Below are 42,988 nucleotides of genomic sequence, written 5' to 3'. Positions count from 1 at the left end.
AATGGGGTGGTGACGGTGACCGACACCGGCCCGGCCGCATGGGCAGGGGTGACTGCGGTGATCTGTGTCGAGGAGTTGACCGTGAACGAGGTTGCCGGTGTCCCACCGAAACTCACGGCGGTGGCTCCGGTGAAGTTGGTTCCGGTGAGCACGACCGACGTCCCGCCGGCCGCCGACCCCGAAGTCGGAGTGATGCTGGTCAAGGTAGGAACCGGAGCCGGACCATAGGTGTAGGGCATCGGGTTGCTCGTGCCGTCCAGCAGCGCTTGTACGGTGACGTTGACCGTGCCGGTGCCGGGCGGGACGATGGCCGTGATCTGGGTATCGGAGTCGATGGTGAATGTCGTTGCGTTCGCCCCGAACCGGACGGTCAAGGGACCGACATTGGCGTATCCGGAGCCGGTGATCACTACAGAGTTGAAACCCGCTGGCGGGCCGAAAGAGGGTGTCAGCGAGGTGATGACAGGTGCCATTTTATTTGCTTTCTGATCAATGAACGTGAAAAGGGTTCTCTCACAGCAGAACAGGTTCGGTCGTTTGCTGCGCCGCCTATACCCAGTAGTCCTCCACTGACGGCACTTTGGCAATGAATCCCGGGTCTGTTTTTGTCTGTTCTCTGTCCGTTTTCGGGTCCGGCCGGTAGCTTCGAGGAAGCTGAAAACCGGGCATGACCTTGCGCCCGGCTTCGGTAGGCGGCGCCGTACAGCTGGGATACCTGGGCTTTGTTCGCGAATTCCGGTGCTGATTGTTCGCAAATTCGGTGTCGTTGTTCGCGAATTCTGGCGTCGGTTGTTCACGGATACAGGCCTCGGCGAGGCGGGATGTTTCTCGCCCGCGGTCAGGAAAAAGTGATATCAATGAGCTAGGTCCTACCGCCGCCGGCGGTGTCGGAATCGACGATCACAAAATCACGAGGTGATGTCGAGTTTCACGAGCACCTGCTGCCCGTATTCGCGATCAGAACCAGGTGCCGGCAAGTACCGTGCCATCTGGCACAGGAAGCGCAGCTGCCTGGTAGCGGTGGTGGCGGGCGCCGTCTGTCGCGTGGCGAGGGGGATTGACGAGAGCCGCGCATGGCACAGCCGCATCGCCGATCTTCGGTCACTACCGTGCAGCGCTGCACTATTGCGAGCTGGCGGCCGCCGAGAGGGTTCGCCGAAGCCGAGGACCGCATCGACCACTACCGCGCCCTGTCCGCCGGGCATCGATGAGGTCCGGACGCTACTGCTCGAACACGGTTTCCACGATCGCGGCCTGTTCAGCGGCGCCGGCACGGAAATAGCGGGCGGAGGTGTCGAGCGAGGCGTGTCCGAGCAGGGCTTGGACCTGGGCGACGTCGGCGCCGCCCTGGCGCAGCCGGGTGGCGTAGGTGTGGCGCAGGGTGTGCGGACGCAGGCCGGGCAGGCCGGCCTCGTCGCCGACCGCGAGAACGACCTGGGTGATCCCGGAGATGGTCAACCGTCCGCGCTGGCCGGTCCACAACGGCCCAGGGGAGTTTCCCCGCGTGAGGATCCACTCGGCGAGCCGCTCGCGGGCGGTGACGGGCAGCGGGATCTCGCGGACCTCGTCGCCCTTGCCGTGCAGCCGGATCCGGCCGGTGCGCGCGGTGAGCGCGACATCGTCGAGATCCAGGCGGGCGCATTCCTCGACCCGGGCACCGGTGTAGAGCAGGACGGCGATGATCGCGGCGTCGCGGGCGCTGCGGCGCAGCGAGGCCCGTTCAACCCGGCCCTGCTCGGCGGTGGTGAGTGCCTCGGGGTCCCCGGGGCGGGGCACCCGGGCGCGTTTCACCGAGATCCGCAGCTGCGGGCCGTGTTCGTAGAGCGCGGTGACCGCGGCCAGTGCCTGGTTGACGGTGGAGGGGCTGGATTTGCGGTTCCGCAGCAGATGGCGGCGCCAGGCGGTGACCGCAGCCTCCGCGCCGACCACATCGGTGAAAGCGTCCGGATGCTCGGCGGCGTGCTCGGTCAGCCACGCGACATAGGCGCGGGTCTGGCGCCGGTAGGCGGTGACGCTGCTGCGGGCGAGTTTGCAGCGGTCCAGGTAGCGGTGCACCTGGGTCAGAGCCCGCTCGGCGGCCGCGCCGACCTCCTCGGTCCTGGCGTGCAGCGGGGTGACCGTCGCGCTCATGCCCGGCCGTCCCGGTCCGCGCCGCCGTCGGTCAACAACGCGGCCGGCGCCCGGTCCTCGCTCGCCCGGGGCGTGGTGGCGCGCCCGTAGGAGCGTACGGCCCGGACCTTGCGGCCGGCCGGAAGGTAGCCCGACGGCAAGTGCACACACGGGGTGAAATCGGCGGGCCGGTCGTTCATCACACCACGTCCTTCTTATCCACTGAGTTCCGCCCCGGCTTCCGATCCCGCCGGAACTTCATTATCCACTGAGATCCTCGCACAACTCAGCGGATAATGTCAGTTATCCACTGGGATGGATTCCGGGGTTCGGCGACCTCGTCATCATCAGCGGTCCTGCCCCGCGGGCATAGCCAACCCCACCCGAAAACACTGTCAGCCAACAGGTTACGTCCGGCCTGCACATCACTCGGCCGACGCCGTCCCGGTTCTATAGCCACTGACCAGCGACCACACGAACTTCGTTGGATTTTCGGCGATTACTACCGGAACCCCCGTTGGCCGCCCTCAGCGCGGTCGACGCGATCGGAATCGGCTTCGTGCAACTCGGCGCCCTGCTCACCGGATTCAGCCGTGCCGGTCTCACCATGGTGGGCGGGCTCTGGCGCGGTCTGGAACACGGGCACGCGGCCAAATTCGCCTTCCTGCTCGCCACTCCGGCGATCCTGGGCGCCGGACTGGTGGAAGCACCCGAACTCATCGGACCGGAGACCGCCGGAATGCGGGGGCCGATACTGGTCGGCGCATTCGTGTCCGGGTTGTCGTCGTGGCTGGCGGTGCGGTTCCTGGAAAAGTACTTCGAGACGCGCACGCTCATTCTGTTCGCGATGTACTCGTTGAGCGTGGGCCTGCTCTCGGTGATCAGGTTCAGCTGAAACCGGCCGCGCCGCGGAACCATCAACGCATTACGCGATTGGCGGCCGAGCAGATATAGGCCGGATACCTCGACGCCTCCCGGTCCTCGTCACTGCCGGGGGCGGTTGCGGCGGTCATCGAGTTGTGGAGGTGGTTCGCTTTTCGGCCACTGTCCCGCCCGCATGCAGGACGGTGACGCGGTCGCCGGGCCCACCGACGATCAGCGCGACCCGGCCGTCCTGCAGACGATCTCGAGCCGGATGGGCCCACACTCAGGGATACGGATGTCAGCGCCACGAAGAGCGGCTCGGGTAGCGGCGAGAGCGAACACACTGTTGTGCACCCTTTCGAGCTGATATGCGCATCCACCTGCTCGATACAGCCCAATGCTCAGGACACGAGGGGTTGCCGGTCCGATTCGGTCAACTTCACGATGTACAACCCGCCACGCTCGGCCTTGACGTCCGTCACCTCGAGCTGCGTGCCCGGCAAGAGGATGAATTCCTCTTCGTCGGTGAACGCGGAGAAATTCCGGATGCTCACGGCCCGGGTGGGGAATACCTCGAAGAGCGTTCGCTTACCGCGACCGCCGAGGAATGCCCGTGCCACGCTGGGCTCGGACGTGCAGGAGGACACCCCCCACCAGGTTACGGTCCGACCCAACGGGTACTGCGCACGCAGGTCCAGCGACACCCCCCGCCACAACGGCTCGCTGCGGACGGGAAGCCGTGACACCGCCGAGAACAGCAGCCGTAGGTACGGAAGGTAGGGGGCGAGCTTCGACCGGTCCGGGGCGCGCAGGACGGCGTTGATCTCCCGGTAGAACGCGGACTCGCAGGTGTAGAGGTAGAGCGCGGCAATCGCGTCGGCGGACAGACCTCCGGTCGTCCGGTCCGCTCGCCTCTTGCCGAACTCGTGCGACAGTGCGGCGTACCGGTCGAGACCGGACAACCGCTTGGTGACCGGGGCGATGGCGTCGTGGAAGTCCATGAGCGGGGTGTCGAACACACCGGTGATCGCGGGGAGGACGAGCCCCTCGTCCTTGACGCTCGCGAGCCGCTCGAGGTACAGCTGGTGCAACTCCATGGTGGACGCGATGAACGCGCCCATGCGTTCGGCGATGTGGTGATCCGTCCCGCCGGCTTCCGCCGCAAGCTTGTTCCACCCGGTGCTCGGCAACCAATCGATCTCCTCGGCACCCAGTGCCGCGAGGGCCGCGTTCACCGTTCCGAAATGGTCGCCGTCGCAAAAGATGTCGCCCTGCGCTGCGGGATTGGCATGGTCTACATGCCGGACCTCGACTTGGGGGTACTTCTTCTGGAGTTGCAGGACAACCTTTTTCAGACTGCGCGCGTGGGTACCCCACCACGCGAAGACGACACCACGGTCGGACTCATCGGCATTCTGCTTGGCCCGGAGTATCTCTTCGACGATCCGTTCGGCAATGGGACGCCAGAACCCAGTGTGCCGGTCGGTTCCCATCGCCCCGTCGCTACTGGCGGTGAGCGCCGCGTTCAGCAGCAGCACACCCTGGGTGAGCATCGCCTGGAACCATTCCGGTGGCTGGACGGCGGCCTGCTCGTGCAACAGTGCGCGAATATCGGCGATCGGGGTCTTCTTGGGTATGCCGTACTTCCACATCGCCGCTGCCTTGATAATGCAACGGATGCTGACGACCCGCCCGAACTTGCTGTCTTTCCAGTCGTGGAACGTGTTGTCGAACATGGCGATGCCGGTGGCGCTCTCCGGCCGCGGGTACGGGTTCTGGCCGAAGACGACGACCTTCCACTTGTGCGGTGGATTGGGCTTGAGCGCCTGGAAGGTCAGTTCCCGGACCGGGACGACGTGCGGGCCACGGTCCGGGCCCATGAACATGTGCACGTCGGGTTGGGCCTCGATGACCGGCTTCAGCAGTGGAAGCCACGGTTCACCACCGCCTTTGAACAACTCGGCAAGGGCCAGCGGGTCGGTCGTGCTCACCATCGGCACTATATGTCATCCGATCCCCTCGGGAAGTGGCCATGTCGGTGGGGCGCGATAGCGTCGTGAACGGTGAAAGCCGTATCTCGATTGGAATGGATGATCATGAGCATGAACCGTGTACAGGCACCGTTGAGGGTGGTGTTGAGCGACATCAACCCACACGTCGTGGAGGCGTGGCAGGCGGCGTTCGCCGACAACCCCGAGATCGAGATCCATAGAGGCTCAATCCTGGACGAGTATGTCGATGCCTGGGTCACCCCGACCAACTCCCGGGGCCGGATGGACGGAGGGGCCGACGCGGCCATCAAACGGCACCTCGGGGCGGGAATCCAACTGCGAGTGCAGCGGGCGATCCGCGATCGGTTCGCGGGAAGGCTTCCGGTCGGAAGCGCGGTGTGCGTCCCGTCCGGGGCGACCAACCCGAAGTTCCTGATCTCTACACCGACAATGGAAACTTCCGCACAGAACGTCAGCGAGACCTTGAATGTGGCCTTGGCGTGTGCCGCCGGGTTCCAGGCGATTCACCAACAGAACAACGAGGCACCGGGCAGTATCGAATCGGTGGCGCTGGTCGGCATGGGCGCTCTGACCGGCCGCGTGCCTGCCCGCGTGTGCGCCAACCTGATGTGGACAGGCTATACGTTGTTCAACGACTACCGGTTCGAAGACTACGACGACCTGCGCAGCACGATCATTGCGCAACTCGACGATATCGAGAACGCGCCCAGCGATCAGCGGGTACGGATAGCGCGGCCCCAACGCCCCACGATCGGCCGCTGATCGACCGGCGTCCTCGGGACGGTGCGGTCGCCCGGGTCAGCGCGGCTCGTGGACGGACGCCACTGCTGCCGGGCATCGCAAGGACGCTGACCGCGGGACGGGGTGGCGACCGATGCACCGGGCGAGACGGTCGACGAGTACGAGCCGGGTGTCGTCGCAGCGATGAGTCTGCCGGCGCCCACAGGCCTACCTTCCGACCGAGAAAACCAACTCATCGGGAGTAAGGCATGGGCCTCATCCACATCGCGCTGTTCGCAACCCTGGACCTTGTCGGGCAGTCGCCCGGCAGCCCTGACGAGGACCCGGTGGGGTTCCCGTTCGGCGACCGGCAGGCGCCTCTGCCGGCCGGGGTCGCCGGGGCGTAGGTCGGTGCCGCGTACGAGGACACGGACGCCCTCCTGCTCGGCCGACGGACGTATGACATCTCGGTCGTACCGGGAGGGCGACGAGGACAATGAGATCGCCGCGCTCTTCAACAGCGTCCCGAAGTACGTGGCCTCCCGGGGCAGGCCCAACCTCTCGTGGGTCGGGTCCACGCAGCTCGGCCCGGAGCTGGCCGGCGCGGTGCGCGAGATCCGTGACCGGCACGAGCATGTGAAGGTCGTCGGGAGTCTGAACCCGGTGCAGACCCTCCTGCGCGAGAAGCTCTTCGACCGTCTCGACCTCTGGGTGCATCCGGTCGTGCTCGGCGTCGGGAAGAAGGTGTTCGACGGTGGCGCGGTGCCCACGAACGTCACACTCCTCGAACCACCGGTAGCCGGTCCGAAGGGCACCGTGTACCTGCGCTACGGGCTCGCCGAGGGCACACCCGAGACGGGGGATATGAGCGCACCCGGTCGTGGTGCCGGGCGCGACGACTGAAGCTGCTCCGCGTCAGCGTCGGGTAAGCCGGGCGGTATCACCATCCGGTTTGCGGACGTCGCGGTGGGGCGGTCTGTGTCGTTCATATCAAGACGCCGGTGCTGTCGGACAGCAGCAGGTCGATCAGTTCGGCCGCGATTGCCGATCCGGTCCGATGGTTGGTGTCGATGACCAGGTCGCTACCGTGGCGGCGGCGTAGGGCGGTCGCTTCCTCGACGGAACGGTCCAGTGTGTGGGCCTGTCGACTCGCCGACGAGCCGATCAGCGAGTCGCCTGCCAGGCGGGGGCCGTGGCCGCGGGCGCGCTGCGCGATCCGGTCGGCCAGTTCGGCCGGTGATGCCTGCAAGTGGACAGTGGTGACGAGGTCGCCGGCGAGCGCTTGCCGATAATGAGATGGCACACCGCGTGCGACGACGACCAGGGTGCGTGCGCCCGCACGGCGGTAGCCGCGCCGGACCTGGGCGAGGTTGTCGGCCTTGATCTTCGATACCGGCTCGGTGCCGTAGAACCCGAGCTGGTCCGCGTCGACATACGCGGTGGGAGTCCCGCGGCCCCACAGGGCTCGCACGACCTCCCAGCCCACGGTCGACTTGCCCACCGCGGTCGGGCCGACGACCAGCAGCACCGGTGCAGGTTTCCGCGGTGACGGTTCCGGAGCGAGGGGGGTGGGCGGGGTCGCGGGTGCCTGTGCCGGGTGGCATATTCGGTCGGTCAGTGTCTCGACGACCGCGGCCGGTGGCATGGTCGTGGTGTCCAGCGGCGCGCCCACGGCGTTGCGGTCGAGCGCGTCCGCGACGGCCATCAGTTCGTCGAGACGTTCGTCGGAGGAGCCTCGCCCGAGGTAGCGGCGTCGCAGCTCTTCGCGGCCGCATCGTAGGCGGACCAGGGTGAACTCGACATCGGCCGATGACCGAACACAGGGGTCGATGCCGAGAGCCGGGTCGACCACACCGGAGACGATGAGTTGGCGCGCGCCGTGGCGGCGAAAGATATCGAGCACGCGGATGAGATTGTCGGCCTCGAGCCGGCGGCGGTCGGGGTCACCGTCCGGTGTGGGCGCGAGAAGGCCCAGTTGATCGAGATCGACATAGGCTACGGGCCGTCGTTTCGTCTTGGCCCAGGTGTACAGCTGCCAACCGATCGTCGACTTGCCGACCCCGGGCGCACCGGTCAGCCACAGAACGGATACCGGTCGCACAGACCCCCCGCCTTCCTCTCACCCGTCACGACACCCGCCATCCTGAATGGCTCCGCGCTCACGGCTCAACCGATTTTTCCGCCCTCACCCGTCGTGCAGCCCTGGGCACAGTAAATTGCCGCGGCCGCCCTTGTTCCCGGTCAACCCGGGCCGACGGCCGTCCCGACCGTGAGCGGGACAGCTGGGCGTAACTCTCGCCGATGGTCTGCTTGCAGAAGGAACAAGAGCCATATCCGTGGATGGCGTTGTGACCGCTGGGAGGAGATAAGCCAAGTGCCGGTTGGTGACGCGCACCCCGGGTGCGATGCACCGGACGATGGCGAGCTTCTCGAGCGCCTTCATGGTGCGAACCGAACCGACGCGCTTGCCTTTCTGGCGGAGATCCACGCATAGTGCCCTTCGCGCCCTGCCGCACGTTCCCGGCGGCCTCTGCACGCCGTCCACGCCTCACGGAGGTGACACCCTATCCGAGGAGATAACCGCTGGTGCGAAGCTCACTGGATTGTGGCCTGATGTGCGCGGGGACGGCGGGTAGTGTTTGGAGATGGCGGTCGTGGAGTTGTCTCATCGGATCGCGGATGGCCTGGTCACCTGTCCGGGTCTGCCCGGACCGCGAGTCACCGCGGAGGTTTCGCGTGAGCAGTCGCCTCTGATCGGGATGTCCTACGATGTCGCGCGCGTGGATATGGTCGGCAAGACCGGGACTTATATCGATGCGCCGTTCCATTTCCATGCCCATGGCGCAGATATCGCAGAGTTGCCGCTGGAGCGGCTGTTGAATGTATCGATCGTCGTGATCCGCGCGGCGGGGATGCGTGTGGTCGGGCCGGATGTGCTCGGCGACCCGGCGCGGTTGTGGGGGAAGGCTGTGTTGGTGCACACCGCATGGTCGGCCCGGTGGGGTTCATCCGCGTACTGGGACCTCGGGCATCCGTTCCTGGTCGGCGAGGTCGCGGACGCGCTGGTCGCCGCCAATGTGGCGCTGGTCGGAATCGACTCGCTCGATATCGACGACACGTCCCTGCCGACGCGGCCGTGCCACCACACTCTGCTCGGTGCGGGAATCCCGATCATCGAGCAGATGACGAACCTGGACGCGGTCCCCGACACCGGTGCCAGGCTGGTCGCACTACCTGCGCCGGTACGCGGGATGGGCTCGTTTCCGCTGCGCGCTATCGCCTGGACCGATCACGGTGACCGTAGTCGGCCGGCCCGAACAGCTTCGAGACCATCATGACCGACCGGCTGCCACCAGGCCCTTGACCGCGACGAACATGGGGGTCCGGCTCGGATCGGTGTAGACGGTGACCAGGATGTCGCCCGCTTCGAGATCGGCCTTCGCCATGTCCGAAACGACGCGGGCTCGCCCTTCGATGGTCCCGGCGGACACCGGCGTGCCGGCCGGTACGTCCTCGCGCCGATACGCCCCGGCGACGACCTCGCCATCCGATGTGAGCATCCGGGGCGGCGTAAGCGCCCGATACCAACCGTCCGATACGCACGACGACCTCACCGAGGCAGAGCAGGACACAACAGAAAACAAATCAGAGGGCCACCGGAACGCCCACGGACCGTAAGGATTCCGGGTTCGGGTGAGCATACCGTGAGCAGCGCTCGTCTTCGCCTATAAGGGCCACGAGTTGGGCGAGGGACAGACCCACGAAAAGCCACGCTGGACGGTTTGACTATCTATTCCGGGGACGTCCGTTGCGATGTCGGACTTCGAGACCGGTTCGGTGCGATGGCAATGGCTTTCACCATCGACTCCGACGGTGTTGTCCGGAGATCTGCGGCGCCCCGCCTCGAACCTGGTACGACCGCTGCGGGTTCTGGGCGCTGGAACCCGCAGCGGCATGCGCGGCGCTTCCTGTCTCAGCGCGGCGCGTTGGCCGGATCCGCCAGGGTCGGGGTGCGGCCCTCACGGCGCGCGCGCCGGGCATCTTCGAAGAACTCGCGGGTGAACAGCGCCGACAGCACCGCGATACCGGCGCGGTGTACACGGAATTCGCTGCGGGTGCTGGAACCGGTCAACCGGATGACCCGGCCCGCGGCATCCTTCGGCCGTGCGAAGTCCTTGACTCGGCCGCGGCCGGTCCACTCCAATTCGGCATGGTCGACAACCGCATCGTCCGGCACCAGCAACTTCACCATCGCATGGTCGAGCGCCACGTGCACCTCGATGTCGCCGTCGCCCTCGATCAGTGGCGAGCGCAGATCGATCACCACGCTGCCATAGCGGGCGGTGACATCGAAGCGATCCGCGACGGTCCAGTCGCCGAGGCGCTTGGCGGTGTCGTGGTCGATGTGGATTCGGACGGGGGTCTTGGTGGTCATGTCGGTCGTTCCTTTCGGATGGATTCACCTTCCTCTTGATAGTGACACCAAGATTAGTATAAGTGCAACTAGTTTTTGGGAATCTAGTGGTTGGGTAACCAGTACTATGGGCCTATGACGACACAGTTCAAGCGGTCGCCCCTGGCGATGGCGCTGCTGGGCATCCTCCATCTGGAACCAATGCACCCTTACGCGATTCAGCGACGGATCAAGGAATGGGGCAAGGACAAGGTCGTCAACGTCACCCAACGTGCCGCGCTCTACAAGACGATTGCGCGGTTGCAGGCCGCCGGGCTGGTCACCGTCCGCGAGACCGGTCGAGACCAGCAGTATCCAGAGCGCACCGTGTACGAGATCACCGACGCCGGGCGCGCCGCCTGCGCGGCCTGGCTGAGCGATATGGTCGGCAACCCACGCTATGAGTACCCGGAATTCCCTACCGCGCTGTCATTCCTGATGCTGCTCGGCCCCGAAGGGGCGCGGGTCGAACTGCAACGGCGAGCGAAGGCCTTACGCGCCGAACTCGCCGAGATGGACACCGCTGCCGGGCAGGCCGCCGCGATGCACCTGCCGCGTGTCGTGGTGCTGGAGGACGAGTATCTGCGTGCCGTCACAGAGGCCGAATTGCATTGGGTTGACGCGGTGGTCACCGATCTCGCCTCGGGTGCCCTGACCTGGTCTTACGAGTCTCTCGCGCCGCATCGGAATCACTAGGTTTCGCCTGGGCGGCCGGTGCACCGCCGTCGAGCCCGAGACAGTGACCTGACCGGCCACACCGGCCGACTGCCGGCAACCATGACCGACTATATCGGCCCGGGCATGACGCTCGAGCACTATCCGCCCGCCGGGGTCGTACTCGAAGCGCGCGCCGAGAACGCCGGCCGACCGGCACCGACAGCGGAGCGTTATTTCGTCGCCATGAGACCGGTCGGTTATCTCCATCGGGCGGCGGTCCGTTGGGCGAGGAGCTGGTGCTGGACGCAGCCGCGTACTTCGGTGAGACCCTGGTCCGTCAGCTCACGAGATCGATACCCGGCGGTGGCCTGCCGGCATCGAAGCCGCCTCCGGCGCACCGTCGGACACCGCGACACTTGTGTGCCGAACCGCGGCCAGCCGTGCGAGCGCGGCCTCGGTGAAGACCGACAACCCGAGGTCGGGGTTGTATCCGTGAATTTCCTTGACGTCGAGCTCGGCCAGGAAATACAGGATTTCCCTCGAGATCACCTGGCCCGGTACCAGCACCGGGAAACCGGGCGGATAGGGGACGACGAAGGTGGCGGACACCAGGGGCTTCCCCTTGGCGAGCCGTCGCCCGGCCTCGCCGAGTAGAACGTGTTCGCGATCGGACTCCTCATACCCGGCGTAGAAGGCCGCTCGCATATCGCCGAACGAGCAGGCGGTGTCGGGACGGAACGCGCTGTCGAACTCACTGAAGTCCGGCAGCGCCGGCAGATCCTTGGTGAACTCGTCGATCCGGCGCTGCTGCAGGGCGCGATCGGCCCTACCGGCCCCGCTCCGACCGTTCTCGAGGTCGGTGGCCACCCGACGCAGCACGTCGAGCAGGTAGTGCACGCTCGACCAGGTGACGCCGATCGTGAAGATCAACAGCACGCTGTTGAGCGAGGTCTTGTTGATCTGGATGCCGAACCGGTCCATCAGGATCTTCTCGCGGAACTCGTACCCGTTCATGCCGGTCTTGCCGATGAACAGGGTGACCCGGGTCGGGTCGAGCACGAACTGATCGGACCGCCACGCCTCGTTCCACTCTGCCAGACCACCCTGTCTGACCTGCCGGTACGAGCTGACTTCAGGGGATCGGAACTCGCCGGGCACCAGGTCGTCCTCGTCGAGGATGCGGAACCACTTGCCGATCAGCCGGTCTTTGCGGACGCGGTGACGGAACACCAGCGCCATGTCGTAGACGTGCCGGACCAGTTGGAAGCCCTCGATATCAACCTGCCGCCGCGCCAAGTCCAACGACGCCAGGAGTTGCTGGTTCGGTGATGTCGAGGTATGGGTCAGAAACGCCTCGGCGAACGTCTCGCGGACGAGGGCTTTGAAATCCTGATCGCGGATATGGATCATCGACGCCTGCCGAAGCGCCGACAGTGACTTGTGGGTGGAATGCGTCGCGTACACGCGTACCCGCGCACGCCCAGGGTCGGGAAGCAACCGGTGGTTGCTCCACTCGGCACGGTCGACTCTCTGCATCGACACACGCCACCTGCGGTACTCCTCGGCGTACTCGGGCGACGAGAACGCCGATTCGAGTTGTTCGGCGGCAACCATCGCGGTCCGCTGTCGTGCCCACGGCACCGCGGTCGCGAACGCGTACCACGCTTCGTCCCACAGGAAGCAGATGTCCGGCTTGATCGCCAGGACCTCCTCCATCACGCGCCGGGGATTGTAGACGATGCCGTCGAAAGTGCAGTTGGTCAACAACAGCATGCGCACTCGGTCCAGTTGTCCGGCCGCCTCGAGGTCCAGCAGCGCCTCCTTGATGGTGTGCAGGGACACGGCTCCGTAGATCGCGAACGACGTGAGCGGGTAGGCGTCCAGGTACATCGGATACGCCCCGGCGAGCACCAGGCCGTAGTGATGCGACTTATGGCAATTGCGGTCGATCAGAACGATATCGCCCGGCCTGGTCAGGGCCTGCACGACAATCTTGTTCGCGGTGGATGTTCCGTTGGTCACGAAGTACGTCCGATCGGCACACCACGTCTCGGCGGCCTTGTCCATCGCCTCCCTGATCGTGCCGTGGGGGTCCAGCAGTGAGTCCAGCCCGCCGGAAGTGGACGATGTCTCGGCCATGAAGATGTTGCGGCCGTAGAACTCGCCCATGTCCTGCAGCGACTTCGAATTGAAGATGCTGGCGCCACGCGCGACGGGAAGGGCGTGGAACTGGCCGACCGGCGCGGCCGCATAGGCACGTAGAGCGTCGAAAAACGGTGTGGCGTACCGGCTCCGGATGCCGGCGAGCACCGTACTGTGCAGATCGGTGACATCGTTGAGCCGATAGAACGTGCGATCGTAGACATCCGGCTCGTCCCCGGTCTCCGCGGCGATCGACTCGTCGGTGAGCAGATACAGGTCGATATGCGGCCGCAGCTTCCTGATCCACTCGCCACATTCGATCCAGTCGTGGGTGCGGTCGGTCACGACCACGTCGTCGTTGGCGCCGAGCAATGTGGTCATCAACGGCACCCGGTCGCGTGAACGAAGCGGTAGGTCATGCCGGATGATCGCCGCCTGAACCTCGCCGTTCAACGCGACGGCGGTGATGGCATCCTCGATGCTCGCCACGACCAGCAGCTCGAACTGCACATCGTACGACGGGTCGCGAAGCGCCCGCAGGCACTCCGCCAGGCTCTCGGGAGTCTCGGGCGGGGAGTCGTCGCCGAGCAGAACAGTGTAGAACTGCTGATTTTTGGCCCGCGCCACGAGTTCCTGATCGGCCAACGGTGCGGATGCGTCGAACAGGGCCGCGCGGTCGCCGTACTCGGAGAGCAGGCGTACGGCCAGCGATACCTCCTCGGTGAGCCGCACCGTCGCGAGATCGGCGAGATATCCGCGAAACGCCGCCAGTCTCGCCGCGCCCGGGTACAGCCAATACCGCTCGTAGGCGCCGAGACGATCGAGGAGGCGCCGGACCTGGGCGGCTTCGTGGGCGGTGTCCAGCCCGGCGCCGTTGACATCGGCGAGCCGACGGCACGCGTCGTCGAGCAGATTCCACGTGTCGATTCGCGAGTACGACGGGTTCGCTACCGCCGCCAGCGCGGAAACAGAGAGCCCTTTCGGGCGCTCACCGTCTCGGTGCATGTCGTCAGTTCCGCCCCTCGATCAGTGGGCGAGGTGATCTGTCGAGTACGACAGATCACCCTGGAACATTCATCCTGCAAAAATATTGTGCTCCGCCGTCGATCAAATTCCTAGCAGGCGTTCAGGAGGTCGTGGTGGCGGCTCCGAGGCTGCCGCGCCGATGAGGCCGATATCCCCCGATCTGCGGGTGGTCTGATAACGGAGAGATCCTCTCCGGCGTTGGTCGGAGGGGATCTCTCGAGTGTCGGGCCGACAGGATTCGAACCTGCGGCCGCTTGATCTCCAGGCCGGGTTATCACGCGTTTGCGCACATCGAACGCAATATACGTCCAAAGGTCAGGGGCCGGTGCCTGCTGCTCGTGTAGGGCTGCTTATGACGCGTGGCCCTGAACTCGGCCCCGGATTCCCCGCGCCGACCAGGGCTGTTCCATATCGTATGCCCCCGACCGGTCGAACGGTTCCTACCCGTGATTCAGGCAAGGGATTGATGTAGGGGTGGGCCACCGCACGGAGGTGGCTCGCACCGTTGAGAGGTCGTCCGTGAACTTGTCGGCTCGGCGTGATCCGTGCGGTCTCGACCGAGGGCGCCTTCTGCCGCGATGGGCTTCGGCCGGGTCGGGAGTCTGTTCTGGGGACCGTCGTACGACGCTGTCCGGCACACAGGACACTACGGAGGACACCATGACGACCACGCTGAACGATCCGGCCACCATGCTGCCCGGTCGGCCGCCCATCGTCGATCGGGCCACTTGGCAGGCCGCCCGGGACGAGCTTCTGATCCGCGAGAAGGCCCACACCCGCGAAGGCAACGCCCTCGCCGCGGCGCAGTAGGTCCCGTGCCGCGGGCGAAGCGGATTGTTCCGCGCGGTTCACCGGGTGGTGGTCGCGTGGGACACCGGTTATCGCTTCGCCGGCTGTCCGGGCGCGCCGATCGGCATCGTGGCTCCCAGAGCCGAACGGGTACGCAGGTGGAAAGCGACCAGCCCGACCAGGGCGCTCGCGGTGAACCAGGCCAGTTGCACGGCCAAACCCGTCAGTGGTGTGGTGTCGGAGAAACCGGCTGTGGTCGCAGCCTGCATGGCACCGTAGGAGGGCAGCCATCGCACGACATCGCTGTCCGCCCCGATACTGGCGATAGGGTTCTGTACGACCATGTCGAAGCAGCTGATCATCGCGATCGCGAACATACCCTCCACCTCTCGGCGCAGCAGCGTGCCGAATACGACACCCAGCGCCCCATAGGTCATTGCGTCGCAGAAAAGCGCCGCGACGAACAGGATCGGCTGCCGAGGCGACCAAGAAAAGCAGAGGGCCATGGTGGCGTAGACGCCGACCGCCATCGCGGCCACTACCAGGCAAGCGATTTTCGCCAGACCCAAAGCGACCCGGGGATATCCGGCCATACACAGACGCCGGTCGAACGCCCCGCTGCCGAACGTCGCCGCGAACATCATGAACCCGATGATCAGACAGACCGCGGTCAGGGCGCCGGAGATCTGGGCGAGCTCATTGCCGTTGGCCTGCAGGACCACACCGGTGTCTCGAAGCCGGAACGGTACCGGTGTGTCGGTGATGATCAGGCCCGCCAGCGTGACGAACAGGGGGATGAAGACAGCGACCAACAGCATGGCGAACCGGTTACGTGCATGCTCGACCAGACCGTAGCGCGTGGCGATCACGAACAGCCCTACGTTCTCGTTCATCCGGTCTATTCCTCTCCACCTTGCAGGACACCGTCGCGCAATCGCCACACCTGATCCAGTCGGTCGGTGTCGTAGGCCAGATGCGATACGACCAGGACCGAGCCACCGGCATCGCGGAACCGCGCGACCAGATCCCAGAAACGCAGATACGTTTCCCAGTCGAAACCCTGATACGGCTCGTCGAGCAGCAGAACCTGCGGATCGTGCATCACCGCCAGGGTCAGGTTGAGCTTCTGGCGGGTGCCGCCGCTCAGCGTCGCGACCCGCTCGTCGGCGTATTCGGAGAAACGCAGAATCTCCATGGTCTCCTCGGCCCGCCGCAGGTCCGGGACCGCGTAGGCCGCGGCGAAGAAATTCAGGTGCTGGCGAACCGTGAACGCCTCGTTCAAGACCACCTGCTGCGGGCAGTAACCGAACCGCCCACAGTGGCGGACCACTCCCCGGTGCGGACGTAACTCTCCCGACAGAACCTTCAACAGCGTCGACTTGCCCGTCCCGTTCTCACCGACGATGCCCGCCAGCATCCCCGCGGGCAACGCAATATCGATGCCACGCAGCACCGACCGCCTGCCATATGAGTGGTGGACGTCCTCCACTTCCATCAACACCCCTTTACCTGCCGATGTAGTTGCCCGACCACCGCTCGCATCCTACCCACAGGCCACGAAAACACATGCCGGAACAGCAAATTCACAGACCCATGTACTGTCTCCGCCCGGAACGCCACGAACGGGTGCCGCCCTTGCTTCGATGGGCGGTTCCTCCGGCGAAGCCCGGCGCATAGGCAGGCCGGTACCCGGAACCGGACAGCGGCCGCACGAACCGCCGCGGTTCAGGCGCAGCATCAGCGACCGGTCCGACACGGCAGCTCTACGGGGTCCGCGCTCCCACCACCCCGCCCGACCTCGGATGCGAAATTATTCGCCAACGGGTCGCCGGAGAGCCATCCCGAATATCGGGCGTACCATCGGATCGCCGACCGATCAGTCGCTCGCTGATATCCGAACATGTTTTGCCGCTGATACTTTCGTGCAGCTTCTCGGTCGAGAACGTGTGGACGCCCATTGATAGACGTTGCCAGAGGGTCTTTTGTGGACACCGCCGACGGTTGCGGGTCGGGGCTGCCGGTAGCGAGCCGAACGGGCCGGCCGCGGTGAAGAGGCAGGGTCGGCCTCGGACCGACGCAGGGGGTTGCCTTCGGTTCGGTAGGCGCAAATGCGGGCCGGCTAGAGTGGTCGGAATGAGTGATTGCCGCGACCGTCGAGCCGCGTTGTCGAGCGCGGGAGGCGGCATGGGTGACTGGCTGCCTGTCACCACAGGCGAGTCGGGCGCCGCGGTCTTTCGCAGTGAGGACGCCACTCGGTACGCCAAATGCGTTCCTGCCGTGGATGTCGCCGTCTTGAAGGCAGAGCGCGACCGTGTCGAATGGCTGACCGGCCAGGGTGTGCCGGGCCCGCGGGTGCTCGACTGGCACTCCGGTGAGGCGGGGGCATATCTGGTGACCGGTGCCGTCTCCGGCGTTTCCGCGGATCGGCTACCGGCTGCGGACCTCCGCGTGGCGTGGGAACACATCGCGGATGCAGTGCGTGGACTGCATGGGCTACCGGTGGAGCGGTGCCCGTTCCGCCGAGGTCTGGACGTGATGGTCACCATGGCGCGTGAGGTCGTCGGCCGGGGGGCGGTGAACCCGGAGTTTCTCCCCGTCGAGCAGCAGCACACGCCACCCGAGGAACTGCTGGCCCGCCTCGAGCCCGAGATTGCGCGGATGCGGGCCCAGGAGTCCGTGGACACGGTCGTCTGTCACGGAGACCTGTGCCTGCCCAACATCGTCGTGGACCCGGAAACACTGAAGGTGTCCGGATTTATCGACCTGGGCCGCCTCGGACTGGCCGACCGTTACGCCGACCTGGCGCTGCTGCTCGCCAACGCACGCGAGACCTGGCAGGACGAGCAACAGGCGCGGGCGGCGGACACGGTGTTCGCGGATAGGTACGGCGTCGTCCTGGACCATGACCGCCTGAACTTCTACCTTCGCCTCGACCCTCTCACCTGGGGGTGAGGAGGAGCGTGGACAGCCCCGGCCTCCGGAAGTAGACGGGCATTGGGCTACCTGGGGAATCCGGCCGTTTCGTGGATACGGCAGCCCGAGGTCGGTTACTTCCGGTCTACCGGCTCCACGGCGCAGACCTCGTCGCGGGGACAGCGTTTTCGGTGTGGGCGCCTGGTGTTCCACGTCTTCGCCGCCCTGGCCGAGTTCATCCGCGAACTGATCGTCGACGGCATCCGCGCAGGCCTGGCCGCCGCCCGCGCCCGCGGACAACGGCTCGGTCGACCGCCGGCGATGACCGCCGAGCAGATCCGGCAGGCACGTACGCTGCTCACCCGAGCGGATGAGTCGGTGTCCTCGATCGCGCGACTACTCGGGTCTCACGTACCACGCTGTACAAGCATGTGCCCGAGCTCGCCGACCGCGGCCGGGGGCGTTGGAAGCATCGCCTCGGGGATGAACCCGAGGCCGGCCCGTACCAATGTCGGGATCGGGCCGGGGCCGCGCCTGTAGTGGGCCGAGATGCGAAGGGAGCAGCGCTTTCGGATGGCCATCGTTATCGGCGTGGGTGCTCACCTCTCGACCGGGCCGCGTACGGTCGGGTTTCCGCTCGCTCATCCGTCCCGGCCGGACTTTCGACGGGAGCGAGGGATCGATCCTCTCGGGCTCGCTGCGTGCCGAACGGCGTCGCGATGCGTGCTCCCGGATAATGCGAACTCCGTTGCGAAAAAGAGCGACGGAACCTTCTCATCTGTGGACAACCCCGCTGCGTGTCTATAGCATCTGCCGCGTTTGCTGACACGCGGAACGGGACGAAGACATGACCAGCGGTATCCAGGGCCCTCGCCCACCCGTCCGGAGCGGACGTCGCCACCGATCAGCCGAGGCCGACACACCCACGCTCGCCGCCCTGCTCGCCGCTGCCGCGGAGCACAATCCCGATGGTGTCGCCGTGGTCTGTGACGACGTCGAGATCACCTACCGCGAGCTCGACGCCCGCTCGTCCCGGCTGGCGCGGATACTGCTCGACTCCGGCGCGGGACCGGAAAAGGTCGTCGCGGTGACACTCCCGCGTTCGCTCGAGTCGGTGCTCGCGGTGTGGGCGATCGCGAAAACCGGCGCGGCCTTCGTGCCCATCGATCCGGCACTTCCCTTGTCCCGCATCCGGTTCCAGATCGATGACAGCGGCGCCTGCCTCGGACTGACACGAAGCGAGCATATGACCGCACTGCCCACCGGCGTGCCGTGGCTCGCACTGGACGACGCCGAGGTGGTGGCGCGGGTGGCGGCGAAGCCCGCGAACCCGATCGCGTACTTCGAACGGCCCACGCGGCTCCGGGCTGCCCATACCGCCTACCTGATCTACACGTCCGGTTCCACCGGACGCCCGAAAGGCGTCACGGTCACCCACGCCGGGCTCGCTCCGCTGTGCGCCGAACTCGTCGCGCGCCACGGGCTGAACCACGATGCGCGGGTACTGCACTTCGCGTCGCCGAGCTTCGACGCCTCGGTCCTGGAACTGTTGCTCGCAATTTCCTGCGCCGCCACACTGGTGATCGCCCCGCCAACCCTCTACGGCGGCAGCGCCCTGGTCGAACTGCTGGCGCGACGGGCGATCACCCATGCTTTCCTGACTCCGTCGGCGCTGGCATCGATCGAGCCGACCGGACTGGCCGTATTGCGCTCGGTTGTGGTCGGTGGCGAGCCGTGCCCCCCGGTGCTGCCGCGACACTGGGCGACCGGCGGCCGTCTGTTTCACAACGCCTACGGCCCCACCGAAACGACCATCATGGCCACGCTCAGTCCGGCGCTGTCCTCGGAGGTACCGGTTACCATCGGATCGGCGGTGCGCGGCATGCGCTGCCACGTGCTCGACCATCGGCTGCGGCCGGTGGGTGTCGGTGTCGTGGGTGAGCTGTACGCATCCGGGACCGGGGTGGCCAGGGGATATCACGGACGTTCCGGTCTGACCGCGCAACGGTTCCTCGCCGACCCGTTCGGCTCGCCCGGCTCGCGGATGTATCGCACCGGCGATCTCGTCCGGCGCACCACCACCGGAGATCTGGACTATGTCGGACGGGCGGACGACCAGGTCAAGATCCGAGGCTTCCGGATCGAACTCGGCGAGATCGACACGATCCTGTCTACGCAGCCCGGCGTCCGGATCGCCGTGACCGTCGATCGCAAAACCGCGGCGGGCGACACCGTGCTGGTCGCGTTCGTCCAGCCCGAACCCGGGCACGCACCCGACACCATCGCCCTGGAGGACGCGCTGGCGGCGCTGCTGCCGAAATACATGGTGCCCAACACGATCGTCGTCCTGGATCGAATCCCGCGGACCCCCACCGGCAAAGCCGATCGGGGCGCTCTGCGCGTCCGCGCACTGGACGAGCCGGACTTCCGGCCCGCCGCCGACGTCGGTGAGGAACTGGTCGCCGAAGTCATCGCCCGCGTGCTGGGCCGAGAGCGGTTCGGAGCGGATACCGATTTCTTCGCGGCGGGCGGCAATTCCATATTGGCCACGCAGGTCGCCGCGCGCCTGAGCGAAACCTGGCGGATCCATATCCCGCCGCGGCTGGTGTTCGACCATCCGACCGTCGGTACCCTGGCCAAGGCGATCCGCTCGCAGCATTTCGACAAAGCCCGCCCGGTTCTGCGCGCTCGAACGCGGCCCGGGCGTATCCCGCTCTCACCCGCCCAGCTGCGGTTCTGGCTGCGCAACCAGTTCGACACATCCTCGTCGGTGGACAATGTCGGCTTCGCGCTGCGGCTGTCGGAGCTGGACGTCCCCGCCTTGCGCGCGGCCTTCGCGGACACCGTGGAGCGGCATGAGTCGCTACGCACGATGTACCCCGCCGACGAGACCGGGCCGCGGCAGCTCATCCTCGACGCCGACCGGGTGCTCGGCGGATTCGCGGTGGAAGAACTGCCCGACGAGGTGGTGCCCGACCGGGCACGCGCGATCCTGCGGCACGGGTTCGACGTGTCGTCCGAGGTGCCGCTACGCGTTCGGCTGCTGCGCACCCCGACCGAGTACGTCCTGGTGTGCGCGCTGCACCACATCTGTGCCGATGGATCCTCACTGGCGCCACTGGCCCGCGACGTGGCCCTGGCCTACGCTGCCCGCAGCGGCGGAGCCGCTCCGACATGGCAGCCACCGGACGTGCAGTACGCCGACTACGCACTGTGGCAGCAGGACCTGCTCGGCTCTCGCGACGATCCGGATTCGATGCTGTCGCAGCAGCTCTCGTATTGGACCGCCGAGCTGGCAGGCCTGCCCGACGAACTCGACCTGCCCGCCGACCGGCCGCGTCCGCCGGTGGCCACGCTGCGCGGCTCGGCGACCCAGCGGACCGCGCCCGCGACCCTGCACCGCGATCTGCTCGCCGTCGCGGGTACGCACCGGGCGACGCTGTTCATGGTGATGCGCTCCGCGCTCGCTGTGCTGCTGGCCCATCTGTCCGGGAGCACGGACATCGCGATCGGTGTGCCGATGACCAACCGGGCCGAGCCCGCGTTGGCCGGCGTAGTCGGCATGTTCGTCAACACGACCGTGTCGCGGACCCGGATCGATTCCGCCGAGACCTTCGCCGCGCTCCTGGCCCGGACCAGGGAACGGGACCTGGCCAACTTCGCGCACTCCGAGGTGCCGTTCGAGCACGTGGTCGACGCGGTCAACCCGGTCCGCTCACCGGGACGGCACCCGCTTTACCAGGTCGGCTTCGCGTTCCAGAACTTCACGCAGGCCACGCTCGACCTGTCGGGATCGAGCGTGTCGTTCCTCGACGTGGGCGCCGATACGGCGAAAACCGACCTGCACATCGGCGTGGTCGACACCCGTGACGCCGACGGAGAGCCGGGCGAGATCATCATCCGGTTCGCGTACAGCACCGATCTCTTCGACGAGCACACCGTGCAGCGATTCCTCGACGGCTATATCCGCGTCCTGCTGCAGGTCGCGGCCGACCCCGCCGTTGCCGTCGGCGACCTGGACATCATGGATCCGGTCGAGCACAAGCAGGTCCGGCTCTGGGGCACCGGATCAGAACACGAGGTCCCGCCGGAGCCGCTGGGCGCGGCGCTGACCCGGCAGGCCGCGGCGACGCCGGACGCGATCGCCGTGGTTTGCGGGTCCGAGTCGCTCACCTATGCGCAACTGCGCGAGCGGTCCGCACGCCTGGCCCGCTGGCTGATCGATCAGGGCGTCGGTCCGGAGACCGTCGTGGCGGTGGCGATGCGGCGGTCGATCCAGCAGGTCGTCGCACTACAGGCGATCGCGGCGGCGGGCGGGGCCTGGGTGCCGATCGATCCCGGCCACCCCGTCGAACGCATCCGGTACGTGCTGGAATCAGCGGCGCCGCAGTGCGTGCTGACCTGCGGCGGTGACGATTTCACGGCCGCCGAGGCGCAGGATGTCGACGACTTGGACCTCGACCGCTTCGATGCGGCACCCCTGCTCGACGTGGAGCTGCGGGCGCCGTGGCACCCCGATCATCCCGCGTACGTCATCTACACGTCCGGGTCGACCGGACGCCCGAAAGGCGTCACGGTCAGCCACAGGTCGATCGTGCACCAACTGGCCTGGATGCAAACCGAGTACGGCGTCGACGCCGATGACGTGTACCTGCACAAGACTCCGGCGACCTTCGACGTGTCACTATGGGGCTACTTCCTGCCGCTGCGCGCGGGCGCACGGCTGATCCTGGCCGGTGCGGACGAGCACCGCGACCCGGCGGCGCTGTGCCGCCTGATCGCCGAGCACCGGGTGACGCTCACCGATTTCGTTCCGGCGATGCTCACGATCTTCGCCGAGCACGCGACGGTGGACGAGTTGTCCTCGCTGCGAGCGGCTTTCGTCATCGGCGAGGCACTGCCGCCGGAGACCGCGCGCGGCTTCGCGAACGTGACGCGGGCCCGGCTGTACAATCTGTACGGGCCGACCGAAGCCGCGGTCAGCATCACCCAACATGCCGTATCGGCAGCGGATCACACCGCGGCGAGCGTGTCCATCGGCGTGCCGGAATGGAATTCGCGGTGCCTGGTCCTCGACGAACGTTTGAAACCGGTCCCGGTCGGTGTGGCAGGCGAACTCTACCTGGGCGGAATTCAGCTCGCTCGCGGCTACCACGGCGCACCGGGACTGACGGCGGCCCGCTTCCTCGCCGATCCGCTGCATTCCGGCCAACGGATGTATCGGACGGGTGACCTGGTGCGCTGGAACCGCGATGGCACCCTGGACTATCTGGGGCGCACGGACTTCCAGGTCAAGATACGGGGCCACCGTATCGAACTCGGCGAGATCGAGGCGGCCCTGCTGGCCGACGCGGCGGTCGGACAGGCGGCCGTCTCGGTCAAGCATTCGGATGCCGGAGATCGGCTGGTCGGCTACATCGTCGCCGCGCCGGGCGCCACAGTCGACCCGGACGCGGTGCGGCACGCCGTATCCCGTGTGCTGCCCGGCTACATGGTGCCGTCCGCGGTGCTGGCGCTGGACGCGTTCCCGGTCAACACCAGCGGAAAACTTGACCGTGCCGCCCTGCCGCAACCGGTGTTCACCGCACGCACGGACGCGCACCCCGGCAGCCCGCTCGAGCGCGCGATCGCGGACGTCTTCGCCGACGTGCTCGCGGTCTCCCCGATCGGGGTAGGAGACGACTTCTTCGAGCTCGGCGGGTCTTCGCTACTCACGTTCACGCTGCACCGGAAACTATCGGCCCGGTTGCGCCGCGACGTGCCGATGTCGGCGATCCTCGCGGCGCCTACCGTCGGCGGACTCGCCGCACGCCTGTCCGGCTCGGACGAACCGACCGCCGCGACACCGGAACGCGACGCAGTGCTGGAACCCGAGATCGGCATCGGCGGATGCACGCCCGCGCATACCGGCCTGGTGCAGGAGGTCCTGCTCACCGGCGCAACCGGATTTCTCGGGGTGCACCTACTGCAAGCACTGCTCGATCGCACCCAGGCGAGGGTCTGGTGCCTGGTCCGCGCGGACGACGCCGAAGACGGCATCAACCGGATCCGCGCGGCACTGAACTACTACCGGCTCTCCGGCACAACCGCCGCGGAGCGGATCGCCGTGGTCGTGGGCGACCTCACCGTACCGCGCCTGGGCCTCGACCCCGCCGACTACGACCGTCTAGCGGACGGCGTCGAAGCGATCTACCACAATGGCGCCCGGGTCAACCATGTCGACCCGTACGCACGGCTGCGGCAGGCGAACGTCGAGAGCACCCGGGAGCTGTTGCGGCTGGCCACAGCCCGGCGGGTCAAGCCGGTCCACTTCGTCTCCACCATCGGCGCCGCGGTGGCCGCGAAGCCGGAATCAGCGGTGGTCGCGGAGACGGTCCGGCTGCGCGCCGATGAAGTACCGGGTAACGGCTACCTCGCGTCCAAGTGGGTTGCCGAGGAACTGGTCCGCCAGGCGGGCGAGCGCGGCGTGCCCATCGCGATCTACCGGCCGGGAACCATCTGCGGCTGCCCGGACATCGGCGTGAACAGCCCGGACGACTCGCTGTGGAACATGGTTCGCGCCGCCGCCAGGCTCGGTATGACGCCCGAGGTCGGCGACGCGACCGTCTCGCTGGTTCCGGTCGGTTACGTGGCGGCGGCGATTGTGGAGATCTCCATTCGCCCCCGTTCGGAGACCGTCTACCACCTGGTCAACCGAACGCCCGTGCCGGTCGGTGAGATCCTTGCCAGCCTCCGCGCGCACGGACTGCCACTGGCGACGATGCCGGAGGACACGGTGCGCGCGAGTCTCGAACGGGAGGCACGACGCCGGGACGCGATCGGCGACGACTCACTGGTGCGCGCGGCATTACTCAGTCACGATTTCGCCGGCCTCGCCGGTCACCTCGACTGGGGCGACAGCCACAGCCGCGCGGCATTGGCGGGCACCGGGGTCACCTGTCCGGCGGTGGACCGCGCCGTGGTGGACACGTTCGTCCGGGAGTTCATCGCCTCCGGCTTTTTGTCCCGCGACTGAGCGATTTCCGTCTACCGGTGGCACGGTGGCCTGCCCGGGGGATGCCCGGATCGTCCCCACCGAAACACGGGCGCGGACACACCCGAGCCCGCCCTCATTTGTAGGACGCGGTGACTCCGTCGAGCAGATGCTCCAGCGTGTCGTAGGGGTGAGAACCGAATACGCCGGAAGGGGTCGCGGCGGGACGGATTACGTATCCTCGATGCTCCGTCCCCTGGCGAGCGGCGGACAGTCGAGGACGGTTCACCGCCCCCTTTGCGAAGCGGCGGCCGTTTCATCGAGCTGTGCGAGGGTCAGCAGATGGCGTGGTGGGTGACTCAGGATCGTCGCCACCCGGATCCGGTTGCGGCCGTCGACGTGCAGTAATTCCCCGGGCGCCAACGATCGCCACCCGGGGTCCTCGTCCGTGCGCTCGCTTGCCACGACCACCGCGGGAAAATTGGCCAGCTCGGCACTGCGAGTGCGGATTCCCGCTCGGCCCGCGTGATCGAGGTGGCGTCCGCCATGCGGTCCGCCTGCCGCGCGCTCCAGCACGAACAGGTCGTGGGTGTCCGGATAGCGCAGCGCCCACAGATCGGTGGCGGTGGTCAGTACCAGATTCAGGGCATAGACGGGCAATCGGTCCGCGAGCCGGCGGACGGCGTCGGTGATGCCCGCGGTGACGTCGCCGTCGTGCCGATCGGTGCGCTGTGTGATCAGCGCGAAGAACCGTTCGGAGTCGGTGTCGCCGTGCACGAGCCCGCCGTAGTCACCGAGTTCAGCGTCCAGTTCGTCGAGGCCCTGCAGCACGCCGTTGTGGGCGAACAGCCGGCCGTGTTGTTCGAAGGGATGGGTGTTGCGTGGTTCCAGACCGCCGATGGACGCGTAGCGGATGTGCGCCACGAAGGTCGCCGATTCCCGTTCTCGCGCCTCGCGGGCGAACTGCGCATCCTCGTACGCGGCCATCGGTTGCTTCTCCACTCGCGTGGACCCGTGCGCGGTGAAGGTGCCCAGGCCGACGCCGTCGGGCATGCGCCGACTCTGTTCCGACAGGCTGTCCGGCGCGTCCAGCAACCAGAACGTGGCCCGCACCCGCCGCGGTGCGGCGGACAATCCGAACAAGCGACACATGGCACTCCCTGATCGGGCGTCGTCCGAGTGTGGCAGGTCACCACTCAGCTTACGCCGCGGGCACGGCAGGGCCGGTCACCCGCCGAGACGACGGGCGTCCATGCGCGCGCATACACCGGTATCGGCGCCGCGATCACCGTGAGGCCCGGCAGCGCCAACACCACCCCGGCCCGGGCCATATTGAGCCCGCCCAGGAACAGCCTGCGCGGGAACCGGTCGGCAAGGCTGCCATGAGCGGCGCGACCGTCACGTAACCGGCATTTCGAGGATCAGTGCGGTGCCGAGCACTGCGGCCGCGTCGGCTCCGGCGAGTTCGTAGGCGAGCAGTCCCAGGGCGACGGTGGTCGGTCCGGTGCCGAATAGGGCCGACACTTGGGCGGTGAACAGTCGCAGATAGTCACGGTGGGTGAACAACGAGGTGATCATCTCGGAATTACATCCCTGCCGGAGAGGGGCGGAGCACGAGTCGATGGACAACAGCGGTCGCACATGGGACTCCTTCGGGGATCGCCGCGCAGACGGGTGGCGCGGTTCGATCGTCAGTGGTGGTGGGATGTGTCGGCGGGCAGGGTGAAGGCCGCTGTGTGGACGGTCCCTTCGTGCTTGAAGTCGAGGAACAGACGGTAGACGCCGGGGCCGGGTACGGCGGTGTGGAAAGTGATGTCGGGACCGGGGGCGGTCACGCCGTCGCCGGGCTCGCCGTTGGGGTGGACGTGGACATAGGCCAGGTCGCCGCCGCGGATGACGACCAGGTGTCCGAAGGCCGCGAGGTAGGGCTGCAGATCGGTGACCGGGGTGCCGTCCTTGCGGACGGTGAGGGTGAGAAGGCTTCCGGCGCCGGTGGTGAGCTCGCCCCGCAGTTCGACCTCGTAGTCGTCTACCACGGCGGTGCGGACCGGCGCGGGGATCGGGAGTGGGGCATAGATTCCGGTGACGGCGAGGTCCGCACCGAGGGTGATGGTGCGGCCGAGATCGCGGGGAGCGATATCGGTGAAGACCCGATAGGCACCGGCCTCCGGGAGATTCAGACGCACCGACCAGGTGCCGTCGGTGCCGAGTCGCGGATGGACATGCCAGAAGCCGGTCAACTCACGACGAACGACGATCAGGTGCAGTTCCCTGTCGTGAATCGGGGTGTAGTCGGTGACCGGCCGGCCGTCGGGACCGAGGATGCGGAAGCGGAAGTCGATCTCGCCCGGCTGTAGCACGGTGTCCCGTAGTTCGAGTGTGTACCCGTCCTGGGTGATCAACAATCCGCCGGGAAACGCCGGAGCGTCGTGGCCAGCGTGACCGGTGTGCTCCGCGACGGCATGGTCGGCGTGTCCGTGGTGTGTTCCGTGACCGGTACGCGGAGCCGCGGCGATGCCGTCGTGGCCCGCATGATGTCCGTGGTGGCCATGGGCGGCATGGTTCGAGGCGTTCATTGTGATCTTCCTGTTCTCGTCGTCGGCGGGACGAAAGGAACCATATACCCCCGGGGGGTATATGGCAAGTTGGCATCTCCGAACAGGGTGTAGGCGGTGCTGGAAGGGTGAACTGCGGAATGGAGAGGTTGGCCTAAGGATGGGTGCTCTCGAGGTGGGGGCGGGAGCGCGGTGGGCGAGATTCCGAACATCCTCTCGGCTATGCGCACGGGGTCCTGCTCAGTCGTGCTGCCGTGCGCGGCCCGAACCTGTTCGATATCGAAGCGGTGGCCGGCGACCGCCAACTGCCGGCCTACGATCAGCGAGGCCACGGACACTCGACAGGCCGCCCGCACGTCGAGGACTACCGATCCGAGGACTTCGGTCGGGACCTGTTGGCATTGCTCGACGAGGTGGGCATCGACGAGCCGATGGACTTCGTTGGTTCGTCATTGGACCGCGATGTGGCGCTGTGTTCTGCGATCGCCGCACCGCACCGGTTCCGTCGTCCGGTACTGATGATCCCGCCGGTCGCCTGGGACACCGACCCGCTCCATCCGACCCGGCCGAGTGCATGCCGGGCGCACTCTTCGGAGCCCCTGCCGCCGCGTCGCACGAGGTAGGAAGGGCTGCTTTGGTGAGCCGAGCCCGGTTGATCATCATTTCCGGCCACATGCGGTCGGTTCGGGGCCGGACAAGTCTTCGCGTGAGGACACCTGCTTCGGCGGCATCATCCCCCGCCATGTCATGCCCATGGCGTCGCCGTTGCCGGATCGATTTGACCACGCCCGATCGGCGACCGTGCCGCCGGCTTGCCTCGATGTCGGCGAATTCCGTCAGGTCGTAGGCACGGACGATATCGCCATGATGTTCGTATCGTGTTGGCTTGCGTGCGATGTACTGCCTGGGACACGGCAGATCGGCGATGCCGAGTTGGGAGCGAGATCTGAAGGGGTTCTGTCACTGTCCGGCAGTGGGGAGTCGGACAGCGAAGCATGCTCCTCGGCCCGGGCCGTCACTGTATGCCTGGATTTGGCCTCTGTGGGCTTCGACGAGGGCACGGGTGATGGTCAGGCCGATGCCGCTGCCGCCGTGTCGGCGGTCGCGGGCGGTGTCGACGCGATAGAAGCGATCGAACACGTGACCGAGGTGTTCGGGAGCGATGCCGTCACCGGTATCGGCGACAGATATTTCCGCGCGGGTGCGGTCGAGGAGCCGAGTGGTGACGGTGACCGTGCCGCCACTCGGGGTGTGGCGCAGGGCGTTGTCGAGGAGGTTGCTCAATACTTGGCCGATCCTGTCCGGGTCTACTGTCACAATGGCGGAATCATCGATATGGAGATGCAGGGTGACGCCTTTGTCGGCGAAGCGGTTCTGGACCCCGTGGACCGCGGCAGCGGCCAGGCGGCCGGTGTCGGTCGGAATCGGCTCGAGGTGGTCGAGACGCTCTTCGGCCCGAGATACGGCGCTGATATCTTGGGCGAGGCGTCCCAGGCGCTGGGTGCCGGCGCGTAGTACCTGCAGGGTGTCGTCGTCGAGGGTGCGGACGCCGTCTTCGAGCGCTTCGAGGTAGGAGTCGAGTGTGGCCAGGGGAGTGCGCATTTCGTGGGCGAGGTCGGACAGCATTCTGCGGCGAGTGCTTTCGGTTGCGTCGAGTCTGCGGGCGAGTTCGTTGAATGCGGCTGCCAGCTCGTCGAATTCGCGGCCCAGTCCCGGATCGTGAACGCGGGTGTCGTAGCGTCCGCCGGCGATCTGCGCGGCCGAGGTGCTCACGGCCGTGATCGAACGTTGGACGCGCCGGGTGATGTACCAGCTCACTGCCAGGGCCAGTAGTACCGAGATCACCAGCGCGAGTGCCCAGGCGATGGCCATCGCCCAAATGAACGCTTCCTCGACATGAGCCGCCTCGGCGGATGCATGGGCGATACCGGCTCGAGAGAGATGGTCACGGAAGATACCGGGGGCGAAGGCGGCAGCGACGAGCCAGGCGCTCACGGCACATCCGATCGCCACCGCGGTCAACGCGACCAGAAGCCTGGTCCCGAAACTCGATCCGGCGAACATTGCATCGGCGGGCGGTGCGGGGCGGGAGTGCCGGTGAGCTGTCATGTTCCGGTACCCATCCGGTAGCCGACGCCGCGAACGGTGCGTATATAGCGGCCGCGACCGGCGTGGTCGCCGAGTTTACGGCGCAGGTGCCCGATGTGCACATCGACGAGATGCTCGTCACCGACCCAAGCCGGCCCCCAGATCGCGTGGATCAGCTGCGATCGGGTGACGACAACCTCGGGATGTCGTGACAGCGCGGCCAGTACATCGAATTCGGTGCGAGTGAGTGAGACCGGTACACCGTCGATGGTGACTTCTCGACCGCTGACATCGATGGTGAGGTTGTCGAATGTGCGGATATCTCGGGCCGAGGGCATCGCGGTGCGCGTGGTAGCGCCGTGGCGCGGGCGGCGCAGCATGGCTTGGACACGGGCGACCAACTCGCGGGGGCTGAACGGTTTGGTCATGTAGTCGTCGGCGCCGACCGACAGTCCGATCAAGGTGTCGATCTCATCGGTGCGGGCGGTGAGCATCACCACATAGGCGTCGGAGAAGGTCCGCAGGTGCCGGCACACCTCCACGCCGTCCAGTCCCGGCAGGCCCAGGTCGAGGACCACGACATCGGGGTCCACCTGCCGGGCGAGCTCGACCGCTTCGGCGCCGTCGTGCGTGGTGACCACCTCGAAACCATCACGCTCCAGATAGGTTCCGACGAGGGCTGCCAACGGCACCTCGTCCTCGACCACCATCGCCCGCAGCCCTGTGGGCGGGCGCGCTCCCGGCGCGGTCGGAACGGTTGCAGCGGGCTCATCGACGGAAGCGGCCATGACGTCCATCATCGTCAGCGCGGACCGTCCTGGACTTTCCGCCCGGGTTCTTGAGCAAACCTTCATAAAACGTCCACATGAATCCAGGGGTTCACACGCCAGGCTGGGGGTTACGGACCCGAGAGAAGGCGATCGGGATGGGCTGGTGGGGTGAGTCGAGTTGGATCGGATGGACCGTCACGGCGGTATGCGTGCTCGCGTTCTGGACACTGGTTGTCGGCCTGGCGACCGTCCTGTTCCGCGGCGAACGCTCGAACTCCACCATTGTGCTCGATCCCGCCCGGCAGGGCGGTGTCCGGCTGCACCCGATCGAGGAGGGTTTGACCGGCGATATCGACGTGGCCGGGTTGCTCACACGCCGACGAATGCCGGCGCGGCTTCCCCGCACGGTTCGGCGGACGGGCCCGCAGGGGCAGCGCGGTGGGCGAGCCGACCCACCGCATATGCATGCCCGGCTTCCTGATCGCCGACGTGGCCGCCATGCGTAACGAGGCCTCACGCCGGTTCGGAGGTGGCCGAGGTAACACGGTGGTGGCAGCATCGAAGCCCGTGCGCCGACCCGCTGTGGGTGTCGTATCGCCCGGCTCGGTCGCGAGCGGATACGAACCCCTGAACGACGGGCGGCATATGGCCACCACCGTGAGGGTATGACGGTACCAACCGCGCTCTCGACCATGAGGACACGGGCCGGTGGTAGAAGCCGATACCCGGTCTCCGGGCGCGACCACCCGCATCGGTGAATTCCCACCGTCCTCGCGGAAAGAAGTACTGCTTCCAACCCTTCCGAGAAAGGAACCCTTCGCATGAATACGAAAACCCTCGCAGCCGCAGCGGCCGCACTCGCCGTGGTATTCGCCGCGGCTGCGTGTGGCGACTCCGAGACGAACACCACCGCGGCGAGCGGTACGACTACCGCCGGCACCTCCGCGTCCGAGGAGGCCCACAACCAGGCGGACGTGATGTTCGCGCAGATGATGATCCCCCACCACAGTCAAGCCGTGCAGATGAGCGACATGCTGTCGGCCAAAAACGGCATCCCCGAACCCGTGACCGATCTCGCCGAGCAGATCAAAGCCGCTCAGGCCCCGGAAATCGACCAGCTCACCACCTGGCTCGAACAGTGGGGCGAACCCACCCATACGCAGGGGATGCACGGGATGGACCATGATATGCCGGGCATGGAAGGAATGGAGGGAATGATGAGTGAGCAGGACATGCGGACGCTGTCCGAGGCTCAGGGCACCGACGCGGCCCGCCTGTTTCTCACGCAGATGATCGCCCACCACCAAGGCGCGATCACCATGGCCCGGACCGAGACCGACAAGGGGCAGTTCCCGCCCGCCGTGCAGATGGCCCACGACATCGTCGACACTCAGCAGCAAGAAATCGGCACCATGCAACAGCTCCTGACCACCCTGTAACAGCCGACCCTTCCCGCACCGGAACAGGCGGAGTGAACATCGCCGTCAGCAGTGCCACCGATGTGCGTCACAGATGAGGAAAGGTTCATCGCGGATCACTCGGATCCAGGCAACGGTGCGGGCCGCGTGGTGGCGCCCGGCCATCGGAGATGGTGCGCCGGCACCGCAGTGTCGAACACGGTCTCCACGCTTGCGCTGTACATCGGCATGTTCGAACAGTCGGCTCACCTGCACCACCTCCTTCGATTCACCCATTTTCTCGCGATGAGGTCATATCAGCGAAGCAACACCGCAACGGTCGCGGAACAACCCACTCTCCACACCCGTCATCCCCGCACTCCTGTGACGAGGTCCATCGGTGACGCCGAGCATGGGAAGGATTCACAAGGCATTCGGTGCCTTATCGGCGCGCCGACCGGGACGAACCGGCCGGCGCGCCGATGGCCGAGACCTGAGCCGTCGGCCCGGTCCTGAACCCGATGCTCAGGCGATTACTCGGTAGCCGGCGGCTTCGACGGCGTTCTTGACGGCATCGGGGTCGACCGTGTCGCAGGATTCGACGGTGACCCGGCCGGTGGCCGGATCGGCGTAGACGTCGGTGACACCGGCGAGGGCACCGAGTGCGTCCGGACCTTGGAGGCGCAACCGCCGCAGGTCATTCCCGCGACGGTGATGACCGAGGTACTCATATCGTTCCTGTCGATCGAGTGGGGGTCCGCGGGTCCGTCCGGGATCGTGCTCGCCGGCCGCGGAGGAAGGACACTTCAACATATACCTTACCCCCGTGGGGTACTCAAATGCCGGCGTTCCGCATCGATGGGTGCGCTGTCGGGTAGGTGCAACTTCCACACCCATCGAATGTCGGAGCTGTCGGCGCCGAGCCCGTAGAGGTGGCTTCCTGCCGTTTTGCGTCTGCCCGGGTGGGTGTCGATGAATGAGGGTGTCGACTCTCCGTCGCCCGCGCGGCACCGGAGCCTGGACAACATATACCCCCAGGGGGTATATGTTGTGCCGTCGGTACTCCGACTCGGAAGAACGGAAGCTTTGTCATGACTACACAGACGCAGACCACCTCGAGACGATGGTGGGCACTGGCGGTGATCGCCGCCGCTCAGTTCATGGTCATCATGGACACCTCGATCATCGGGATCGCGCTGCCGAAGATGCAGGCCGAGTTGGGCTTCTCTCAGGAGAACCTGTCCTGGGTCTTCAACGCCTACGTGATCGCCTTCGGCGGATTGCTGCTGCTGGGTGGGCGGCTGTCGGATCTGCTCGGCGCGCGCCGAGTGTTCGCTGCGGGCTGGGTGGTGCTGCCGGCGGGTTCGATCATCGCCGGCGCCGCGGGCACCGTGGGGATCGAGTTGGCAGGTCGGGCGATTCAGGGCGGCGGTGCGGCGTTGATCGCACCCTCGGCGTTGACCCTGCTGATGATGGTGTTCGGCTCCTCACCCCAGGAACTGACGAAGGCGCTCGCCGTCTACGGCGCCGCCGCGCCCGCAGGCGGCACCGCCGGGGTGTTTCTCGGTGGTGTCATCACCGAATACATCAGCTGGCCTTGGGTTTTCTATATCAATGTCCCGATCGCCATTCTGGCGTTGATCGCCGTTCCCGCGCTGATGCCCGGCACGCCGGCGCGCTCGGGGTCGGTGGATCTGCTCGGTTCGGTCACCGTGACCGTGGGCCTTGCCGCGGCCGTCTACGCCATCGTGCAAGCGCCGGAAGCCGGTTGGGCCTCGGGACAGACCTGGGGTGTCCTGGCTATCGCCGCCGCACTGCTGGTTGGGTTCGTCCTCATCCAGTCCCGCCGACGCGAGCCGCTGATGCGGTTGGGTATCTTCCGGGCCCCGAACCTGGCCGCGGCCAACCTCGCGCAGCTGCTGCTGGGCGCGGCGTGGGTGCCGATGTGGTTCTTCTTGAACCTGTACCTGCAGCAGGTGCTCGGCTACAGCGCCTTCCCCTCGGGCGCGGCACTGCTACCGATGACCACCTTGATCATGCTCGGCATGATTGCGGTTGCCCCGAAGGCGATGCAGCGCTTCGGCGCCAAGGTGACGACCGTGACGGGCCTGTTCGTACTCGGCGCCGGGTTGGCGATCATGTCGCTGGTGCGCCCGACCGGCAACTTCTGGGTCGACGTGCTGCCCGCTTCGCTGGTGGCCGCCGGAGGTATGTCGCTGGCCTTCATCCCCTCGCTCGGCACCGCGATCTCTGCGGCGCGCCCGGAAGAGGGCGGGTTGGCCTCGGGCATCGTCAATGTCGCCTACCAGGTCGGGTCCGCCCTCGGTCTGGCCGCCATGACGGCGGTCGCCGCCGCGTTCGGTGCGGACCGGACCGGTGATTTGCCGGAGTTGACCGGCGGGTTCTCCGCCGCCTTCCTCGGTGCCGGTGGCATCGCGCTGGCGGGAGCCGCCCTCACGTCGGTGATCATGCGCGGCAAGGTCACCGAGGAAGGCATCACAACCCACTGAACATATACGCCCGGGGTGCCATGAATTTGGCTCGGCGGTGGAAAGCCGCCACGACATCAAGGAGAGAACAGATGAGCACCGCAACCACCACCGTGACGGTCACCGGCATGACCTGCGGCCGTTGCGTCTCCTCGGTCCGCGAGGAAGTCGGCAAGATCGGCGGCGTCACCTCGGTCGATGTCGACCTCGCCGGCGGACTGGTCACGATCGGCAGCACTGCTTCCGTCGAGCGCGCCGCGATCGCGGCAGCTGTCGACGAAGCCGGCTGCCGGCCGGCCGACTGACCACCCACCCGATCACGACACGACGGCAAGGAGCGACCCGGTGAACACGCTCAGCAAGTTCGCCGGCTTCGCCCTCGGTCTCGCGGTGGTCTTCGGAATCGCTCTCGGCGTCGACGCGGCGATCGGCCCGAACCCCGATGCACCCGCCGGCCATGGCGGGCCTGCTCAACCCGATGCTCGCCGGGGCGGCTATGGCGTTCTCCTCGGTGTTCGTGGTCAGCAACAGCCCGCGGATGCGTCGTTTCCGCTCCACAGCGCAGTAACGCCACCGTCTGATGGCCCGTTCGGCTGCCCCCGGGCCGCGCGCTCGGGGGCAGCCGAGCACCCGGCCACCGGCGCCTTGGAAAGGCGCGAAACGCCTCGGGGCAGAACCGGGAAATGCGGCAGCCCGCGGCGCCAGTGGGCCTGCCGAAAAGAAATGCCGAACCGAAGCTCTGCTCGTGCGGCGAGCTATGTTCGCTCGGTCCTACCCCGGTCGAACGAGATGAATGCGCTGTGAAAACGCCGATAACAGGACGTCTGTGGGACGCGATAGGCATCCGACTCGGATGGCCGGATGGTGTGATCGGGCGTCTCGTCGGCCGGATACTCAACCGCGGCAATCGCGCTACTGTGGCCGCGGCCGTTGCTGCCGCAGACCCGGTCCAAGGCGCCACGCCGTCGATATCGACTTCGGGGGCGGAGTCGGTCTCGGCCTGTTATCGGACCGAGTCGGTGACACCGGTACCGTGCACGGCGTGGAGGTCTCGCCGACGATGATCGACCAGGTACGCCGTCGCTACCGCAACGAGATCGACAGCGGCCGGTTGCTATTGCACAGCGCAGCCATGCGCGACCTGCCTCTTGCCTCGGCAACGGTGGATGCGGTGGCCGGCACCAACGCCGTGTACTTCATCGAGGATCTGACCACGGCATTTCACCGAGATCGCCCGTGCACTGCGTCCCTCGGGGCGCCTGGTGCTCGGCGTCGGTGACGCGACGGCGATGGCGCGGGTGTCATTTCGCCGTGAGCGGGAGACTGCGCCACCACGTGGTCTCACCGAGTGCTACCACGAGGAGCATTGATGAACACCATGGCGCAGACAGCAACACGAATCATCGGCCACCCGGCGACCCGGGCAGCTCTGCGATGCGCCTTCGGATGCGCTCTCACGGCAGCTCAGCACGCCATACAACACAACCGCGAGCCGGCCGACCGCACTGAACGAAGGCGATGACAGCACATCGCGCCGCCCCGGCCCGGCCGTTTCGCCGACCCACGGCCGGGTACGCAGACGGTGGCCCGGGGTAGGGATCTCATGGCAGCCGGCCAGGGAGCTCGGGGCGCAGGAGATGTCAAGGCACGTGGCAGGCCACGCCTCGATGGGCATTCAGCTGCGCTCTAGCGGATTCCGGGGACTTCTTGGATGCACGTGCAGCAGGCTGGATATATGTCCGGGAGCCAACGCACGGTGAACTGGGTCGTATAGAGCGGTTTTCGATTTGACCGCGCAGCTGCCCGACGCAGGGGCTCTGTCTTCCCTGTTCCGACGGGCCGGCAGTCCGAAATTGCGTATACAGCAGAGGATGTGAATACTCGTACCGGTCGACCGTCGGGTCACTCGTGTGGGCGGCCGGATCGACGGTGAACAGCACAGGACGGATCGCCGCAGCGACGGGCCCGGGTTGCCGAGTCGACGATCTCACGACCGAGCCACGCCGGTTGCGAGAGCCCGCCCGAGGAGTCGCCGGCTCCGCGAGTCGGCTGTGATCGTCGAAAGGATTCACCGTGGGGACATCACGGCGCGGGGTTTTGGCCGGAATAGGCGCGGGATTACTGGTTTCCGGAGGCTTGAGCGGTGACCGGCCCCGGGATGCGGCACGCGAGGTCGAACCCGTCCCAGCACCCGAGGGCCGTGCCCCCGAGGAACTCGCGCGTGATGAGCGGTTCTGGACACGGGTGGCGAGCCAGTTCCCCACGACTCCGGGTGTCGTCAACCTGGAAAACGGCTACTACGGAATCATGCCAACCCCCGTGCGGCAGGCCTACCTGGCCAATATGGACCGGCTCAACGAGTCCAACTCCTACCTGCTCAGAACGGGATACAAGGCCGAGCTGGAAGGTATTCGACAACAGCTCGCCACTGCGGTCGGTGTGTCGGTCGAGGAGATCGCCCTGACCCGCGGCGGCACCGAGGCCCTGCAAAGTCTCATCACCGGCTACAACAAGCTGCGCCCCGGTGATGCGGTGATGTATGCCGACCTCGACTACCACAGCTGCCAATACGCGCTCAATTCGCTGCGCAGCAGGCGCGGCGTCGAGGTTGTCCGGATCACGATCCCGGAGCCGGCCACGCGTCAGGCGGTCCTCGACACCTATGCGTGGTCCCTGCGCGACCATCCCCGCGTCAAGCTGTTGCTGCTCAGCCATATGAACAATCGCACCGGGCTGGTCGTGCCGGTCCGAGAAGTGGTCGCCATGGCCAGGCGGAGGGGAGTGGACGTGATCGTCGATGCCGCCCATTCATGGGGGCAGCTCGATTTCACCATCCCCGATCTGGGGGCGGACTTCGTTGGCTTCTCCCTGCACAAGTGGATCAATGCTCCGCTCGGCGCCGGCTTCCTCTACATACGCAAGGAACGTCTGGGCGATACCGATCTCGCGTTCGGCGACGAGACCTATCCCGCCGACGATATTCGCTCGCGAGTGCATTCCGGCACATTGGACGCGGCCGCATTTCTCACCGTGGACACCGCTCTGAACTGCCACGAGGCGCTCGGCGCATCGGTCAAGCAGGCTCGACTGCAACATCTGCGCAACCATTGGGTCGACCGGGTCCGGCACATCGGCAATATCGAGATCTTGACTCCGGACGATCCCTCGATGTATGGAGCGATCACCTCGTTCCGCGTCTCGGGCCGAACTTCTCAGGCCGACAACGAGGCCATCGCGCAGTACCTGCTGGAGGAGCACGGTATTTTCACGGTTCGCCGTGGCGGAGTCACCCACGGTGACTGCGTGCGGGTCACCCCGGCGCAATTCACGCTCACCGAACATGTCGACCGGCTCGCCGGCGCGCTGCCTGATGTCGCTCGTAGGTTCCGCGCCGGGCAATGATCCCGCATGACACCGGCGGGTGAGCCGGCCACGGTATGTGGAAGGGAATCGACCGCTATCTCCACGCTCTGCATCAGCTCTTCTCCTCGAGTGACGGTGGGGGCAGCTGCACGAGGAGGTGACAGTTGTGGCCTGCCCCACCTCTTGGGTTCCGGTCGCGGTAGCCAACTGGCAGCGGTAGAGGGTGTTTTCTCGGAGAGTAGTTCGTGTTCGATGCGTGTGCGGTAGCCGAGTGCGGAGTGGCGGCGTCGGCGGTTGTAGAAGATCTCGGTGTAGTCGAAGATCGCGTTGGCGAGTTCGACGCGCGTCTTCCATTTCTGGCGGTCGAGCAGTCCGATCTGCATCGAGGACCAGAACGACTCCATCATCGCGTTGTCCAGCCCGTCGTCGACGGTCCCGAACGACGGCAGCAGCCCGGCCGAATGGATCTTCTCCCCGACAACCCAAGAGGTGAGCTGGGCTCGGTGATCGGCATGCACGATCCCGCCCGGTGCGGGTACCGCTTCCTGGCCGATGAGGCCCGATCGGCGGGTGAGGCGATGGCCGGGCTGACCGCGTGGCGGATTTGCTCGGCCAATCACTGGTGGAAGGGCGTTCGGCAAACGCCGGCGCGGTAAGGAATTTTGATGTCGTGTTCTTGGTTGCGGTGCGCGGATGCGTGTGCTTCATCCGGTTCTCGCGTGGAAGAAGATCACTGTTGCTCTGTCGGTCGAAGGTCGAGCTGTATGCCGCGATCCGGCGAGATGCGCGGGATGACGGCGCGGCGGATGAGGGCCACGGGCCAGAGTCGGAGCCCGATCGTCACGGCCGGCCCCCGTTTCGATGGGCGGTGCACACAGGGCAGATAGCCTGGGAGGTGTCCGGTTCGTTGTCGGGGAAGCGGATAGAATCCACGATTTCGTGACCTCCGAAATAGTTGCCACACAAACGGCACGGCAGCCAGAAGTGGCCGTGTCGGCCGGCGTGTAGCCGGTGCGGTTCCCGTGGTTCATATGGCCACAACGCCGCCGGGTCGAATCGGCTGCGCACGGCCTACCAGTGCGCAGTGATGTCATTTTTCACGTCACGATCACCCGCACAGACTCCGCGCGACGTCGGACTTCGTCGATAAACGACGTCGGAATTCCACTGGCACAACCATGCGGGTACACGTGTCATGCGGCAGAACAAGGTTCTGGCGAGTGCGGTCATGCAGGTGTAGAAGACAAAGCAGCACGACACCCTTTACGGCACAGTCGCTCTGGAGACGCTGCGGCACGGTTCGTACGGAAGGCCGCTGGAGTCTTTGGAACGGCCGTTCATGATTCTGGCCAGCATTACGATCCGTTCCCGGACGGGTGTGCCGGACACGAACGAGTGACTGCCCACGGGGAGTGGACGAAGAAAACCCGAACGGCGCCTGGGAAGCATTCGAAGACGAGCGGAGCCGGCCCCCTTCCGCGGAGAAGGCGACCGCGCCCCGGATCTTCCCCACCGGCCGGTACACGGACGCATCGGCGCCGTGCGACCGCGGGTGTGTGCGGGGCCGGACACTCGGCATTCCTGTCCGCGTCCGGGCGGTAGGGCCCGGACGCGCGGTCAGGCCGGATCGATCTCGGCGAAGGAACCGATCCACCGGTGCGGTGGGCGCGGGGGATTGGGCTCGCCCGGCCTGTGCACGCCGATGGCCGACCATCCCGCCGCGACGGCCGCGTCGAGTTCCTCCGGGTGGTCCGAGAGGAACAGGATCTCGGCCGCGGGCATGCCGATCGCGCTCGCGATCTTGTCGTAAGACGCGGCTTCGCGCTTCGGGCCCGCGGTGGACAGATCGAAATATCCGCTGATCAACGAGCCGAGCTCACCGCCGCGCGCGAAGTCGAACCAATCGCGTTGGTTGCGCACCGAACCCGACGAGTACACGTACAGTGTCAGCCCCGCGGCCCGCCAATCCGTCAGTGCGGGCGCGACGTCGGGGAAGAAATCGCCGTGCAGGGCGCCGCTGCGGAAGCCCTCGTGACAGATCAGACCCTGCGCGGTCTTCAGCGGCTCGGCCTTCACGTCCGAGCCCAGCCAGCCCCGCAGGATCTCGGCCACCTCGGCGGTGTCCGCGTCGGGGCGTCCGGTCAGTTCCCTGGCCCCCGCGAGGACCGGCGCCGCCGCGTCGGCGCTGTTGTCGGCCAGCCACTGCGGCAGTCGGTCCCGGGTGTAGCCGTAGAGGTCTTCGCGCACGGAACTGGTCGGGCTGGTGGTGCCCTCGATGTCGAGGACGATCGCGCGGGTCACGGCGCGGTGAGCAGTTCGTCGAGGGTTGGGAAGCCCTCGCTGATCCGGTCGCCGGTGAAGTCGCCGATCCAGCCGTCCTCCTCTTCGAAGAAGCGGATGGCGATGAAATCGGGACGGGTCCCCATGTCGAACCAGTGCAGCGTGCCCGCGGGGACCGAGAGCAGATCGCCGCCCTCGCACACCACCGCGTGCACCTCGTCGCCCAGATGCAGGTAGAAGCAGCCGCGACCCGCGGCGAAGTAGCGCACCTCGTCCTCGGCGTGTCGGTGCTCGTTCAGGAACTTCTCGCGGGCGCCTTTGGCGATCGCAGGCCACTCGGGGTTCGCGTCGTCCGGGTGGATGCGCGCGATATCGATGTGCTTGTAACGGCCGGAGGCGTTCAGCTCGGCGACCCGGTCGGCGTAGTGAGCCAGCAGGTCGTCCGACGAGGTCGCGGTGGCATCGTCGAGCACGGGCCAGTGTTCGAACGTGATGCCGTGCGCGGCGAGTTCAGCGGCGATCACGGTGTCGTCGGTCGTCCGCACCCGCACGTCGGCGGCGTTGTCGGCGGCCATCACCTGGAGCAGGGTCATATCAGTCCAATCTCGAGTGGCTCGGCGGGGTGGCGAAGGCTTGCCTGCGGCCTGTGCGAACCACCAGTTCGCACAGGGCCTCCAGGCATTCGGCGCGATTGCGTGCCCGAGGAAGATTCTCCCCCCAAGTGGTGATGCCGTGCCCGGCGATGCACAACACGGGCGGGGCGGCGGGGTTCTCGCGTAGATAGCGTTCGATGTCCGCGCCGATGCGCGGGACGTCGCGCCAGTTGGGGAACACCGGGATATCGATCGCCGCCTCGTCGGCGGAGCCGAGCCCCTTGATGAGTTCGAAATCGGTGATGCGCAGGGTGGTTTCCCGATCGGCCGCGCCCGCCTCGGTCGCCAGCGCGGTTGCGAAGGGCGAGTGCACGTGCACGACGGCCGCGGCGTCGGTGGTGCGGTACACCGCGGTGTGAATGGTGGTCTCGGCGGAAGGTTTCCGACGCTGTCCGGGCAGCGGGGTGGATTCCTCGACCGAGACGGTCACCATGTCTTCGGGTGTCAGCTCGCCCTTCGACAGTCCGCTGCCGGTGACCACCGCGGTCGCGCCGTCGCGCACCGAGAGGTTGCCCGCGGTGCCCGGCATCCAGCCGCGACCGTAGAGTTCCTTCGCGATGGCGGCGAGTTCGACCTTCGCCGCCGCACACGGTTCTCCCGCTTCGCCTTTCGTGCCGTACACCACGCCATTCTCGGTGACCACCGCGGTGACCAGCTCGCTCGGCGTCACGTCGAAGGCCGGGTTGAACACCGCGGTGTTCGCGGGAGCCGTTGCGACGCCGCCGAACCCGGTCACTTCGGTCGCGGCCCGCTCCTCCACGACGATGTCGCGCCCGGTGGCCGTGTTCGGGTCCCGCGTCGATTCCGGCGCCACCACGATGAACGGAATGCCGTGCCGGCGGGCGGCGAGTGCGACGGCGTAGGTGCCGATCTTGTTGGCCACGTCGCCGTTGTCGGTGACCCGGTCCGCGCCGACCAGCACACAGTCGACCTGGCCGGTGGCCATCGCCCACGCGGTGGCCGAGTCGATGACCAGCCGGTGCGGAATACCCGCCTCGGCCAGCTCCCACGCCGTCAACCGGGCGCCCTGCAGTAGCGGGCGGGTCTCGCCGACCAGCACGTCCTCGATCGCGCCGCGCTCGTTCAACACCCGCAGCGCGCCGATCGCGGTGCCGAACGCGCTGGTCGCCAACCGGCCGGTGTTGCAGTGGGTCAGCACCCGCAGCGGCCGGTTCGCGCACAGCCGTTGCACCAGGTCGGCGGCATGCGTGGCGGCGGCCCGGTTGACGCGACCGTCCTCGGCCAGCATGTCCAGGGTCTCGGCGAGTACCGCGTCGGCGCCCGCGGGAATACGGGTGCGGACCCGATCGACCGCCCACGCCAGATTCACCGCGGTCGGCCGCGCCGCGGCGATGCGATCGGCCTCGGCCTGCACCCGCGCCTCGTCGACGATGCCGTCTACGGTGTGCGCGGCGGTCGCGATGACCACCCCGAACGCGCCCGCTATCCCGATGGCGGGCGCACCGCGAATGGCCAGTGTCTCGATAGCCGTGATGACCTCGTCCACCGTGCCGAGGCGTAGCTCCCGCACCTCGTGTGGCAGTCCGCGCTGGTCGATGGTGACCAGCGCATCGACGTCCCAGACCAGGGAACTGTCGTCCATCAGGCGCATCCTTTGTTACAAAAAACTATACCGCCTGGTGAACGGTATCCGACCGGCCCGGCGGCCGCCACCCGACTCGGTGCTCGGCGGCCTGCGCGCGCAGTGCCATGGCCCGTTCGAGTGGGTCGTAATCGGGACCGACGCCCTCGATGAGCAGTGGATCGCTGTCGATGTGATCGGCCCGCAGGCGCAGAATCGCCTGGTACGCGGGGGAGCGGTATCAGGACAAGGTCAACTGTCTACATCGATCTGTCCGGATGGCCACCGAAATATTTCCCTCCGCAACTCGTCAAAGCGGCCAATATGGTGCTGCGCGACAAGGTGCTGTTCGGCTCCGATTTCCCCGTCATTCAGGTCGACCGGTGGATGGCCGACTTCACCATCCTTGATATCAAGCCGGAAGTGACCCCGTTGGCCTCGCCTCTTCATGCCAATTCCGGCACGAAGGGGCCGGAATTGGCGAAAGGGTGCTCCGACCTGCGATAATTCGATTTGTTGAGGATCGAAAATCGAGGTTGTGGAGCACCCTTTCGGTGAGTGAGTCCATGTCGTGGTATCCGTCGCTGAAAATCGAGAACGGCGGGTCGCCGGTCGTGTCGCCGGCCGGGGCGGGATTGCTGTTACAGACCGCGGAGAAGATCGGTTTGACCGTGGAGTTGTCGCAGAACCTTTCGCCGTGGTGCAGGCCCGGCGCTCGCCATGATCCCGGGAAGATCGTGACGGATCTGGCGGTGATGCTCGCGCTCGGCGGGGATTGTGTCTCCGATCCGGCGTTGTTACGAGGCGAGCCCGGGCTCTTCGGTGCGGTGGCCTCGGACCCGACGGTGTCACGACTGATCACAGCGTTGGCCGCTGATGCGCCGAAAGCGTTGTCGACCATCGCATCGGCTCGCGCGCAAGCGCGAGCGCAAGCATGGAAATCCGCCGGCATCGGAGCTCCCGGCCACGGAGCCGATGCTGCGGCACCACTGGTGATCGATCTCGATGCCACCCTGATCGAGGCGCACTCGGACAAACAACGCGCGGCACCGACGTTCAAGCGAGGTTATGGTTTCCACCCGTTGTGGGCGTTCATCGACCACGGCGGGGCCGGAACCGGGGAACCCGCCGCGGTAATGCTGCGGCCCGGCAA

At 66.7% G+C, this 42,988-nt stretch carries 36 protein-coding genes and 3 pseudogenes; 19 read left to right on the top strand and 20 right to left on the bottom strand.

What is annotated here, in order from left to right; translation table 11 throughout:
- From ON20_RS28865 to ON20_RS28850, 3 genes are all read right to left on the bottom strand, one after another.
- Positions 1 to 473, bottom strand: a 473-nt coding sequence (locus ON20_RS28865) for an IPT/TIG domain-containing protein (protein WP_040840876.1), incomplete at its 3' end; no start/stop codon positions are given.
- A 748-nt stretch (positions 474 to 1,221) separates the two neighbouring features.
- Positions 1,222 to 2,130: a tyrosine-type recombinase/integrase gene (locus tag ON20_RS28855; RefSeq protein WP_040840850.1), complete on the bottom strand. Its 909-nt coding sequence runs from the start codon at positions 2,128 to 2,130 to the stop codon at positions 1,222 to 1,224.
- Positions 2,127 to 2,309, bottom strand: coding sequence for a hypothetical protein (locus tag ON20_RS28850; protein WP_040840848.1), 183 nt, complete (start codon positions 2,307 to 2,309; stop codon positions 2,127 to 2,129). Before ON20_RS28850 ends, ON20_RS28855 begins: the two co-directional genes overlap by 4 nt.
- Before the next feature lie 317 nt (positions 2,310 to 2,626).
- On the opposite strand from ON20_RS28850, the gene ON20_RS28845 reads away from it, so the two are divergent.
- Positions 2,627 to 3,004 carry an undecaprenyl-diphosphate phosphatase gene (locus ON20_RS28845; protein ID WP_245547552.1) on the top strand — a complete coding sequence of 126 codons (378 nt, stop codon included), beginning with the start codon at positions 2,627 to 2,629 and terminating at the stop codon, positions 3,002 to 3,004.
- A 370-nt stretch (positions 3,005 to 3,374) separates the two neighbouring features.
- On the opposite strand, the gene ON20_RS28840 is transcribed toward ON20_RS28845, so the two are convergent.
- Positions 3,375 to 4,964: an ADP-ribosyltransferase domain-containing protein gene (locus ON20_RS28840; protein ID WP_218002685.1), complete on the bottom strand. Its 1,590-nt coding sequence runs from the start codon at positions 4,962 to 4,964 to the stop codon at positions 3,375 to 3,377.
- Positions 4,965 to 5,069: 105 nt separating this feature from the next.
- On the opposite strand from ON20_RS28840, the gene ON20_RS28835 reads away from it, so the two are divergent.
- Positions 5,070 to 5,747 carry a macro domain-containing protein gene (locus tag ON20_RS28835; protein ID WP_040840871.1) on the top strand — a complete coding sequence of 226 codons (678 nt, stop codon included), beginning with the start codon at positions 5,070 to 5,072 and terminating at the stop codon, positions 5,745 to 5,747.
- 227 nt (positions 5,748 to 5,974) lie between these two features.
- Positions 5,975 to 6,608, top strand: a pseudogene (locus ON20_RS39455) (dihydrofolate reductase family protein).
- 82 nt (positions 6,609 to 6,690) lie between these two features.
- On the opposite strand, the gene ON20_RS28825 reads toward ON20_RS39455, so the two are convergent.
- On the bottom strand, positions 6,691 to 7,806 hold the full coding sequence (locus ON20_RS28825; protein ID WP_040840844.1) for an AAA family ATPase: 1,116 nt from the start codon (positions 7,804 to 7,806) through the stop codon (positions 6,691 to 6,693).
- A 544-nt stretch (positions 7,807 to 8,350) separates the two neighbouring features.
- On the opposite strand from ON20_RS28825, the gene ON20_RS28820 reads away from it, so the two are divergent.
- Positions 8,351 to 9,043, top strand: coding sequence for a cyclase family protein (locus ON20_RS28820; RefSeq protein ID WP_051163584.1), 693 nt, complete (start codon positions 8,351 to 8,353; stop codon positions 9,041 to 9,043).
- On the opposite strand, the gene ON20_RS28815 is transcribed toward ON20_RS28820, so the two are convergent.
- Positions 9,038 to 9,265, bottom strand: coding sequence for a hypothetical protein (locus ON20_RS28815; RefSeq protein WP_040840842.1), 228 nt, complete (start codon positions 9,263 to 9,265; stop codon positions 9,038 to 9,040). The genes ON20_RS28820 and ON20_RS28815 overlap by 6 nt on opposite strands.
- A 413-nt stretch (positions 9,266 to 9,678) precedes the next feature.
- Entirely contained in the window at positions 9,679 to 10,140 is a 462-nt protein-coding gene (locus ON20_RS28810; protein WP_040840840.1) for a hypothetical protein, read from the bottom strand.
- A 114-nt stretch (positions 10,141 to 10,254) separates the two neighbouring features.
- On the opposite strand from ON20_RS28810, the gene ON20_RS28805 reads away from it, so the two are divergent.
- Positions 10,255 to 10,854, top strand: coding sequence for a PadR family transcriptional regulator (locus ON20_RS28805; RefSeq protein ID WP_040840838.1), 600 nt, complete (start codon positions 10,255 to 10,257; stop codon positions 10,852 to 10,854).
- Between the two features lie 303 nt (positions 10,855 to 11,157).
- On the opposite strand, the gene ON20_RS28800 is transcribed toward ON20_RS28805, so the two are convergent.
- A complete protein-coding gene (locus ON20_RS28800) occupies positions 11,158 to 13,962 on the bottom strand; it encodes an aminotransferase class I/II-fold pyridoxal phosphate-dependent enzyme (RefSeq protein ID WP_083865419.1) in 2,805 nt (934 codons plus the stop codon).
- A 681-nt stretch (positions 13,963 to 14,643) separates the two neighbouring features.
- Between ON20_RS28800 and ON20_RS35215 the strand changes: the two genes are divergently transcribed.
- Complete coding sequence (locus ON20_RS35215) at positions 14,644 to 14,793, top strand: DUF899 family protein (protein ID WP_306306882.1); 150 nt, start codon at positions 14,644 to 14,646, stop codon at positions 14,791 to 14,793.
- A 68-nt stretch (positions 14,794 to 14,861) separates the two neighbouring features.
- On the opposite strand, the gene ON20_RS28795 is transcribed toward ON20_RS35215, so the two are convergent.
- Together ON20_RS28795 and ON20_RS28790 are read right to left on the bottom strand one after the other, a co-directional pair.
- Positions 14,862 to 15,665 carry an ABC transporter permease gene (locus ON20_RS28795; protein WP_051163583.1) on the bottom strand — a complete coding sequence of 268 codons (804 nt, stop codon included), beginning with the start codon at positions 15,663 to 15,665 and terminating at the stop codon, positions 14,862 to 14,864.
- Between the two features lie 5 nt (positions 15,666 to 15,670).
- Positions 15,671 to 16,267, bottom strand: coding sequence for an ATP-binding cassette domain-containing protein (locus ON20_RS28790; RefSeq protein WP_040840836.1), 597 nt, complete (start codon positions 16,265 to 16,267; stop codon positions 15,671 to 15,673).
- 638 nt (positions 16,268 to 16,905) lie between these two features.
- Between ON20_RS28790 and ON20_RS28785 the strand changes: the two genes are divergently transcribed.
- From ON20_RS28785 to ON20_RS28775, 3 genes are all read left to right on the top strand, one after another.
- Positions 16,906 to 17,724: an APH(3'') family aminoglycoside O-phosphotransferase gene (locus ON20_RS28785; protein WP_040840835.1), complete on the top strand. Its 819-nt coding sequence runs from the start codon at positions 16,906 to 16,908 to the stop codon at positions 17,722 to 17,724.
- Positions 17,725 to 17,766: 42 nt separating this feature from the next.
- Positions 17,767 to 18,225: a recombinase family protein gene (locus ON20_RS38265; protein WP_218002683.1), complete on the top strand. Its 459-nt coding sequence runs from the start codon at positions 17,767 to 17,769 to the stop codon at positions 18,223 to 18,225.
- Between the two features lie 307 nt (positions 18,226 to 18,532).
- Entirely contained in the window at positions 18,533 to 24,700 is a 6,168-nt protein-coding gene (locus tag ON20_RS28775) for a non-ribosomal peptide synthetase (RefSeq protein WP_051163582.1), read from the top strand.
- 243 nt (positions 24,701 to 24,943) lie between these two features.
- Here the strand turns inward: ON20_RS28775 and ON20_RS28770 are convergent, their stop codons facing one another.
- From ON20_RS28770 to ON20_RS28760, 3 genes are all read right to left on the bottom strand, one after another.
- The gene (locus tag ON20_RS28770; RefSeq protein ID WP_040840833.1) at positions 24,944 to 25,810 is read right to left on the bottom strand and encodes a class II glutamine amidotransferase; all 867 of its coding nucleotides are present in this window, start codon (positions 25,808 to 25,810) and stop codon (positions 24,944 to 24,946) included.
- A 246-nt stretch (positions 25,811 to 26,056) separates the two neighbouring features.
- Positions 26,057 to 26,236 carry a hypothetical protein gene (locus ON20_RS41160; protein ID WP_040840831.1) on the bottom strand — a complete coding sequence of 60 codons (180 nt, stop codon included), beginning with the start codon at positions 26,234 to 26,236 and terminating at the stop codon, positions 26,057 to 26,059.
- Between the two features lie 113 nt (positions 26,237 to 26,349).
- On the bottom strand, positions 26,350 to 27,234 hold the full coding sequence (locus ON20_RS28760) for a DUF8832 domain-containing protein (protein WP_040840829.1): 885 nt from the start codon (positions 27,232 to 27,234) through the stop codon (positions 26,350 to 26,352).
- 143 nt (positions 27,235 to 27,377) lie between these two features.
- Between ON20_RS28760 and ON20_RS28755 the strand changes: the two genes are divergently transcribed.
- A complete protein-coding gene (locus ON20_RS28755) occupies positions 27,378 to 27,836 on the top strand; it encodes an alpha/beta fold hydrolase (RefSeq protein WP_157229101.1) in 459 nt (152 codons plus the stop codon).
- Positions 27,837 to 28,173: 337 nt separating this feature from the next.
- Here ON20_RS28755 and ON20_RS28750 read toward each other — a convergent pair whose 3' ends face one another.
- Both ON20_RS28750 and ON20_RS28745 read right to left on the bottom strand, forming a co-directional pair.
- A complete protein-coding gene (locus ON20_RS28750; RefSeq protein WP_438803454.1) occupies positions 28,174 to 29,322 on the bottom strand; it encodes a sensor histidine kinase in 1,149 nt (382 codons plus the stop codon).
- Positions 29,319 to 30,011, bottom strand: coding sequence for a response regulator (locus ON20_RS28745; RefSeq protein WP_040840859.1), 693 nt, complete (start codon positions 30,009 to 30,011; stop codon positions 29,319 to 29,321). Before ON20_RS28745 ends, ON20_RS28750 begins: the two co-directional genes overlap by 4 nt.
- Before the next feature lie 215 nt (positions 30,012 to 30,226).
- Between ON20_RS28745 and ON20_RS28740 the strand changes: the two genes are divergently transcribed.
- Positions 30,227 to 30,577: a hypothetical protein gene (locus ON20_RS28740; RefSeq protein ID WP_051163580.1), complete on the top strand. Its 351-nt coding sequence runs from the start codon at positions 30,227 to 30,229 to the stop codon at positions 30,575 to 30,577.
- Positions 30,578 to 30,892: 315 nt separating this feature from the next.
- Entirely contained in the window at positions 30,893 to 31,510 is a 618-nt protein-coding gene (locus ON20_RS28735; protein WP_040840824.1) for a DUF305 domain-containing protein, read from the top strand.
- 483 nt (positions 31,511 to 31,993) lie between these two features.
- Here the strand turns inward: ON20_RS28735 and ON20_RS28725 are convergent, their stop codons facing one another.
- Positions 31,994 to 32,155, bottom strand: a complete 162-nt coding sequence (locus ON20_RS28725; RefSeq protein WP_438803453.1) for a heavy-metal-associated domain-containing protein — start codon at positions 32,153 to 32,155, stop codon at positions 31,994 to 31,996.
- A 404-nt stretch (positions 32,156 to 32,559) separates the two neighbouring features.
- On the opposite strand from ON20_RS28725, the gene ON20_RS28720 reads away from it, so the two are divergent.
- The 5 genes from ON20_RS28720 (at position 32,560) to ON20_RS28705 (ending at position 37,359) form a co-directional block, all read left to right on the top strand.
- Positions 32,560 to 33,978, top strand: a complete 1,419-nt coding sequence (locus ON20_RS28720) for an MFS transporter (protein WP_040840820.1) — start codon at positions 32,560 to 32,562, stop codon at positions 33,976 to 33,978.
- 71 nt (positions 33,979 to 34,049) lie between these two features.
- Entirely contained in the window at positions 34,050 to 34,262 is a 213-nt protein-coding gene (locus ON20_RS28715) for a heavy-metal-associated domain-containing protein (protein WP_040840818.1), read from the top strand.
- 40 nt (positions 34,263 to 34,302) lie between these two features.
- Complete coding sequence (locus ON20_RS37020; RefSeq protein WP_157229100.1) at positions 34,303 to 34,761, top strand: hypothetical protein; 459 nt, start codon at positions 34,303 to 34,305, stop codon at positions 34,759 to 34,761.
- Entirely contained in the window at positions 34,751 to 35,236 is a 486-nt protein-coding gene (locus ON20_RS35205) for a class I SAM-dependent methyltransferase (RefSeq protein WP_083865417.1), read from the top strand. The genes ON20_RS37020 and ON20_RS35205 overlap by 11 nt, the downstream gene beginning before the upstream one ends.
- A 794-nt stretch (positions 35,237 to 36,030) precedes the next feature.
- The gene (locus ON20_RS28705) at positions 36,031 to 37,359 is read left to right on the top strand and encodes an aminotransferase class V-fold PLP-dependent enzyme (protein ID WP_040840816.1); all 1,329 of its coding nucleotides are present in this window, start codon (positions 36,031 to 36,033) and stop codon (positions 37,357 to 37,359) included.
- A 200-nt stretch (positions 37,360 to 37,559) separates the two neighbouring features.
- Here ON20_RS28705 and ON20_RS35200 read toward each other — a convergent pair.
- The 4 genes and pseudogenes from ON20_RS35200 to ON20_RS28685 form a co-directional block, all read right to left on the bottom strand.
- Positions 37,560 to 37,856: pseudogene (locus ON20_RS35200) on the bottom strand (integrase core domain-containing protein); the annotation flags it as partial.
- Positions 37,857 to 38,937: 1,081 nt separating this feature from the next.
- Positions 38,938 to 39,621 (bottom strand): acireductone synthase, encoded by a 684-nt coding sequence (gene mtnC / locus ON20_RS28695; RefSeq protein WP_040840812.1) that lies wholly within the window; start codon positions 39,619 to 39,621, stop codon positions 38,938 to 38,940.
- Complete coding sequence (locus tag ON20_RS28690; protein WP_040840809.1) at positions 39,618 to 40,193, bottom strand: 1,2-dihydroxy-3-keto-5-methylthiopentene dioxygenase; 576 nt, start codon at positions 40,191 to 40,193, stop codon at positions 39,618 to 39,620. Before ON20_RS28690 ends, mtnC begins: the two co-directional genes overlap by 4 nt.
- A 1-nt stretch (position 40,194) precedes the next feature.
- A complete protein-coding gene (locus tag ON20_RS28685) occupies positions 40,195 to 41,865 on the bottom strand; it encodes a bifunctional S-methyl-5-thioribose-1-phosphate isomerase/methylthioribulose 1-phosphate dehydratase (RefSeq protein WP_040840807.1) in 1,671 nt (556 codons plus the stop codon).
- A gap of 219 nt (positions 41,866 to 42,084) precedes the next feature.
- Between ON20_RS28685 and ON20_RS35190 the strand changes: the two are divergent.
- A pseudogene (locus tag ON20_RS35190) lies at positions 42,085 to 42,342 on the top strand (amidohydrolase family protein); the annotation flags it as partial.
- Positions 42,343 to 42,389: 47 nt separating this feature from the next.
- Positions 42,390 to 42,988: IS1380 family transposase (locus tag ON20_RS28675; RefSeq protein ID WP_040840855.1), on the top strand; the 599-nt coding region annotated here is incomplete at its 3' end.

It is taken from the genome of Nocardia brevicatena NBRC 12119, assembly GCF_000308495.1.
GTDB lineage: Bacteria > Actinomycetota > Actinomycetes > Mycobacteriales > Mycobacteriaceae > Nocardia > Nocardia brevicatena.
The sequence above is the reverse complement of the archived record's forward strand: the minus strand, read 5'-3'. Positions and strand labels throughout refer to the sequence as shown.

Coding starts and splice junctions, on each gene's coding strand:
- ON20_RS35215 (WP_306306882.1), top strand. CDS start 14,644: ATGACGACCACGCTGAACGATCCGGCCACCATGCTGCCCGGTCGGCCG.
- ON20_RS28685 (WP_040840807.1), bottom strand. CDS start 41,865: ATGCGCCTGATGGACGACAGTTCCCTGGTCTGGGACGTCGATGCGCTG.
- ON20_RS28715 (WP_040840818.1), top strand. CDS start 34,050: ATGAGCACCGCAACCACCACCGTGACGGTCACCGGCATGACCTGCGGC.
- ON20_RS28815 (WP_040840842.1), bottom strand. CDS start 9,265: ATGCTCACATCGGATGGCGAGGTCGTCGCCGGGGCGTATCGGCGCGAG.
- ON20_RS28760 (WP_040840829.1), bottom strand. CDS start 27,234: ATGAACGCCTCGAACCATGCCGCCCATGGCCACCACGGACATCATGCG.
- ON20_RS28810 (WP_040840840.1), bottom strand. CDS start 10,140: ATGACCACCAAGACCCCCGTCCGAATCCACATCGACCACGACACCGCC.
- ON20_RS28850 (WP_040840848.1), bottom strand. CDS start 2,309: ATGAACGACCGGCCCGCCGATTTCACCCCGTGTGTGCACTTGCCGTCG.
- ON20_RS28800 (WP_083865419.1), bottom strand. CDS start 13,962: ATGCACCGAGACGGTGAGCGCCCGAAAGGGCTCTCTGTTTCCGCGCTG.
- ON20_RS28790 (WP_040840836.1), bottom strand. CDS start 16,267: ATGGAAGTGGAGGACGTCCACCACTCATATGGCAGGCGGTCGGTGCTG.
- ON20_RS28750 (WP_438803454.1), bottom strand. CDS start 29,322: ATGACAGCTCACCGGCACTCCCGCCCCGCACCGCCCGCCGATGCAATG.
- ON20_RS28835 (WP_040840871.1), top strand. CDS start 5,070: ATGAGCATGAACCGTGTACAGGCACCGTTGAGGGTGGTGTTGAGCGAC.
- ON20_RS28735 (WP_040840824.1), top strand. CDS start 30,893: ATGAATACGAAAACCCTCGCAGCCGCAGCGGCCGCACTCGCCGTGGTA.
- ON20_RS28795 (WP_051163583.1), bottom strand. CDS start 15,665: ATGAACGAGAACGTAGGGCTGTTCGTGATCGCCACGCGCTACGGTCTG.
- ON20_RS28785 (WP_040840835.1), top strand. CDS start 16,906: ATGAGTGATTGCCGCGACCGTCGAGCCGCGTTGTCGAGCGCGGGAGGC.
- ON20_RS28770 (WP_040840833.1), bottom strand. CDS start 25,810: ATGTGTCGCTTGTTCGGATTGTCCGCCGCACCGCGGCGGGTGCGGGCC.
- ON20_RS28745 (WP_040840859.1), bottom strand. CDS start 30,011: ATGGTGGTCGAGGACGAGGTGCCGTTGGCAGCCCTCGTCGGAACCTAT.
- ON20_RS41160 (WP_040840831.1), bottom strand. CDS start 26,236: ATGATCACCTCGTTGTTCACCCACCGTGACTATCTGCGACTGTTCACC.
- ON20_RS28855 (WP_040840850.1), bottom strand. CDS start 2,130: ATGAGCGCGACGGTCACCCCGCTGCACGCCAGGACCGAGGAGGTCGGC.
- ON20_RS35205 (WP_083865417.1), top strand. CDS start 34,751: ATGCGCTGTGAAAACGCCGATAACAGGACGTCTGTGGGACGCGATAGG.
- ON20_RS28775 (WP_051163582.1), top strand. CDS start 18,533: ATGACCAGCGGTATCCAGGGCCCTCGCCCACCCGTCCGGAGCGGACGT.
- ON20_RS28690 (WP_040840809.1), bottom strand. CDS start 40,193: ATGACCCTGCTCCAGGTGATGGCCGCCGACAACGCCGCCGACGTGCGG.
- ON20_RS28820 (WP_051163584.1), top strand. CDS start 8,351: ATGGCGGTCGTGGAGTTGTCTCATCGGATCGCGGATGGCCTGGTCACC.
- ON20_RS28720 (WP_040840820.1), top strand. CDS start 32,560: ATGACTACACAGACGCAGACCACCTCGAGACGATGGTGGGCACTGGCG.
- ON20_RS28740 (WP_051163580.1), top strand. CDS start 30,227: ATGGGCTGGTGGGGTGAGTCGAGTTGGATCGGATGGACCGTCACGGCG.
- ON20_RS28805 (WP_040840838.1), top strand. CDS start 10,255: ATGACGACACAGTTCAAGCGGTCGCCCCTGGCGATGGCGCTGCTGGGC.